The organism is Mycobacterium sp. 3-98, from assembly GCF_035918355.1.
GTDB lineage: Bacteria > Actinomycetota > Actinomycetes > Mycobacteriales > Mycobacteriaceae > Mycobacterium > Mycobacterium intracellulare.
This window is the reverse complement of record NZ_CP142360.1, coordinates 5,353,908-5,409,458: the sequence shown is the minus strand read 5'-3', so window position 1 is coordinate 5,409,458 and position 55,551 is coordinate 5,353,908. Positions and strand designations below refer to the sequence as shown.

Genomic DNA, 55,551 nt, shown 5'->3' with positions numbered 1-55,551 from the left:
AGGTGGTGGATGAACGCGGCCGCGTCGCCCAGCGCCCGCCAGCCGCTTGCCGTCGAGCCGGGGGGATTGACCATCACGCAGGTGCCGAATTCGTGGTACTGCCCCAGGTCGCCGTCGATGTAGCGGGCCAGCATCAGGTTGACCACCGCCCGGCCCGGGCGGTGCTGGCAGACTTTCAGACCGCTGTAGTCGATAAGGCGTTGGGCCGCTTGCGCATCCACCGAAAACATCGCGGTGTGCACGTCCGCTTTACGTATCCGCACCGGCATGGTGAGGACTGTCCCCGCAACGATGTGTTGTGACTCAGCCATGCCGGTTACTGTAATCCGTTCGTCAACACTTGGAGGCTGTAGATGACTTCGACCATCCCGGAAGCAATCTCGAACATCGACCTGACCGACGGCAATTTCTACGCCGATCGTCACACCTCGCGTGAGGCCTATCGCTGGATGCGCGCCAACCAGCCGGTGTTTCGCGATCGCAACGGGCTGGCCGGCGCGACCACTTATCAGGCCATCCTCGACGCGGAACGCAATCCGGAGCTGTTCTCCAGCACCGGCGGCATCCGTCCCGACCAGCCCGGCATGCCCTACATGATCGACATGGACGATCCCGCACATCTGTTGCGGCGCAAGCTCGTCAACGCGGGCTTCACCCGCAAGCGGGTCAAGGAGAAGGAGCCGTCGATCGCGAAGCTGTGCGACACCCTCATCGATGCCGTGTGTGAGCGCGGCGAGTGTGACTTCGTCCGCGATATCGCCGCCCCGCTGCCGATGGCGGTGATCGGCGACATGCTGGGCGTGCTGCCCACCGAACGCAGCATGCTGTTGAAGTGGTCCGACGATCTGGTCTGCGGGCTGAGTTCGCACATCGACCCGACGTCGGAAACGGCCCAGGCGGTGATGGCCGCATTCGCGGCGTACACCGAATTCACCACGAGCATCATCACCAAGCGGCGCGCCGAACCCACCGACGACCTGTTCTCCATCCTGGTGAACGCCGAGGTGGAGGGGCAGCGGATGTCCGACGACGAGATCGTCATGGAGACACTGCTCATCCTCATCGGCGGCGACGAGACCACCAGGCACACGTTGAGCGGGGGGACCGAACAGCTGGTGCGCCACCGCGATCAGTGGGATGCCCTGGTGCGCGACCCCTCGTTGCTTCCGGGTGCGATCGAGGAGATGCTGCGCTGGACGTCGCCGGTCAAGAACATGTGCAGAACCCTGACCGCCGACACCGAATTCCACGGCACCTCGCTGCGCGAGGGCGAGAAGATCATGCTGCTGTTCGAGTCGGGCAACTTCGACGAGTCGGTGTTCGAGGATCCGGACAGCTTCGACATCCGGCGAAACCCGAACAGCCACATGGCTTTCGGCTTCGGAACGCATTTCTGCCTGGGCAACCAGCTGGCCCGCCTCGAGCTGTCGATGATGACCGAGCGGGTGCTCAAGCGACTGCCGGACCTCAGGCTGGCCGACGACGACTCGACCCTGCCGCTGCGACCGGCGAACTTCGTCAGTGGCCTGGAGGCCATGCCGGTGGTGTTCACGCCGAGCGCGCCGCTGCTGGGTTGATCGCGTTAGAGCCATCTTTCGCCGAGCGTGCACACATGGCGAGATTTCGTTTGATTTCCCGCCCTGAGATCACGTTCGGCGCGCCCACGCCGCTGCCACCCTGGCGATGACGCCGCCCGGCGTGTCTTCGATCGTGACGCGAACGACCGTCCAACCAATCTCCGCCAGGGTCTTCGCGCGTCGAATGTCCTTGTTGAATTGCCGCTGATCGGTGCGGTGATGGTCGCCTTCGTACTCGACGGCCACTTTGATGTCCTGCCAACCCATATCGAGACAGGCGATCAGAGCGCCGTAGTCATAAACCGGTATTTGAGTCTGCGGCCGCGGGAAACCCGCGCGGATCAGCAGCAGCCGCAGCCATGTCTCGCGGGGAGATTCGGCGCCCTTGTCGACAAGCGGCAGCGCGACGCGCGCACGCGCGATGCCCCGTCGGCCTCGGTACCGCTCGCCGAGTGAGTCGACCTCGCTCACCTTGAGATCGGTTGCGCGCGCGAGCGCGTCGATGGCTGCGACCGCCCGATCGACGGGATATCGGCAGGCGAGGTCGAGAGCCGTCCGCGCGGGCGTCGTCACCCGTAGGCCGGCGATCGTTTGTATCTCGTGCTCAAACAGCGAATCCGACCACGTGTCAATACCGGCCGGCGGGCGGCGGTGTTGATAGACCAACTGCGCGGGCGCCCGGTGGTCGACCCATTTGGCCCCATGCAGTGCCGAGGCGGAGCGCCCTGCGACGATGCCCCGTCGCCGCGACCACAGCCACGCGGCGCATGCGCGTCTTGTGGCGGTCAGTTCCGTGGCGGGGTCCACGTAGACGTCGGGGTGCAACGCGACGAACCGGCTCCGCAGCCGGTACCGGGTCAGGGTGCCGGCTGCGAGCGCCTCGCTGCCGATGAAGGGTTCGCGCACGCAAGCAGTGTGGCGTCAAGGACTGACAGCGACGCCGAGCGTGACGGCAGGGCGAAAAATCGGCCGAAAAGTCGCCGTGACGTCACGTTCGGCGGAGAGGGGACCTAGCGGTTTTGGAAGTTGGGCTTGCGCTTCTCGGCGAACGCCCGGGGGCCCTCCTTGGAGTCCTCGGACAGGAACACCGGTATCCCGTTTGCGGTATCGGGCTTGAAGGCCTCTTCCTCGTGCATCCCCTCGGTCTCGCGGATCGTCTTGAGGATCGCCTGGACGGCCAACGGGCCGTTGTTCTCGATGACCTCGGCGATTCCGAGGGCCTTGGTCAGCGCCTGCCCGTCGGGAACGACGTGGCCGATCAGGCCCACGTCCTTGGCCTCGGCGGCGGTGATGTGCCGTCCGGTCAGCAGCAGGTCGCACGCCACGGTGTAGGGAATCTGGCGCACCAGTCGCACCGCGGACCCGCCCATCGGGTACAGGCTCCACTTGGCCTCGGAGATGCCGAATTTGGCGCTCTCGCCGGCCACCCGGATGTCGGTGCCCTGCAGGATCTCCGTACCCCCGGCGATGGCCGGGCCCTCGACGGCGGCGATCAGCGGCTTTTTGAGCCGGCGGCCCTTGAGGAGGGCGTCGATCCGCGACGGGTCGTAGCTGCCGTCCTTGAATGACTCACCCGGCGGCTTCTGGGTCGCGGCCTTGAGGTCCATGCCCGCGCAGAAGTAGCCACCGGCACCGGTCAGGATGCAGCATCGGATGTCGGGATCGTTGTCGACGCGGTCCCAGGCCTGGACCATGATTTCCATCATTTCCGTGCTCAGGGCGTTGCGGCGGTGCGGCCGGTTCATGGTCACGATGAGGGTGTGACCACGCTGTTCCACGAGCGCGTCAGGACCGGTTTCCTCGTTTGCTGGCGCCTCGGTCACGGTTACCGCCTTTCCCTCGACAATGGACACGAGCTTGCCTCGAAATGTAACACGTTCTAATTTGGTGGCCGTGGCCTTGAATATTGCCGATCTAGCAGAGCACGCCATCGACGCTGTGCCCGAGCGTGTCGCCCTGATCTGCGGCGACGAGAAGTTGACCTACGCCCAACTGGAGGAGAAGGCCAACCGCCTTGCTCACTATCTGCTCGAGCAGGGGGTGAAAAAGGACGACAAGGTGGGCCTCTACTGCCGAAACCGCATCGAGATCGTCATCGCGATGCTCGGCATCGTCAAGGCGGGTGCCATCCTGGTGAACGTCAACTACCGCTACGTCGAGGGCGAGCTGCGCTACCTGTTCGACAACTCCGACATGGTCGCGCTGGTCCACGAGCGCCAGTACTCCGACCGGGTGGCCAACGTGCTGCCCGAGACTCCCAACGTCAAGACGATCCTGGTCGTCGAGGACGGCAGCGACAACGACTACCAGCGCTACGGCGGCGTCGAGTTCTACTCCGCGATCGCCCAGAGCTCACCCGAGCGCGACTTCGGCCCGCGCAGCGCCGACGACATCTACCTGCTCTACACGGGCGGCACCACCGGATTCCCGAAGGGCGTGATGTGGCGCCACGAGGACATCTACCGCGTGCTGTTCGGCGGAACCGACTTCGCCACAGGCGAATTCGTCAAGGACGAGTACGACCTGGCCAAAGCCGCCGCGGCCAATCCGCCGATGGTCCGCCACCCGATTCCGCCGATGATCCACGGCGCCACCCAGTCGGCGACCTGGATGTCGATCTTCTCGGGTCAAACCACGGTGCTGGCACCGGAATTCAACGCCGACGAGGTCTGGCGCACGATTCACGAGCACAAGGTGAACCTGCTGTTCTTCACCGGCGACGCGATGGCGCGGCCGCTGCTGGACGCGCTGCTGGCGCACCAGGAGAAGGGTAACGAGTACGACCTGTCGTCCCTGTTTTTGCTCGCCTCCACCGCGGCGCTGTTCTCGCCGAGCATCAAGGAGAAGTTCCTCGAGCTGCTGCCCAACCGGGTCATCACCGACTCGATCGGATCGTCGGAAACCGGATTCGGCGGCACCAGCGTCGTCGCCAAGGACGCGCCGCACAGCGGCGGCCCGCGCGTGACGATCGACCACCGCACCGTCGTCCTCGATGAGGACGGCAACGAGGTCAAGCCCGGCTCCGGCGTGCGCGGCTTTATCGCGAAGAAGGGCAACATTCCCGTCGGCTACTACAAGGACGAGAAGAAGACCGCCGAGACGTTCAAGACCATCAACGGCGTGCGCTACGCCATTCCCGGCGACTACGCGACGGTCGAGGAGGACGGCACCGTCACGATGCTGGGCCGCGGCTCGGTGTCGATCAACAGCGGCGGCGAGAAGATCTACCCCGAGGAGGTCGAGGCCGCGCTCAAGGGGCACCCCGACGTCTTCGACGCCCTGGTGGTCGGTGTGCCCGACGCCCGCTACGGCCAGCACGTCGCGGCCGTCGTCCAGCCGCGGCCGGGAACGCGGCCCCCGCTGTCGGAGCTGGACGCCTTCGTGCGTTCCGAGATCGCGGGATACAAAGTGCCGCGCAGCCTGTGGCTGGTCGACGAGGTCAAGCGCTCGCCCGCCGGCAAGCCCGACTACCGCTGGGCCAAGGAGCAGACCGAGGCGCGCCCGGCCGACGACGTGCACGCCGCTCACGTAACTGCATGACGCGCTCCAAGCGCTAGGACCGCGCGAGGCGTGACCGACTTCGTCAAGCACAACCCGGACGCGCCCGCCCGGTTCTTCGCCGCGGAAGCCGCTGGCCTGCAATGGCTTTCCGGCGCCGACGGCGGCGTGCCCTGCGCGCAAGTCGTCTCCGTCACGATGACGAGCCTGACGCTGCGCCGCCTCGGCTCGGTGTACCCGACCCCCGAGGCGGCGCGTGAGTTCGGTGGCCGACTCGCCGCCACGCACGACGCCGGCGCCGCCGGCTTTGGCGCCGGCCCCGACGGGTGGGACGGGCCCGGCTTCTTCGGACCCCTGTCGCAGCCCCTGCCGATGTCGCTGCGACCGCACCGACGCTGGGGCGAGTTCTATGCGCAGGAGCGGCTGGCCCCGATGGCCGAACTCGCCGCCGCGCGGCTCGACTCGTCGACCCGCGAGGTCGTCGACGCCGTCGCGGCGCGTTGCCGTGCGGGTGATTTCGACGACGACGACCCGCCGGCCCGCCTGCACGGCGACCTGTGGAGCGGCAACGTGATGTGGACGCCCGCCGGGGTGGTGCTGATCGACCCGGCCGCGCACGGCGGTCACCGCGAGACCGACCTGGCGATGCTCGCGCTGTTCGGCTGCCCGCATCTCGACGCCGTCATCGACGGTTACCGGCGGGTGCGGCCGCTGCGACCCGGCTGGCGCGACCGTGTCGGGCTGCATCAGCTCTTCCCGCTGCTCGCCCATGTCGTGCTGTTCGGCGGCGGGTACGCGCGGCAGACCGACGCCGCCGCCCGCGCCGCGCTGGCCGCCTGAGCACCGCCCGCGGCGGCCGGGCTACTGTCGATCCCGATGACGATCGACGTCTGGATGCAACACCCGACGCAGCGGTTCCTGCGCAGCGACATGCTGGCGTCCCTGCGCCGCTGGACGGGCGGGTCGATCCCCGACACCGAGATCCCGATCGAGGTGACGCTGGCGTCGATGGATGCCGCCGGCGTGCAACTGGGCATACTCAGCGCCTGGCGCGGCCCGAACGGCCAAGACCTCGTCTCCAACGACGAGGTGGCGCAATGGATTGCCGCGCATCCGGACCGGTTCGCCGGGCTCGCCACCGTCGACCTCGACCGCCCGATGGAAGCGGTCCGGGAGTTGAGACGGCGCGTCGCAGAAGGATTCGTCGGCCTGCGGGTGGTGCCGTGGCTGTGGAACGCCCCGCCCACCGATCGCCGCTACTATCCGCTGTTCGCCCAGTGCGTCGAATCCGGCGTGCCGTTTTGCACCCAGGTCGGCCACACCGGCCCGCTGCGCCCCTCGGAGACCGGGCGCCCGATTCCCTACATCGACCAGGTCGCCCTCGACTTCCCGGAACTGGTGATCGTCTGCGGCCACGTCGGCTACCCGTGGACCGAGGAGATGGTCGCGGTGGCCCGCAAGCACGAAAACGTCTACATCGACACCTCGGCGTACACGATCGCGCGCCTGCCCGAAGAACTCATCATGTTCATGAAAACCCGTACCGGACAACGGAAGGTGTTGTTCGGCACCAATTACCCGATGATCGGCCACGAGCACGCGTTGGCGGGGCTGGACGACCTCGGGCTGTCCGACGAGGCCCGCCGAGACTTCTTGCGCGGCAATGCCGAACGACTGTTTCGACTGGAGGCAACCACGTGAATGGCGCCCAGGCCCTGATCAACACCCTGGTCGACGGCGGCGTCGACGTGTGTTTCGCCAACCCCGGCACGTCGGAGATGCACTTCGTCGCGGCCCTGGACAGTGTCCCGCGGATGCGCGGCGTGCTGGCCTTGTTCGAGGGGGTCGCCACCGGCGCGGCCGACGGTTATGCCCGCATCGCCGATCGGCCCGCGGCCGTGCTGCTGCACCTGGGCCCCGGATTGGGCAACGGCCTGGCCAATCTGCACAACGCGCGCCGCGCCCGGGTCCCGATGGTGGTGGTGGTCGGTGACCACGCCACCTATCACAAAAAGTACGACGCCCCACTGGAATCCGACATCGACGCCCTCGCCGGCACCGTCTCGGGTTGGGTGCGCCGAACGGGTGACGCCTCCCAGGTCTCGGCCGACGCCGTCGAGGGCATCGCGGCCAGCCGGTGGGGTTCACAGATCTCGACGCTGATCCTGCCCGCCGACGTGTCCTGGTCCGACGGCGCCCAGCTGTTCTCCAACCTGGACGCACAGCCGGCGGGCGCCGACCCGTTGCTGGCCCCGGAAGTGGCCGAGGTGCTCGGCTCCGGAGAACCGACGGTGATCATGGTCGGCGGCGACGCCACCCGCCACGCCGGCCTGGCCGCGGCCACCCGGATCGCCGCGGCCACCGGCGCGCGGGTGCTGTGCGAGACCTTCCCCACCCGGCTCGAGCGCGGCGCCGGGATCCCCGCCGTCGACCGGCTGGCGTACTTCGCCGAGGCCGCCACGGCCCAGCTGGACGGCGCCAAACATCTGGTGCTGGCCGGCGCCAAGTCGCCGGTGTCGTTCTTCGCCTACCCCGGCATGCCCAGCGACCTGGTGCCCGCCGGTTGCGAGGTGCACGTGCTCGCCGAACACAGCGGCGCGGCGGATGCGTTGACCGCCTTGGCGGATCAGGTGGCGCCGGGAACGGTGGCGCCGGTGGCGGCCGCGTCGCGTCCCACGCTGCCGACCGGCGCACTGACGTCCGCGTCGGCGGCCGACGTGATCGGGGCGCTGCTGCCGGAACGGGCGATCGTGGTCGACGAGTCGAACACCTCCGGCCTGCTGCTCGCCCAGGCCACCGCCGGGGCGCCGGCGCATGACTGGCTGACCCTGACCGGCGGGGCGATCGGCTACGGCATTCCCGCGGCGGTCGGTGCGGCGATCGCCGCCCCGGATCGCCCGGTGCTGTGCCTGGAATCCGACGGCTCCGCCATGTACACCATTGCGGGGTTGTGGACCCAGGCGCGGGAGAACCTCGACGTCACCACCGTGCTGTACAACAACAGGGCCTACGACATCCTGCGCATCGAGCTGCAACGGGTCGGCGCCGGCTCGGCGCCCGGGCCCGAAGCACTGTCCCTGCTCGACTTAGCCGATCCCACAATGGATTTCGTCAAGATCAGCGAGGGCATGGGGGTGCCGGCCCGGCGCGTCACCACCGCTGAGGAGTTCGCCGACGCGCTGCGCGCCGCGTTCGCAGAAGCCGGACCGCACCTGATCGACGCCGTGGTGCCGTCAATAACGGGCTAGGGTCGGCAGCCGGCTCAGCAACCAGTCCGTCATCGTATTGACCACGTCGACGCCGGTCTCGAACGCGCCGTCGTGCGCGTCCGCCGCCAGTGCCACACCCCACTGCCCGGACGGGGTGGGGACGATCCCGAATTGCCGGACCAGGTACTCGCCGTGCACTCCGGGCCCCCAACCCCCTTTCGCGGCAATCCCTTTGGCGGCCAGCCCCCATTGGTCACCGCTGCTGAGTCGTTGCATCAGGTCGATCACCTCGGCGGCGTCGGGGATGGTCGGCAGCTCCGCGGCGAACCGCGCCTGGCGCTGCAGGTTCCACTGGGTTTGGCCGAAAGCGGTGAAACCACGGCGAAGTCGGCGCGATTCGACCACCGTCGCGGTGTCACCGCCCTCGGCCACCACCGCCTGAACCTGCCGTGCCGCGTCGGCCGGCTCGCCCAACTGCGACCACAACTGCTCGGATGCGCGATTGTCGGATTCGGTGATTGCCTTCACGGCAAAATCGCGGGCGCCCAGCCAATCGTTGCGCAGCGCCGCCACCGCCAGGGGCACTTTGATCGTCGACCATGCCACACCCGACCACCAGCTCCCCAGCGAAAATGTCCGGTCCGGCCGGGCGATCGCGATGCCGACGTTCGCCGGCGCCGCGGCGGAAAGCTGTTCGAAGCTGGCTTCCAGCGCGAGCTCGAGAGGCCGAGCCGTCATGCGCCGGTTCCGCTATCGGCGCGAATGACCGCGGCGCCGGGACGGGGGACCGGCGCATCAACCATCGCGTCTCCTTGTCGTTGCGGCATGTTCAGCGCGGCGGTAGCGGCGCGCCCTCCTCCGGCGGGGGAGGAGCTTCCCACGGTTCGGGGTCCGGCGTCGGCGGTGACCACACCAGCGGCGGGGGTGGCGGTGGCAGGGGAGGCGGCGGGGGCGGGTCCGCCGCGGCGACACCGGCACCCAGCCCGAGCGCGGCCCCAGCCAGCGACCCGACCAGGAGCGAGCGGGCGATCATTTCGCGGATTTTCATCGAGCGCTGAGTTTACTGCCTGGACGCCCACATCCCGCGATAACGCCCGTCCCGGGGCCCTAGCGGTGGATCTTCCAGACCGGATCGCCGCAGTCGACGCCCTGAGCGGCCAGTTGCCGCTTGAGCACCTTGAAGGTCACCGTGCGCGGGAGTTCGGTGCTGACCCGTACGTATGACGGCCATTGCTTGGGTCCCAAGTCCGGTTGCTCGGCCAAGAAGGTGCGGAACTTCTCGTCGTCGAACTCGGTGCCCGGCGCCATCACCACCGCGGCCATGACTTGGTCGCCGACGATCGCGTCGGGCACCGGGTACACCGCGACCTCGGTCAGGTCGGGGTGGCGCAGCAACACCCGCTCGATCGGCGCGGCGCCGAGGTTTTCGCCGTCGACGCGCATCCAATCACCCAGCCGCCCAGCGAAATACGCATAGCCGGCGTCGTCACGGTAGGCGAGATCGCCGCTGTGGTAGACCCCGCCGGCCATCCGCTCGGCCTCGGCGGCGGCGTCGTTGTAATAACCCTCGAAACGGCCCGGCCCGGCGACGTTCACCAGTTCGCCGACCACGCCCGGTGGGCATGACGCGCCGGTGTCGGGATCGACGATGTCGATGCCCGGCGGGAGGGGGCCCAATGAACCCGGCGGTGTGTCCGGCGTGCGCGCGATGGCCACGCCGCCCTCGGTGGAACCGAACCCGTCCTGCACGACACACCCGAATCGGCGGGCGAAGCGCTCGATGTCATCGGGCACGCCTTCGTTGCCGTACACCGCGCGCAGCGGGTTGTCCGCATCGTCGGGCCGCTCGGGCGTGGCCAGTACATACGACAACGGCTTGCCGACGTAGTTCGCGTACGTGGCGCCGTAGCGGCGGACGTCGACGATGAAGTTCGAGGCGGAGAACTTGCGCCGCAAGGCCATTGAGCCCGCACACGCCGCCGCCACCGCCCAGCCGACCAGCACCGCGTTGGAATGAAACAGCGGCATCGACACGTAGCAGACGTCGTCGGGGCCGAGGCCGAAGCGCTGCGACATCGTCACGCCCGCGATCGCGACCTTGCCGTGGCTGCACTTGACCGCCTTGGGCTCGCCGCTGGTACCCGACGTGAAGATCAACATGAACAGATCCGCCGGCGCGGCGTCCTGAAAAACGATCGGGGCGTCGCGGTGCGCGGCCAGTTCGTCGGCCCACGCGACGGAGTCGGCGTTCAGGTGCTCGATATCACCCAGCGTCTCAGACGATTTGGAGTCGGCGAGCACCAATTGGCAGTCGGCCCGGGCGATGTCGCGCTGCAGCGCCTCGCCGCGGCGCACCGGGTTGAGCCCGACCGGCACGATCCCCGACATTCCCGCCGCGACCAGCATCGCCGAGAAGAAGGGCGTGTTCTCCAGCAGCACTCCGACGTGGGGTGGCCGGGTGGGGTCGAGCCGCTCACGCAGCGCCGCGGCGATCGCGGCACCCTGCTGCAGGTGATCGCGCCAGCTGGTGAACGAGTCCTCGAAGTAGATACCCCGGTCGTCGATCTCGGTCAGCGGCGCCAGCAGCTTGGTGACCGTCAGGTCGTCGGTGAGCTCCATTTCGCCTAGGCGGGCGTCTCCGCCAGCTCGCGCCCGATGCGGCGCAGCTGCCCGGTGGCACCGCCCAGCGCGAACTCAATCTCCTTGGCGGCCAGGAAGTATCGGTGCGCGGGGTGATCGGTGTCGACGCCGACGCCGCCGTGCACGTGCACGATGGTGTGCGCCACCCGGTGACCGGCGTCGGCGGCCCAAAACGCCGCGCTGGCGACGTCGATCTCCGCCGGAATGTCCTCGGAGACTCGCCAGGCCGCCTGGGTGAGCGTCAGCCGCAACCCCTTGACGTCGATGTAGCCGTCGGCCAGCCGCTGCGAGACCGCCTGGAAGCTGCCGATCGGCCGGTCGAACTGCTCACGTTCGCGCGCGTATTCGGCGGTCATCTGCAGGCCACGCTCGAGCACCCCGAGCTGGAAAGCGCTGCGGCCCAACGTGCCCAGCGTGCCGAGCCAGGTCGCCACCTCGGCGCCGCCGACCCTGCGGCCGCCGTCCACCTCGGTGCCGTCCAGTGCGAGGTGCCCGACGCTGCCCAGGCCGGTGGTCTGCAGGGCCGTCACCGTGACGCCGGGATCGTCGGCGGCAACCAGGAAAACCGCCGTGCCGGCATCCGTTTCGGCGGGGACCAGGAACGCGTCGGCCACCGGGCCGAAACCGACCTGGGTGCGCGTGCCGGTCAGCCGGTAACCGGCGCCGGCGCTTAGCGCCTGCACCGGGCCCTCGCCCATCTCGCCGTCGAGCGCGATGCTCAGGGTCTTCTCGCCGTTGACCGCCGGCACGCCCCAGTTCTGCTGCAGCTCTTCGGAGCCGAACCGGGCCAGCGCCCCGGCGCCCAGCACCACCGACTCCAGGTAGGGCACCGCGGCCAGCTGATGGCCCAGCGCGACCAGGATCGCGATCTGCTCGAGCGCGCCGAAACCGTCGCCGCCCAGCGATGACGCCGACGCGCTGGACAGGATGCCGGCGTCGATCAGCTTTCGCCACAGGTCGCGATCGAACCGCTGATCGAGCCCGTCCAGCTCGCGCTGGTGTTCGGGGGTGCACACCGAGTCCACGATCGTGTCGACCAGGTTGCCGAGGTCGTTCGCCGCTTCGGTTGTCGTGAAATCCATGAACGTCCGTCCTTCTATTACGTAGCGGCTCAGCGGTTGCGGGGCAGACCGAGGGCGACCATGCCGATGATGTCGCGCTGAACTTCGTTGGTGCCGCCTCCGAAGGTCAGGATCAGGCAGGCCCGGTGCATCCGCTCGACCCGGCCCCGCAGCAACGAGCCCGGCGAATTCTGGCGCACCGTCGCCGCGGTACCCAGCACCTCCATCAGCAGCCGGTAGGCCTCGGTGGCCAGCTCGGTGCCGTAGACCTTGGCCGCCGACGCGTCGGCGGGTGACAGGTCCTCACTCGCGGCCGAGGCCAGCTCCCAGTTGATCAGCTTGAGGACCTCGGCCTTGGCGTGCACCCGGGCCAGGTTGAGCTGCACCCACTCCGAGTCGATGAGCCGGGCGCCCCCGTCGTCCTTGGTGTTCTGCGCCCATTCGCGAACCTCGCGCAGGGCCAGGAAGATCGGTTGCGGCGACACCAGGGCGACGCGCTCGTGGTTGAGCTGGTTGGTCACCAGCTTCCAGCCGCCGTTCTCCTCGCCGATCAGGTTGGTCACCGGGACGCGGACGTCGGAGTAATAGGTGGCGCTGGTGTCCACACCGGCCATCGTGTGCACCGGGGTCCAGGAGAAACCCTCCGCGGTGGTCGGCACGGTCAGCATCGAAATCCCGCGGTGCTTCTTGGCGTCGGGGTTGGTGCGCACCGCCAGCCACACCCAGTCGGCGTAGGCGATCAGGCTGGTCCACATCTTCTGGCCGTTGATGACGTAGTCGTCGCCGTCGCGCACCGCGGTGGTGCGCAGGTTGGCGAGGTCGGTGCCGGCGCCGGGCTCGGAGTAGCCGATCGAGAAGTGCAGCTCGCCCGCGGCGATCTTGGGCAGGAAGAACTTCTTCTGTTCCTCGGTGCCGAACGCCATGATGGTCGGCGCGACGCTGTTGATCGTCAGGAACGGCACCGGCACGCCGGCGATGGCGGCCTCGTCGGTGAAGATCAGCGAGTCCATCGGCGAGCGGTCCTGGCCGCCGTACTCCTTGGGCCAGTTCAGGGTGAGCCAGCCGTCTTTGCCCATCTGCGCGACGGTGTCGCGATACGCCGTGCCGGTACCGACCTCGCCGCCCCCCGAGGAGGTCAGCGCCTCGCGACGCTCCGGGGTCATCAGGTTGGTGAAGTACGACCGCAGCTCGCGACGCAGCTCTTCTTGCTCAGGGGTGTAACTGATGCGCATTTCAGCCGTCCTTCAAGTCAACGACGTTTCCGAATACAACCCGCGTCACAGGCTGCAGCTCGACCAACGGCTACCCATTCGTCTTCCCGGTTGTAACACGTTCTAGTCTGGGAATCCAGCGACCGTTTCCCCAGCGGTGTCGGGGTCTTATGGTGGACCTACATACTGATGAGGCGAGTCCTGCGGTGAAGGCCAGGTTCAAGGAGGGTGCTGTGCGGGTGATCGTGGACCGTGACCGGTGCGAAGGTAACGCAGTGTGCTTGGGAATTGCCCCCGATATCTTCGACCTCGACGACGAGGATTACGCCGTGGTGAAGCTCGACCCGATTCCCGCCGATCAGGAGCAGTTGGCCGAGCAGGCGATCGCCGAATGCCCGCGCGCCGCGCTGTCCCGCGGCGACTGATCCGAGCCTAGAGCGCGCAACCCGAAACTAGAGGTATTCATAAATTGACTAGCAGCACGAACGCGACCGATCTCTCCGGAAAGGTCGCGGTGGTCACCGGTGCGGCCGCGGGCCTGGGACGGGCCGAGGCGCTCGGCCTGGCACGCCTCGGAGCGACCGTCGTCGTCAACGACATCGCCGCCGCGTTGGACGCCTCCGACGTCATCGACGAGATCAACTCCTCCGGTTCGAAGGCCGTTGCCGTGGCGGGCGACATCAGCGAACGCTCCACCGCCGACGAATTGGTCGCCCAGGCCGACGGGCTGGGTGGGCTCGACATCGTGGTCAACAACGCCGGCATCACGCGCGACCGGATGCTGTTCAACATGTCCGACGAGGAGTGGGACCAGGTCATCGCCGTGCACCTGCGCGGCCATTTCCTGCTGACCCGCAACGCCGCCACCTACTGGCGCTCCAAGGCCAAGGAGGCGGACGGCAAGGTCTTCGGCCGGATCGTCAACACCGCATCGGAGGCCGGCCTGGTCGGCCCCGTCGGGCAGGCGAACTACGGCGCCGCCAAGGCGGGCATCATCTCGCTCACCCTGACCGCCGCGCGGGCGCTCGGCCGCTACGGCGTGTGCGCCAACGCCATCTGCCCCCGCGCGCGCACGGCGATGACGGCCGACGTGTTCGGCGATGCACCGGAGGTGGAGGCCGGCGGGGTCGATCCGCTGTCGCCAGAGCACGTCGTCAATCTGGTCAAGTTCCTGTCCTCGCCGGCGGCTGCGGAAGTCAACGGCCAGGTGTTCATCGTCTACGGTCCGCAGGTGACACTGGTCGCTGCCCCGACGGTCGAGCGCAAATTCAGCGCCGACGGCGCCGCTTGGGACCCTGCACAGCTGAGTGCGACGCTGCAGGAATACTTTGCTGGACGTGATCCTGAGCACAATTTTTCGGCGAGCGCACTGATGGATCAATAGCCATTTGGGGCTAGTCGATCGGGGGGAATCGGCAGGTAGAACGTGTGTCAGTTTGACACGTGACAAGTGCGTCTGACCTGGCGAATTAACGGTTGGGATAAGAAATGCTGTTCATTGACATGGTGAACTTGTTCTGAGTTAATATGATCCGGCTCACACCGAGCCCCATGCGACCGTAGACAACGCAAAGGCCAGCCATAGACTTCGCCGAGACCAGCCGAGGGGGGACACCGAGTTGAGGGAGCAACTTGCCGTTCCCGCCCGCGCCGTCGGCGGATTCTTCGAAATGATGATGGACACCGGCCGGGCAGCTTTTCGCCGGCCGTTCCAGTTTGGCGAGTTTCTCGATCAGACGTGGATGATCGCCCGCGTGTCGCTGGTCCCGACGCTGCTGGTGTCCATCCCCTTCACGGTGCTGGTGGCCTTCACCCTCAACATCCTGCTGCGCGAGATCGGCGCCGCCGACCTGTCCGGCGCCGGGACGGCGTTCGGCACCATCACCCAGCTGGGTCCGGTGGTGACCGTGCTCGTCGTCGCCGGTGCCGGCGCCACCGCGATCTGCGCCGACCTGGGCGCGCGCACCATCCGCGAGGAGATCGACGCGATGCGCGTGCTCGGCATCGACCCGATCCAGCGGCTGGTGGTCCCCCGTGTGCTGGCGTCCACGGTGGTGGCGCTGCTGCTCAACGGCTTGGTATGCGCCATCGGGCTTTCCGGTGGCTATGTGTTCTCCGTCTTCCTGCAGGGCGTCAACCCAGGCGCGTTCATCAACGGCTTGACCGTGCTGACCGGACTGCGCGAGCTGGTACTCGCCGAAGTCAAGGCGCTGCTGTTCGGTGTGATGGCCGGGATGGTGGGCTGTTACCGCGGCCTGACTGTCAAGGGCGGGCCCAAGGGCGTCGGCAACGCGGTCAACGAAACCGTGGTCTACGCCTTCATCTGTCTGTTCGTGATCAACGTGGTGATGACCGCCATCGGCGTGCGAATTTCGGCGAAGTGATGAGACGGGTGAGCACGCGATGAGTTACGACGCCACACTGCGGTTTCGTCGCCTCTTCTCGCGGCTGCAGGAGCCGGTCGACGACTTCGGCGAGCAGGCGTTGTTCTACGGGCAGACCGTGCGCTACGTCCCCAACGCGCTCACCCGATACCGCAAGGAGACGGTCCGGCTGATCGCCGAGATGACCATGGGCGCGGGGGCTCTCGTGATGATCGGCGGCACGGTCGGTGTCGCGGCGTTTTTGACCCTGGCCTCCGGCGGTGTCATTGCCGTGCAAGGGTATTCGTCGCTGGGCAACATCGGCATCGAGGCGCTGACGGGATTCCTGTCGGCCTTCCTGAACGTCCGGGTGGTCGCCCCGGTGATCGCCGGCATCGCGCTGGCGGCCACCATCGGCGCCGGCGCCACCGCCCAATTGGGCGCCATGCGGGTGTCCGAGGAGATCGACGCCGTCGAGTGCATGGCGGTGCACTCGGTGTCCTACCTGGTGTCGACCCGCCTGATCGCCGGCCTGATCGCGATCATCCCGCTGTACTCGCTGTCCGTGCTGGCCGCGTTCTTCGCCGCCCGCTTCACCACGGTGTACATCAACGGGCAGTCAAAAGGCCTCTACGACCACTACTTCAATACGTTCCTGATCCCGTCGGACCTGTTGTGGTCGTTCCTGCAGGCGATCGTGATGTCCATCGCGGTCATGTTGGTGCACACCTATTACGGCTACAACGCCAGCGGTGGTCCCGTCGGCGTCGGCATCGCAGTCGGCCAGGCGGTGCGGACGTCGTTGATCGTCGTGGTCGTCATCACTTTGTTCATCTCGCTCGCTGTGTATGGGGCGTCCGGTAACTTCAACCTCTCCGGCTAAGAGGACCGCTTAAAAGGACATGGCAGAAACAGGCGCGCGACGCACGACCGTCCGGCTGGCAGCAGCAGTGCTGGCCGGCCTCATGGTGGCTTTCGCTGTGCTGACTTACCTTTCCTACACGGCCGCCTTCGCGTCGATCGACACCGTCACCGTGTCGGCGCCCCGGGCGGGGCTGGTGATGGAGAAGGGCGCCAAGGTCAAATACCGGGGCATCCAGATCGGCAAGGTCGAGACCATCGACTATTCCGGCGACCAGGCGCGCCTGACGCTGGGCATCAACAGCGACGACATGCATTTCATCCCGTCCAACGCGGCGGTGCACATCGCGGGTAACACCATCTTCGGTGCGAAGGCGGTGGAATTCATTCCGCCGCAAACGCCGTCGCCGACCTCGCTGCGTCCGGACGCGCACGTCGCGGCCTCGTCGGTGCAGCTCGAAGTCAACACCTTGTTCCAGTCGCTGATCGACCTGTTGCACAAGGTCGACCCCGTCGAACTCAACGGGACGTTGAGCGCGTTCGCCGAAGGCCTGCGTGGCCACGGCGATGACCTGGGCGGCATCCTTTCGGGACTGAATACGCTGACGCGCCAAGCGAATCCGAAGCTGCCCGCCTTGCAGGAAGACCTCCGCAAGACCGCGGTCGTGGCGAACGTCTACGCCGACTCCGCCCCCAATCTGAACACCGTCTTCGACAACCTGCCGACGATCAACAAGACCGTCGTGGACCAGCAGAAGAATCTCGACAAGACCCTGTTGGCCACCATCGGCCTGTCGAACAACGCCTATGACACGTTGGCGCCGGCCGAGCAGGACTTCATCGACGCCATCAACCGGCTGCGGGCCCCGCTCAAGGTGGCCGCCGACTACTCACCGGAATTCGGCTGCCTGTTCGCCGGAATCGAGCGCGGCATCAAGGAATTCGCCCCGCTGCTCGGCGTCCGCAAGGCCGGCCTGTTCACGTCGTCGAGCTTCGTGCTGGGCGCGCCGTCGTACACGTACCCGGAGTCGTTGCCGATCGTGAACGCCTCCGGCGGCCCGAATTGCCGTGGGCTGCCCGACATCCCGACCAAGCAGACCGGCGGCTCGTTCTACCGGGCGCCGTTCCTGGTCACCGACAACGCCAACATCCCGTACGAGCCGTTCACCGAGCTGCAGTTCGACGCGCCCTCGACGCTGCAGTTCTTGTTCCACGGCGCCTTCGCGGAACGGGACGATTTCTGATGCCGGACAGTTCGGGCATGCCGTCGCACCGCGAGATGATGATCAAGGTCAGCATCTTCGCCGTGGCCATGCTGCTGGTGTCGGCCGGGCTGGTGGTGGTGTTCGGCGACTTCCGGTTCGGACCCGAAAGCACCTACCACGCAACGTTTACCGACGTCTCGCGGTTGAAGGCCGGTCAAAAGGTGCGCATCGCCGGGGTGCCGGTCGGTGCGGTGTCGGACATCAAGCTCAATCGCGACAACACCATCGACGTGAAGTTCGGGGTCGACAAGCGCTACACGCTCTACTCGTCGACGCGCGCGGTGATCCGCTACGAAAACCTCGTCGGTGACCGATATCTGGAGATCACGTCCGGCCCTGGAGAGCTGCGAAAACTCCCCGCCGGCGCGACGATCAACAGCCAACACACCCAGCCCGCACTGGATCTCGACGCGCTGCTGGGCGGGCTGCGGCCGGTCCTCAAAGGCCTCGACGCCGACAAGGTCAACACCATCAGCAGCGCGGTCATCCAGCTGCTGCAGGGCCAGGGCGGCGCGTTGTCGAACGTGCTGGCCGACACGAGCGCGTTCTCCTCGGCGCTGGGCCAGCGCGACCAGCTCATCGGCGACGTGATCAACAACCTCAACACGGTGCTGACGACCGTGGACCAACGCAGCGCGCAGTTTTCGACAAGCGTGGACCAGTTGCAACAACTGATCACCGGGCTGGCCGAACACAAGGACGACATCGCGGGTGCCATCCCCCCGCTGGCCTCCACGACGACGGATTTGACCCAGCTGCTGAAGAATTCGCGCCGCCCGCTGCAAGGCGTTCTGGAAAACACCCGTCCGCTGGCCACCGAGCTGGACAACCGCAAGGCCGAGGTGAACAACGACATCGAACAGCTGGGCGAGGACTATCTGCGGTTGGCGGCCCTCGGCGCTTACGGGTCGTTCTTCAACATCTATTTCTGCTCCGTGACGATCAAGATCAACGGCCCCGCCGGTGGCGACATCCTCCTGCCGCTTGGTGGCCAGGTGGATCCCAGCAAGGGGAGGTGCGCTTTTGCCAAGTAACGCAACACATGAGCGCGATCCGCTGCGCACCGGCATCTTCGGCGTGGTGCTCGTGGTCTGCGTCGTGCTCATCGCATTCGGGTATTCCGGGTTACCGTTCTGGCCGCAGGGCAAGATCTACGACGCCTACTTCAGCGACGCGGGTGGAATCAATCCCGGCAATGCCGTTTACGTCTCGGGTTTCAAAGTCGGCAAGGTGACCTCCGTGGGTCTGGCCGGCGACAGCGCCAAGATCAGCTTCAGCGTCGACCGCCACGTCGCCGTCGGCGACCAGTCGCTGGCCGCGATCCGCACCGACACCATCCTCGGTGAGCGCTCCATCTCGGTGACCCCGGCCGGTGGCGGCAAGGCAACCACCATCCCGCTCAGTCGCACCACGACGCCGTACACGTTGGCCGGCGCGCTCGAGGACTTGGGTTCCAATGCCAGCAACCTGAACAAGCCGCAGTTCGAAAAGGCGCTGAACGTGTTGACCGACACGCTGCACGACGCCACCCCCGAGCTGCGCGGTGCGCTGGACGGCGTGACGTCGCTGTCTCGCACCCTGGACCGACGCGACGAGGCGTTGCAAAGCCTACTGGCGCACGCGAAGTCGGTCACCGGCGTGTTGTCACAGCGCGCCGAGCAGGTCAACAAGCTGGTCGACGACGGTAACGAGTTGTTCGCCGCGCTCGACGAACGCCACCGCGCGCTGGGTCAGCTGATCTCGGACATCCAGGAGCTCTCGGCGCAGATTTCCGGCTTCGTCGCCGACAACCGCAGGGAATTCGGGCCCGCGCTCAACAAGCTCAACGATGTGCTGTCCAACCTCAACGAGCGCCGCGACTACATCACCGAGGCCCTCAAGCGGCTGCCCACCTACGCCACCGAGTTGGGCGAGGTGGTCGGTTCGGGTCCCGGCTTCAACGTGAACGTCTACGGCGTCATCCCGGCGCCGCTGCTCGCGACGATGTTCGACTTCTTCTATCAGCCCGGCAAGATGCCGGCCAGCCTGGCCGACTACCTGCGCGGGTTGATTCAGGAACGCTGGATCATCAGGCCGAAGTCACCATGATGCAGCGGATCATCCGCAGCAGGGGGCTGCGCTACGCCACCATCATCGCGCTGGTCGCGGTGCTGGTGGGCGGCGTGTATGTGCTGTCGTCGCAAGGGAATAACCGCAAGATCGTCGGCCACTTCGCATCGGCGGTCGGGTTGTATCCCGGCGACCAGGTGCGCATCCTGGGTGTCCCGGTCGGCACCATCGACACGATCGAGCCGCGGCCCTCCGACGTCAAGATCACCATGTCGGTGTCCAAGGACGTGAAGGTCCCCAAGGACGCCAAGGCCATCATCATGTCGCCAAACCTGGTGGCGGCCAGGTTCATCCAGTTGACGCCGGCCTATACCGGTGGGCCGGAGATGGCCGACGGCGCCAGCATCGGCCCTGACCGCACCGCGGTCCCGGTGGAGTGGGACGAGGTCAAAGAGTCGCTGACCAAGCTGGCGGTCCAGCTCGGCCCGACGGCCGGGTCGCTGCAGGGCCCGTTGGGCGCGGCGATCAACCAGGCCGCCGACACCTTCGACGGCAAGGGCCAGTCGTTCCACAGCGCCTTGCGCGAGCTCTCGCAAGCCGCTGGGCGACTTGGGGATTCGCGCGGCGACATCTTCGGCACGGTCAAAAACCTGCAGGTCGTGGTCAACGCCCTGTCGTCCAGTAACGAACAGATCGTCCAATTCGCCGATAGCGTCGCCTCGGTGTCGCAGGTGCTCGCCGACAGCTCGCGCCATCTCGACAACACCCTGGGGACCCTCAACACGGCGCTGTCGGACATCCGTGGGTTTCTCCACGAACACAACTCGACCATCGTCGACACGGTCAACAACCTCAACGATCTCGCGAAGACACTGAGCGACGAGAGCGACGACATCGAGCAGGTGCTGCACGTGGCGGGCCCGGGTATCGCCAACTTCTACAACATCTACGATCCCGCGCAGGGCACGCTCAACGGTCTGCTGTCGATACCGGAATTCGCCAACCCCGTGCAGTTCATCTGTGGGGGATCCTTCGAGACCGCGGCCGGGCCCAGGGCGCCGGACTACTTCAAGCGTGCCGAGCTCTGTCGTGAGCGGCTGGGTCCGGTGCTGCGCCGGCTCACCGTGAACTACCCGCCGCTGATGTTCCACCCGCTCAACACGATCACGGCGTACAAGGGGCAGATCATCTACGACACCCCGCAGACTCAGGCCAAGGCGGCGACCCCGGTTCCGGAGCTGACGTGGGTGCCGGCCAAGGGCGCCCAGACGCCGGCCACGCAGAACCCGGCGGATCTGCAGGCGCTGCTCGTCCCGCCGGCCCCGCAGGCCGGTCCGGGGCCCGGCCCCGCGCCGGCCGGCGCCGCTCCCGCCCCCGGTCCCGCTCCCGGAAGCGCGTTCGGGCCGCGGCCGGGACCAGCTCCGGCCCAACCCGCGCCCAACGGGCCCGCGGCCGGCTTGGGCGGTGGCGGATGAACCGAATGTGGTTGCGCGCCAGCGGATTGGCCGCGGGCAGCGTGCTGCTGGCCGGTTGCCAATTCAACGGCCTGAACTCGTTGGCGATGCCGGGCACCGCCGGCCACGGCAGCGGCGCCTACTCGGTGACCGTCGAGCTGCCCGACGTGGCGACGCTGCCGCAAAACTCGCCCGTCATGGTCGACGACGTCACCGTCGGAAGCGTTGCCGGCATCGCGGCCGAACAGCGCGCCGACGGATCGTTCTATGCGGCAGTCAAATTGGCGCTGAACAAAAACGTCGTCCTGCCCGCCAACTCGACCGCGACCGTCGCCCAGACGTCGCTGCTGGGTTCGATGCACATCGACCTGGCCCGGCCGAAGAACAAGCCGGCCGTGGGCCGGCTGACCGACGGGTCGAAGATCACGGAGGCCAACACCGGCCGCTATCCCACCACCGAAGAGGTGCTCTCGGCGCTCGGCGTTGTGGTGAACAAGGGCAATGTCGGTGCGCTGGAAGAGATCACCGACGAGACCTATCGGGCCGTCGCGGGCCGGCAGGACCAGTTCGTCGACCTGATCCCCCGGCTGGCGGAATTGACCTCGGGGCTCAACCGCCAGGTCAACGACATCATCGACGCGGTCGACGGATTGAACCGCTTCTCGGGAGCACTGGCGCGCGACAAGGACAACCTGGGCCGGGCGCTGGACACGCTGCCCGAGGCGATTCGCGTGCTCAACAAGAACCGCGACCACATCGTGGAGGCCTTCGGCGCGCTGCACAAACTGGCCAACGTCACCTCGCACGTGCTGGCCAAGACCAAGGTGGACTTCGCCGCCGACATGAAGGACCTGTACTCGGTCGTGAAGACCCTCAACGACAACCGAAAGAATTTCGTCACCTCACTACAGCTGTTGCTGACGTTTCCGTTCCCCAACTTCGGGATCAAGCAGGCGGTGCGGGGTGACTATCTCAACGTGTTCACCACCTTCGACCTCACCCTGCGCCGGCTCGGTGAAACGTTCTTCACGACGGCCTATTTCGACCCGAACATGGCTCACATGGACGAGATCCTCAACCCGCCGGACTTCTTGACCGGCGAATTGGCCAACCTGTCCGGACAGGCCGCGGATCCGTTCAAGATTCCGCCCGGCACGGCTTCGGGACAGTAGGGCGGGCGCACATGCATGACAGACTGACCAGGATCCAGCTGGCGATCTTCGCCGTGATCACGGCGATCACCCTGACTGTGATGGCGATCTTCTACCTGCGGCTGCCCGCGACCTTCGGCATCGGAACCTACGGTGTGAGCGCCGATTTCGTTGCCGGCGGCGGCCTGTACAAGAACGCCAACGTCACCTACCGCGGCGTTGCCGTCGGCCGCGTCGAGTCGGTCGGGCTGAGTCCCAACGGCGTCATCGCCCAGATGCGGCTGAACAGCGAGACGGCCATCCCGTCGAACGTCACCGCCACCGTCAAGAGTGTGTCGGCGGTCGGCGAGCAGTACATCGACCTGGTGCCCCCGAGCTCGCCCGCGTCGAGCAAGCTGACCAACGGTGCCCGCATCGAGCGGCAGAACACCCGGATCGGCCAGGACGTCGCCGATCTGTTGAAGCGGGCGGAGACACTGGTCAACAGCCTGGGTGACACCCGGTTGCGTGAACTGTTGCACGAGACGTTCATTGCGGCCAACGGGTCAGGCCCCGAGCTCGCCCGGCTGTTCGAGTCGGCCCGGCTGCTGGTGGACGAGGCGAACGCCAACTATCCGCAGGTCTCGCAGCTGATCGATCAGGCCGGCCCGTTCCTGCAGGCCCAGATCCGCGCCGGTGGCGACATCAAGTCGCTCTCGGATGGGCTGGCGCGGTTCACCTCCGAGGTCCGTCAGGCCGACCCCCAGCTCCGCGACACCCTGGCCACGGCCCCCGGCGCGACCGACGAGGCCAGCACCGCGTTCTCGGGCATCCGCCCCAACTTCCCGACCCTGGCCGCCAGCCTGGCCAACCTCGGCCGGGTGGGCGTGATCTACAACAAGTCGATCGAACAGCTGCTCGTCGTGTTGCCGGCGTTGTTCGCGGCCATCACCACCGCCGCGGGCGGCGGGCCGCAAGATGAGGGCGCCAAGCTGGACTTCAAGCTCGACCTCAACGACCCGCCGCCGTGCGCCGTCGGCTTCCTGCCGCCGCCGCTGATGCGCACCCCGGCCGACGAGACGGTGCGCGAGCTCCCGAGGGACATGTACTGCAAGACCGCGCAGAACGATCCCAGCACCGTGCGCGGCGCGCGTAACTACCCGTGCCAGGAGTTCCCCGGGAAGCGCGCCCCCACGATTCAGCTCTGCCGCGACCCGAAGGGCTACGTGCCGATCGGTCGCAACCCGTGGCGCGGCCCGCCGGTGCCCTACGACACCCCGATGACCAACGGGCTGAACGTGTTGCCGCCCAACCACTTCCCGTACATCCCGCCGGACGCCGACCCAGATCCGGGCACTCCGATGGTCGGGCCGCCCCCGCCGGGTGTGGTCCCTGGACCCGGTCCGGCGCCGCACCAGCCGGCCTTCGCCCCGCCGCCGCCCAACGACAACGGGCCGCCGCCGCCGTTCACGTCGTGGCAGCCGCCGGGGGTGCCGCCGGTACCGCCGCAGCTTCCGTATCCGAAGTGGCTGCCCCCGCCGGCGCCGCCGCTGGGGATCAACCCGCCGCCGCCGGGCCCCGGACCGGAGAAGCCGTGGGGCCCGCCGCCCGGCGGGCAGCCGCAGGCCAGCGGGCCGGCGTATGCCACCTATGACGAGAAGACCGGCGCGTTTGTCGATCCGGCAGGAGGCACTGGTATCTTCGCCGCCGGCGCCACCGGAACCTCCGGCGCCGAGAATTGGGTGGACCTCATGCTTGATCCAAGGCCTCTGTAATGGACGCTGACATAGCTGACATAACAGACGAACAGACAACCAAGCCGCGCGCTCGTCGTAAAGCCTCGCGCGCGGCGGGTCCTGCCAAGAGCGAGTCGACGCAGGACGTCACGGTCCAGACGGAGGTGCCGGCCGCGCCGAAGCCGTCGGCGAAACCCGTGGGGAGCCTCAAGTCCATCAAGCCGCCACCGCGGCGCCAGCCGCACCGCGCCCTGGTTGTGTGGATCTCCTTCGCGGCGGCACTGGTGGCGGTAGGGGCGTTGGCCGGGTGCGTGGCCCTCCTGGCCGTCCAGCACCGCCACGCCGCCGCGGCGCAGGCGCGCGACCAACGCTTCGTCGACACCGCGACGCAGACGGTGGTCAACATGTTCAGCTACAAGCAGGACAACATCGACGAGAGCGTCAACCGGTTCGTCAACGGGACCAGCGGTCCGCTGCGCGGGATGCTCAGCGCCAACAACAATGTCGAGAATCTCAAGGGCCTGTTCCGCTCCACCAACGCGACATCGGAAGCCGTCGTCAACGGCGCCGCGCTGGAAGGCATTGACGCCGTTACCGATAACGCGTCCGTGTTGGTGTCGGTGCGCGTCACCGTCGCCGACATCGACGGCGTCAACAAGCCGTCCATGCCCTACCGGTTGCGCGTCATCGTGCACGAAGACGACTCCGGACGCATGAGCGGCTACGACCTGAAGTATCCAGACGGGGGTAATTGATGCGATGGCGGCGTTGGCTGCTCATCGTCGCGGGTTACCTTCTGGCCGTGGCGTTCGTCGGGTTGTCCGCGGCGGCCGGCTGGATGTATTGGGATCGTGTCGAGGTTCGCGGTGAGCAGGCGGCGCGTGCCGTGCTGCCCGGTTTGGCGGCCAAGGAAATCCCCGAGGTTTTCGCCTACGACTACCAAACGGTCGAACGCAGCCTGTCGGCGGCGTACCCGTTACTGACCCCCGACTATCGCGCGGAGTTCCAGAAGAGCGCCAACACCCAGATCATTCCCGAAGCCAAGAAGCGCGAAGTGGTGGTGCAGGCCAACGTCGTGGGTGTGGGAGTCATGTCCGCCCAACGGAATTCGGCGTCGGTGATGGTCTACATGAACCGGACGGTCACCGACAAGTCACGGCAGCCGCTGTATGACGGCAGCCGATTGCGGGTCGACTTCAAAAAGATCGGCAAGCAGTGGCTGATCGCCTACATCACGCCGATCTAGCTCAGTAGCACATCGCAATGCCGTTGCAGTACAACGGGTAACGCTCGATCGGGCTGGGCGGCGGTCCGGTCATCGCCAGCGAAAAGGGTTGCTTCTTCATCTCCGGCTGCAGCCCGCATACCGGCCCGTGCAGCGTGGTGTGGGTGCCGCTCATCGTTTCGTCGCTGAACGCGAAGGTTTCGGTGGACGGCGCGGTGCCCCCGCCCGGGCAGGCCACGCCGTTGTCCTTTTGCACCTTGAACGTCCACAGCATGCTGGACATGCGAGCCCGGCCGCTGAAGTTCTGCAGCTTGTCGGCGGCGCTGATCTGCTCGTTCGTAGAGCTCACGATGTTCAGCGCGCAGTTCATCGCGAAGACGATCGGGTCGGAATAGTCGTTCATGTTCCGGGTCCCGGACGGCTGGTCACACAGTGCGGAGATGGTCCAGGTAACCCCGGAGACGCCCGCCTCGTTGTAGGCGTAGGTGCCGTCCGCCGGCGGCCCGAGCGCCTTGGCCGGTTCGCCGGATTGCAGCGCGATTCCCGTTGCGACAGCCGTGAAGACGGCGGCACCCGCGGCCAGTCCGTGACGGAGCTTCATGTGACTCTTTCTCCTTCGCGTGCGACGCTGCACCCGAGTATCACAGCGTTGGCGCGCCAACACCATGGGTCCCCGGGGCATCCGCGCTAATCGGCGTCATGGGGCCGCGCCTCGGCGAGCGCATCGAGGAATGACCGTGCCCAGCGATCGACGTCGTGGGCGAGCACCTGGCGGCGCAGCGACCGCATGCGCCGCCGTCCTTCCTCGACGGGCTGGTTGAGGGCGGCCTCGATGGCGTCCTTGACCCCTTCGAGGTCGTGCGGGTTGACCAGGTACGCCTGGCGCAGTTCGGCGGCGGCGCCGGTGAATTCGGACAGCACGAGCGCGCCGCCGAGATCGCTGCGGCAGGCGACGTACTCCTTGGCGACCAGGTTCATCCCGTCGCGCAGCGGGGTGACCAGCATGACGTCGGCGGCCACGAAGAACGCGATGAGTTCGTCGCGCGGGACCGGCCGATGCAGGTAGTGCACCATCGGATGCCCGACTTCGCCGTATTCGCCGTTGATGTGGCCGACCTGGCGTTCGATGTCGTTACGCAGCTGCTGGTAACTGTCCACCCGCTCGCGGCTCGGCGTCGCCAGCTGGATCAGCACCGTGTCGTCGCGTTTGGCGCGACCCTCGGCGAGCAGCTCCGAAAAGGCTTTCAGCCGAACGTCGATGCCCTTGGTGTAGTCGAGCCGGTCGACCCCGAGCAGCACCTTGCGGGGGTTGCCGAGCTCGGCCCGAATCTCCTTGGCGCGGCGCCTGATATCGCGGTGCCGGGCCGTTTGGTCGAGCGCACTGGAATCGATGGAGATGGGGAAGGCGCCCACCCGGACGACGCGGGATTCCAGCTCCACCTCGCCGTACCGCGACCGCACCCCGACCGCCCCGCGCGTGGTGTTGGCACCGATCAGCCGCCGGGAAAGGAACAGGAAATTCTGCGCGCCGCCGGGCAGGTGGAATCCGACGAGGTCGGCGCCCAGCAGGCCCTCGACGATCTCGGTCCGCCACGGCATCTGCATGAACAGCTCCACCGGCGGGAAGGGGATGTGCAGGAAGAAACCGATGGTCAGATCGGGCCGCATCTCGCGCAGCATCGCCGGGACCAGTTGCAGCTGATAGTCCTGCACCCATACGGTCGCGCCCCGCGCGGCGGCACGCGAGGTGGCTTCGGCGAAGCGGCGGTTGACGACGACGTAGCGGTCCCACCATTCGCGGTGGTACAGCGGCTTGACGATCACGTCGTGATACAACGGCCACAGCGTGGCGTTCGAGAAGCCCTCGTAGTACTCGGCGACGTCGTCCGCGCTCAGCTTGACCGGCCGCAGTTCCAGGTCCTCCTGGACGATCGGCTCGTCTTCGTGGTCGACGTCCTCGTCGACCACACCGGGCCAGCCGACCCACGCGCCGCGCCGACGGCGCAGTAGCGGCTCCAGGGCGGTGACCAGTCCCCCGGGGCTGCGCTTCCACGCCGTGCTGCCGTCGGGAAGCAGCTCCCGATCTACCGGCAACCGGTTGGCGACGACGACGAAGTCGGAATCCCCGAATTTGGCCGCCTTGGAGCCTCGCCCTCCCCCGGGAGCCATTTACGCGTCGAGTTTCGCCGGCCCAATACCCAGCATGGACAGGAAGACCCGGCATTCGTCGGCGTCGTTGGCGTACGCCGCGACGACCCGCCTGGCCTGGCTCGCAGTGCTGTCCGCCACCGGCTCGACGTCGCCGATTTCGCCAGGATCAGATTTCGTAGGCATGACTTAACTGTAGGCGACGCGCGTGATCGGCCGCAGCCCGTCTCACCAGCTAACGGGCGTCGGGCGCATTTATGGCTGGTTTGCAGGGACTCGCCGCGCCGCTCGCGAAGACACGACCGGCCGGGGCGTGCCGCCGATCAACGGCTCGCGGCGCGTCCCCCCGGCGCGGCCCGATTACACACTGGCCGTAATCTGTAAACAAGGCCAAATCAACGACGAACGAGGTGGGCGGAATGACAGTCTCCGAGCAAGCCGACACCGGGGCGGCCGACGCCAACACCCCGGAGCTCGTGGCCTACGAAACCCTCGACGAGGGCCGCATCGCGCGGATCTGGCTCAACCGGCCCGAGGCCCACAATGCGCAAAGCCGCGGCCTGCTGGTCCAGCTCGACGAGGCCTTCGGCCGCGCCGAGGCCGACGACACCGTTCGCGTGGTGATCCTGGCGGCGCGCGGCAGGAACTTTTCCGCCGGACACGACCTGGGTTCCGAGCAGGCACTGGCCGAGCGCGCACCGGGGCCCGGGCAGCATCCGAGCTTCCGCTCGCGCGGGGCCACGCTCGAGCCGATCATGGAGAAGCTGTACCACCAGGAATGGCACTACTTTTTCGAAAACACCTGCCGCTGGCGCGATTTGCGCAAGATCACGATCGCCCAGGTGCAGGGCAACGCGATCTCGGCCGGTCTGATGTTGATCTGGGCCTGCGACCTGATCGTCGCCGCCGACAACGCGAAGTTCAGCGACGTCGTCGCGGTCCGGTTGGGCATGCCGGGTGTCGAATATTACGCTCACCCTTGGGAATTCGGTCCGCGTAAGGCCAAAGAGCTGCTGCTGACCGGTGATTCGATCGACGCGGACGAGGCGCACCGGCTGGGCATGGTGTCCAAGGTTTTCGCCGTCGACGAATTAGAGGAAAAGACACTCGAATTCGCGCGACGCATCGCCGAGCGGCCCACGATGGCGTCGCTGCTCATCAAGGATTCGGTCAACGCCGCCTCCGACGCGATGGGTTACACCGAGGCGCTGCGGCACGCCTTCCACGTGCACCTGCTGGGGCATGCCCATTGGGCGGCGTTCAACGAGAACCGGTGGCCGGTCGGCCAGCCTCCGCACGTCGAGGATTGGCGGGACGCGAAGCCGACGAAGGTGGCGCGCCGCGATACGCCGTAGCGCCGCGCAGCCGAGGACCTAACGAGACCGGGGGTAGCGATATTCCCCCCGAGGGCACATGCTTCTATAGCTAGAACCTGTTCCAGTTTGAAAGGGCCTCGCGTGCAGCTTTCTTTCCAAGACCGGACATACCTGATCACCGGCGGGGGTAGCGGGATCGGCAAAGGCGTGGCCGCCGGGCTGGTCGCGGCGGGCGCCTCGGTCATGATCGTCGGCCGCAACGCCGATCGACTCGCCGGGGCCGTCAAGGAGATCGAAGCCCTGCCCGGCGAGGGCTCGATTCGTTATGAGCCCGCCGACGTCACGAACGAGGACGAGGTGGCCCGCGCGGTCGACGCCGCGACGGCCTGGCACGGCCGGCTGCACGGCGCGGTGCATTGCGCGGGTGGCTCGTTGACCGTGGGGCCGATCACCCACACCGACTCGGAGGCGTGGCGAAACACCGTCGACCTCAATGTCAACGGCACCATGTACGTGCTCAAGCATGTGGGGCGCGAGCTTGTGCGCGGCGGGGGCGGCTCGTTCATCGGGATCTCGTCGATCGCGGCCAGCAACACCCACCGGTGGTTCGGCCCGTACGGGGTCACCAAGTCGGCGATCGACCACATGATGATGCTGGCCGCCGACGAACTCGGCCCGTCCTGGGTGCGGGTCAACAGCATCCGGCCGGGCCTGATCCGCACCGATCTGGTCGACGCGAGCGTGATCCAGTCACCCGAGATCAGCGGCGACTACGCGCTGTGCACCCCGCTGCCGCGGGTGGGTGAGGTCGAGGACGTGGCCAACCTGGCCATGTTCCTGCTCAGCGACGCGGCGGCATGGATCACCGGCCAGTGCATCAACGTCGACGGGGGACACATTCTGCGCCGCGGCCCGGATTACTCGTCGATGATGGTGCAGATGTACGGCGAGGAAGCGCTGCGCGGGGTGGTGGCACCCTGACCCGTCGCCGCGCCTAGTGAACGGGAGAAGCGATGAAGCGTCTCGAGGGCAAGCGGATCCTGGTGACCGGCGCCGCGTCGGGGATCGGGCAGGCGACCGCGCTGCGCCTGCTCGACGAGGGCGCCGCCGTCGCGGCCTCCGACATCGCGGCTGAGGGCCTGGACACCACGCGTGCGCGGGCACAAGAGGCCGGCGCCGCCGACCGGTTGAGCACCGTGCCGATGGATGTCGGCAGCGAGGATTCGGTGGTCGACGGGGTGCGCCTGGCCGTCGAGCGGCTGGGTGGGCTTGACTCGCTGGTCAACGCGGCGGGCATCCTGCGGGCCGCGCACACTCACGACACCACCCTCGAACTCTGGAACCGAATCGTCGGCGTCAACCTGACCGGAACGTTTCTGGTGGTGCGCGAGGCGCTGCCGGCCTTGTTGGCGAACCCGCGCAGCGCGATCGTGAACTTCAGCTCCACGTCGGCCTCGTTCGCCCATCCCTACATGGCCGCCTACGCCGCGAGCAAGGGCGGCATCCAGGCCTTCACCCACTCGCTGGCGCTGGAATACGCCAAGAAGGGCCTGCGCGCGGCGTGCGTCGCGCCGGGCAGCATCAAGTCCGGGATCACCGATGCCACCGGCGGATACATCCCGCAGGACGCCGACTGGGCGCTGTTCTCGCGGCTCATGCCGGTCCTGCCGACCACGACGGAGTCCAGCGGCACGGGAATGGCCGGACCCGAAGCGGTCGCCGGGGTGGTCGCCATGCTGGTATCCGACGACGGCGCCTGGATCACGGGCACCGAGATCCGCATGGACGGCGGCACGCACAGCTGATGGCCTAGTTGACGCAGGGCACGCCGCCGCCGTCGATCGGCTTTCCCTGATCGGGCGTCGGGTACGTCGTGGTGGTGCCGTTGTAGTAGTAGGTCTTGGCCTTGGTCGACGTGGTGGTGGTGCTGGTGCTCGTGACGTCGTCCATCTGGGTCTCGTCCGGCGTGGGAATCGAGAAGTTGGTGTCCACCGTCACCCGGATGTGGCCGGGCTGGACGCCGGGGCTGGGCTGGTTGGGAGCGTCGAGGCCCAGCATGGTGGCCAGGTTGCGCGCATCGCTCTGCGCGCCGGCGCCGTACGCGATCGAGCTGGTGGTCGGCTCGCCGGACTCGCGGTCCCGGACCTGGCCCGGGGTGTAGCCCTTCTTCTTCAGCGCGCGTGATACCTCGGTGGCAAGCCCGCTCATGCTGCCCGAGTTGACCACGTCGACGACGGTGGACGGATCGGGCTTGACGGCCGTGGTGGTGGGCGCGGTGGTCGGTGCGTCGGTGCCGATCGCCGCCGCCACCTCGGCCTTGATCGCGGCCGGGTCGACGATGTTGACGTCCTGGCCATCGATGTTGTCGTAGCGCACCACCGGTAGCGTCCGGAATTCCAGGTTGCCCCCGGCGAGCCCGCCGAGCCGTTGGATCATGTCGTCATTCCAGCCGGAGGAGAGCACCACGTCCTTGCGCGCCACCGCCATCAGGTTCTTGAGCTTGTCGATGTTGGTGAAGGTGCCCGCGGCCTGCAGCTCCTGCATGACCGACGAGATGAACGCCTGCTGCCGATGGGTGCGGTCCAGGTCGCCGTTCTCCAGGCCGTGCCGCTGCCGGACGAACGACAGCGCCTCGGACGCGTCCAGTCGCTGGCGCCCGGCCGGGAAGTCGGCGCCGGAATACGAGTCGTAGACGGCGTGGTTCAGGCACACCTCGACGCCACCCAGCGTCTGCGCCAGATCGTAGAAACCGGCCAGGTTGACCTCGGCGAAATAGTCGATCGGCACCCCGGTCAGGCTGCGCACCGCGCGCAGGGTCGCCGCCCGCCCGGCCTCGCGGCCCTTGGTCTCGAGCTCCTTCTGACTACTCGTCCCCTGGTTGGCCAGCTTTTGCGCGACGTACTGCTTGGTCAGCCCGTAGGCCTCTTTGATCTTGATGTGGTTGTATCCCGGGACCCCGGTGAACGGCACCCAGTCGTCGCGCGGGATCGAGAACGCGACCACTTTGTTGTCGGCGCTGACGTGCACGAGGATCAGCGTGTTGGTGTTGTAGCCGCCGTCGTCGGAATCACCCGCGTGCAGGTGCTTGAGGATCGAATACGGCAGGTCGTTGCCGTCCTGATCTTTGCGCGAGTCCAGGCCGATCAGCAGGATGTTCATGTTGTCGCCGCTGGACCGCGGATCGTCGGGCTGCAGGGCGTTGGAAACGGTGATGCCGCCCAGCGCGCCGTGCGCCACGTAGTACCCGGCGCCGGTCAGCCCGACGGCCGCCACGGAAACCAGCGCGCCGAGGGTGCGCGTCAGCCCTTTGCGGAATCGAGAGGGCTGACGGACGGCTCGATGACGGCGATGGGCGCCGCCCGAGCGGGCCATCACAAACCTCTGCCCACACCCAGCGCATCACCGGGCCCCGCAACGGCGGTTAGCGGCGATGTCGCTTCGAGCATGGTGACAAGTATGCGTTAGCCAGCTGTGAAGGCCCCAATCGAGAGCGCCCGCCGGCGGCCGCCGTCACCGGAATCAGCGGGCCCGCTCGGCGCGATTCGCGGTCGCGATCGCCGATCTACCTGCCTGTTTTGGTCGGGCGGTGCCGGTGTGCGCCCCGGATGACCCCCGCCCGGTCTCGAGCGCGAGACGGATCGAGCCGAACTTGTTACCGCACGGATATCGGGCACCGCACCGACCGCCCGGGACCGGCAGCAAACCGTCGCCGTCAGCAGTACAGGTACTCGATGCGCCATCGACCGTCGACGTAGTCGGCGCGGTATTGGCCGCCCAGCGCCGGGTTGGAATCGTGGATGAGGCCAGATCCGCCGACTCCCGGCGTGAAGCCCGGCGGATCCCACGCGATGGACACCGGGTGGGGCGGCATGGTCGGCGTGCATCCGACCTGCTTCTTGACGTAGCCGTCGATGATCGCACGCTCGGCGGCGGCCTGGTCACCGCCGTCGGCCGCGGGGGCGTTGGTGCACAACGCATTTGCGCTACAGGGGCGTTGGCCCACGGCGGCGAGTGCCGGCGCGTTCGGGTGCAGCATGGCCGCTGCGAGCACCCCGACGGCCGCCGTGATCCGGGCAGTTGCGCCGATGCGCATGTCGTCTCCCTGCAGTGCTATCGGGCTTTGACCAGGTCCTCGCCCGCGGAGTAAAAGAGCGTGATGTTGGTGCCCGTGACGATTTCAGCGAGGTAGACGCCCGCCGGTTCGACCTCGTAGTAGTAGTGGGTGTTGCCCTCGTTGTCCAGCGTCGACGCGCACGGGTAGCCCGGCGCCCCGCACCGTTGCTTGATCGGTATCGCGAAGACGGCGAGCAACACGACGACGGCGATTCCGATGCCGAGCGGGACTTTCTTCACTGCCGACCTCGTTTGCGCCAGATCTACCACGGTTGGAGTGTAAGCGGCCGGGCCGCCCCCGGCACCCGGTGCGCCGCGGGCGTTTTTCCAGCCCGGCAGCGTTTGGAGGCCCGGGTGCGGCGGGTACGCGGGTTTGAGCCGATTGAAGGACTGAGCATGAGCGATACGGACCTCAGGCCGCCTTCGGCGAAGCGGCCAGGCGATTCAGAGCCACCCGAGCCGGGGACACCGGGCGAGACGCCGGAGCGGCTCACGCCCACCGAACCGCCCGAACGGCTCACGCCGACCGAACCGCCGGAGCGCTTGACGCCATCGGAACCGCCCGAGCGTCAAATTCCGGAATGACAAACGCGACCGAGCAGGATCGGAGGACAGACATGCGCGCCGAGGAAGGCGACGAATCGGTCAAGGACTACGCGAAGGAAGGCCGGGAAACCCTGGGCCGCATCAAAGCTTCCCAACATGCGGGGGGCCGGCTGGGTGACATCGCCCGTCGGTTTGCCGGGTTGTGGCGGGGTCAGCGCGGCCAGCAGGGCACCGAGCCGCCAGCTGAAACCTCTGACGGCGGCGGCTAATTCGTGCCCGGGGCCGGGTATCGGTGAGCCCACGGGTTCGCCTCTTCGAGTTGGGCGGCCAACTGGAGGAGCTCGCCGTCGGCGCCCAGCTTCCCGACGAACTGAACACCGAGCGGAAGGCCGTTCTGCGTCCAATGCAGTGGGACGCTGATCGCTGGGCGCCCGGTGAGGTTGGCCAGCTGCGTGTAGGGCACCCAGCCCAGGCTCTCCTGGATGAGGTCGTCGAGAATTCCGCTGAGCCCCATGAGTTTTCCCGCGCGTAGCCTGCTGATCACTCGGGCCGCGCGCTGCAACACCGCCGACGTCGCGGTGGCACCCACCTCCAGGGGCGGGGTCGCCAGAGTGGGGGTCAGGAAGTAGTCGTAGGCGCCGTGAAACTCGGCCAGGGACTGGATGTAGTTGTTCCTGTTTTCCAGCGCGGACATGACCGCCAGGACACCACCGGATCGGCCGAGTTCGCTGACGGCCAACGTGTCGGCCTCAAAGTCGCTGTCGCGGGCGCCGGTTCGCCGCTTGATGTCGGCGACCTGGTGGTGAAGCTGTGCGAACCAGATGGTCAGGAAGTCACGGCCCAGTGCGGCGTCATCGTACGGCGGCGCGACCTCGTCGACCTGATGGCCCAATTCGCCCAGGAGCACCGCCGTCTTCTCGACCGCGGCGACGGCCTCGGCGCTGGGCCGCGGGTTGATCGCCGAGCGCGCCGAGTACCCGATTTTCAACCGCTCCGGACGACGCTTCACGAGCTCGCTGAATGGCTTGTGGGGCAACGCAACTCGGTAAGCGGAACCCGGATGGTGCCCGACGATCGCGTCGTAGAGCGCGGCACTGTCGCGCACGGTGCGCGACACCACCCCCTGGGTCGCCATCCCCAACAGCATCTCGCCGGTCTGCGGGCCGTAGGGAGCCAAGCCCCGGCTGGGCTTGAGGCCGACGAGTCCGCTGCAGGCGGCGGGGATTCGGATCGACCCGCCACCGTCGTTGGCTCCGGCGGCCGGAACGATGCCGGCGGCCACCGCCGCACCGGATCCGCCCGACGAGCCGCCTGGTGTGTGCCGGATGTTCCACGGGTTGCGGGCTGGGCCCCAATAGTCGGGTTCCGTGACACCCTTGGCGCCGAATTCGGGCGTATTGGTCATCCCGAAAATCACCAGGCCCGCGTCCAGAAACCGCTGCGTGATCAGCGCGTGCCGGTCGGCCACCTCATTGGCCAGCGAGCGCGATCCGCACGACGTGGGAAAGCCGCGGTACTCCTGGCCCAGGTCTTTGAGCAGGAAGGGAACGCCGGCGAACGGGCCCTTCAGGCTCGGATCGGCGGCCCGGGCGTCGGCGACAGTGTCGAGGCGACGGACGATGGCGTTCAAGTGCGGGTTCACCGCGTCCGCTCGTTGCCGCGCCAACGTGAGCAGTTCGGCCGGGGTGACCTGCTTGCGCTCGACCAGCTCGGCCAAGGAGGTCGCATCCAGCGACATGTACTCGTCGAGATGCATGCCTTCTCCTTCGCTTCGGTCCGTCGCTGCGGCGCCGCCCGCCCTCTAAATTGACGCCGCTGCACACCAGTGGCGTCAAGCGAGCGCGGGCGCCGGTTGCGGGCGCCTTAGTATCACCTGGTGCCCACGGCAGCTGAACCGTTTACGATCCGGGGTCCCGGTGGGGTCCAGATCGTCGCCGACCGACTCGGGGATCCTCATGCGCGCGCGGTGGTGTTCCTGCATGGCGGCGGTCAGACGCGCCGTTCGTGGGGCAAGGCCGCTGCCGCGGTCGCCGCGCGGGGGTGGCAGGCCGTCACCGTCGACCTGCGCGGCCACGGCGAATCGGACTGGTCGGACGACGGCGACTATCGCGTCGTCAGTTTCGCCGGCGACGTCCAAGAGGTGCTGCGCACGCTGCCTCCGCGACCGGTGCTGGTCGGTGCCTCGCTGGGCGGGTTCACATCGATGCTGCTCGCCGGGGAGCTGTCCCCGGGCATCGCGAGCGCGGTCGTGTTGGTCGACATTGTCCCGAACATGGACCAGTCCGGGGCGAACCGGATCCATGCCTTCATGGCCGAGCGGGTGGAATCGGGGTTCGGCTCACTGGACGAAGTCGCCGACGCGATCGCCGAGTACAACCCGCATCGGCCGCGACCGACCGATCTGGACGGCCTGACCACCAACCTGCGTCGCCGCGGCGACCGCTGGTATTGGCACTGGGATCCGCAATTCATCAGCGGCACAGCGGCATTCCCGCCGTTCGAGGTCACCGACCCCGATCGGATGCACGCGGCCGTGGAGGCGATCCTGCGCGGCGGGGTGCCGATGCTCCTGGTGCGCGGGCAGATGAGCGACCTCGTCAGCCAGGAGCGCGCCGACGAATTCCTGGCGCGTTTTCCCCAAGTCGAATTCACCGATGTCCGCGGCGCGGGACACATGGTCGCCGGTGATCGCAACGACATCTTCGCTGGCGCCGTGCTGGACTTCCTTGCCCGGCACGTCGACGCCGGATGAACCGGCCGCGCGGAACCGGCTGGCCGCCAGCGCATTCGAGGCGAGTGGCGCTGTTACTATCTGCCCGGCACAAACGGAGGGGGACGGCGTGAACATGCCGTGGTTGCGGGGGCTGGGACTCGTTGGGGCCGTGCTGGTGGCCGCGACGACGCTGGCGAAAACCGCTGCGGCGGCGCCGCCGCCGGCCCTGCCGTCGCCGCCCCCGGCACCGGGCATGGGAGTCGATCATGAATCCGGCAGGTGCACAGCGGGTTTCGCGGCACAGGGCGCCGACGGCAGCTACTACCTGATGACCAGCGGGCACTGCGACTCGCACGATGGCGCGGAGTGGACGTACGGCAACGATGCTCCGCTCGGCAAGATCTCGGCCAGCGAGCATGAAGGGGTCAAGCGGGACGCCGCGATCATCCGCCTCGAGCCGAGCATCGGCATGCCGGTGGGCGACATAGCCGGCAGGTATCAGGTTCGGGATGTGTTGAGCCACGCGCAGATTCAACCCGGTATGCCGTTCTGCAAGATCGGTGCGGTGACGGGTGAGACGTGCGGCGCCATCAAAGGCATCGACGGTGACGTGGTCGAAGCAAGCGTGTTCAGCCTGGACGGCGACAGCGGCAGTCCCGGCTTCGTGATGAATCCCGACGGCACCGTGAGCGCCGTCGGTCTGTTGATGTCCTCGCCCGACGGTGACGACTACACGACCTATTTCATGCTGATCAATCCGCTGCTGGACAGGTGGGGCCTGCGTGTTCTCCCGTGAGTGTCGTAGCGTTTGCAATTCTGACGTACCGGGTACCGACGCCATGGTGAAGCAGCGGAACCGGCGACACGAAGGGGAAGCAGTAGTGAAGCGTGGGATCGTAGCCGGCGTTGCCGGTGTGGCCCTGGTGATCGCGGCCGGCGCGGGGTGTTCGAGCAACAAGTCCGGTACGTCGCCGTCCGGCTCGTCTTCGCCGGCGGGTGCGGCAGGTCCGCTGGTGATCGTCGACGGCCAGAACCAGAACGTCAGCGGGCAGGTCACCTGCACCGCCGCGGGGGACAACACCAACATCGGCATCGGCGACCCCACCGCCGGGCTCGGCGCCGTGGTCAGCAATGGCAATCCGCCCCTGGTCCATTCGGTCGGGCTGGGCACCGTCAACGGGGTCGCGCTCGGTTTCTCCGACGCCGCGCCCAACCAGGGCGGCAGTGCCGGGGCCGCGGTAAACGGCAAGACGTGGGCGATCAAGGGCACCGCTACGGGTGTCGACATGAGCAACCCGCAGCAACCGCAGCAGGTAACCAAGTCATTCGAGTTGGACGTCACCTGCCCGTAGCGCAGGCCATCGACACCCGAGGGGAACGCAGCTATGTCTATGAAACGTGTCGTCGGCGCTGCCGCGGTGGCCGCCGGCCTGAGCATCTCCATGGCCACCCTGAACGCCGGGACGGCCTACTCCGCGCCACTTGACCCGCCTCCGCCCTGCCCGGGCTGCCACGGCGGTGGCGGTGGTGGCGGCGGCGGGGGCGGCAACCCCGGCGGCCCGGGCGGCGCGCCGGGCGGCCCGGGTGGACAGCCCGGCGGCCACGGCGGTCAGCAGGGCGGGGGGAACACCCCGCCGCAGGGTGGGCAGAATGGTCCGCCGGCGCAGGGTGGCCAGAATGGTCCGCCGGCGCAAGGTGGGCAGAACGGTCCGCCGGCGCAAGGTGGGCAGAACGGCCCGCCGGCGCAGGGTGGGCAGAATGGTCCGCCGGCGCAGGGTGGCCAGAACGGTCCGCCGGCGCAGGGTGGCCAGAACGGTCCGCCGGCGCAGGGCGGCCAGAACGGCCCGCCGGCGCAGGGCGGCCAGAACGGCCCGCCGGCACAGGGCGGGCAGAACGCCCCGCAGCCGAATGAGCGCGGTCAATACCCGCCGCAGCCGGGGCAGAACACCCCGCCAAATGAGCCCGGTCAGAACCCGCCGCAGGGCGGGCAGACCAACGCCCCGGCGAACACGCAGAATCCGCCGGGGAACGAGCGGCAGCGGTACGCCTCGCTCAACCCCCCGAGCACGCAGCCGCCGCACCCGCCGTACATTCCGCCGCGCGGGGTGTATGCCAGCGGCAACGCCGAGATCGGCGGGCCGGTGGGTCTCGACACCGGCTTCAGCGTCGTGGGCCACGGGGCACCCCCGCCGCCGCGCCCGCACAACTACGGCTGGAACGACGGCCCGGCGCCGGGCCACCCGCCGCCGCACTGGGTGGGCCCGCCGCCCCCGGGGGGCTGGAACGGTCCGCCGCCTCCGGGTGGGTGGAACCGGCCGTGGGCCGGACCGCCGCGTGACGTGCTGGTGGCCCGGGCGGACTTCGGACCGTTCAACTACAACACCTTTACCGTCGTCCCGGTCTTCAACTGGCAGTACGGCGGTTGGGGTTACTGGTTCTTCGGTGTCTGGGTGCCCCTGTACTGAGCGCGTATTACTGCGGGTGGGCCGCCACGTAGTCCGCGGCCGGGATCGGTGACGACGCGTCGTAGCCGATGGGCAGCACGACGTCGCCCGCGGTGGTGCGGCAATAGACGTCCCACCGGTAGTACGCGGTGAACGTGGCCGGATCGGCCGCGATCAGCGCCGCGTATTGGTCGACCGCGCGCACGTATTCGCCGGCGTGGTTGTAGCCGTAGATGGCGCGATCCCGATCGTTGGCAAAGCCGTTGGCGGCCAGGTAGCGGCCCGCCGCCAGGATGCTGTCGCGCGGGGAGTGGATATCGCCGCCCTGTCCGTAACCGGCGAACGTCGACGGCAAGAACTGCATGGGGCCCTGTGCCCCGGCGGTGCTCGCGCCCACGATGCTGCCGAAACGGGTCTCGATGAAGTTGATTGCGGCCAGGTAGTTCCAGCCGACGCCGGATTCGGACTCCGCCTGGTGGTAGTCGCTGAGCAGCTCGTCGGCCGGGGCCGGCGGCTCGATGCGCCACGCCGGCAGGGTGTCTCGCACCGGGGTCAGCGCGATGAGTTGCCGACGGGCGTCGACGTTGCGGTCGTACACCTCGGCCAGCTCTGCCGGGATGCGCGGGCGCGTCGTCGCGTCCCATTCGGGATGGCGTGCGATGGCCCGGTAGGCCGCCTGCTCGCGGTGTGCCGCCGCCGTCAGCGTCGGCTCCGCGGTCCCCGGGTCGCGCAGGGCGCGCTCGTCGGCGACGAGGTCGTCGGCCAGCTGCACGGGATCCGCCGCCAGCGGCGGCTGCGCGCCGCCGGGCGTCCCGGAATCCACGGGCACCACCCGGGTCGGCGCCGCGGTGGCGGACGTCGTCGTGGCCGCCGGGGAGGCATTTTTGGGATGCGACGCCGAACAACCGGCGAGCGCGACCATGATCGCGGCGAGGACGAGCGGCGCGGCGCGTCGGTTACGGCCCACAGTGATCACATCCGTCCATCGCCTCGATCCCCCACGGCTCCGGCTGGTTCGCCTCACAGCGAGTCTGTCGCATCCGAGCGCGTGACATCAATGCCGATGAAGGCTCAAACTGGTTGATATGCGCGACCGCGAGACGATCGACTCAGAACTGCGGCGCATCGCCCTTGGGCGACGATCGATCCGCGAGCAGGGTGGCCAGCCGTCGTCCCAAGAGGTCGACGAACTGCTCGACGAGCTCCTGGCCCACAGCACCGGGGCGACGCTCGTGAACGCGCCCAGCGCCCCCGAAACCCCGGCGGTCGCCGCCGCCCGGCGCCGGCACGACACGGTCACGCTCCTGAGGCCCAGCGGCGTGCTGCGCCGGCTGGGCCTGGTGGCGGCGTTGCCGCTGTCACTGGTGGCGATCGCCGCCGCCGCGATCGCCATATTCGCCGTCCGCCACCAGGATTCATCGGCGCAGTCGACGGAAGCCCCGCCGCCGGCCGCGTCGTCACCCAGTCGACCGGTCGCGTCGCCACCCGCTCGCATGGCTCCCCCCGCACCCGCCCCGCGGATTGGCGTAGCCGACACGGCGTTCATCGCCGCGTTGAAGCACGAAGGCGTGCCGATTCCCAGCGAGGATTACGTGATGGCCCAGGGGCACGCCGTCTGCGACTTCCTGGCGCACCAACACAACTTTTCCGACGCGGTCGGGTTCGTGCAGCGATCGTCGATCTGGGACGCCGATCAAAGCACCCATGTCACCGCGGGCGCCATCGTCGCGTACTGCCCCCAGTCCCTACCCTCTGCCTCAAACGAGATGCAGCCGTCCTATCAGGATGCCCTCTCCGATTTGCAGGCCATCGAAGGAAAACTGCGGGACATCCAGGGAGATCTGGACAACCTTCCGGGCCACCCGTGAGCCGGACGGGACGCCATCCCGCGTCGGATCGAGACCCGTTGCCCTGCAGGGTGTTACCTCAACGCAGTGTGGAGCGCATGCAACCGTGACCCTGCTATTTCTGGTTCTGAAAGTCGCCCTGATCGCCTTCGTCGTCGGAGGCACCGTCGCTGTGATCACCCGCGGGGTCAGACGTTCACGCGCGAACAGACTGGATCCGCGGTGGAAGGGACCCGGTGGTCAACCCGGGTATGAGGCATCCGCTTTGGGCGCCATGCCCAACACGCCGCTTCCCGAATGGGCCTACTGGGGCGACGAGGAGGACGACGACCACGGCGATGGCAGGGCGTGTTGAGCGCGCCAACGCAGGATTGAGCGCTTACCAAAGCGCTCCGTTTCGCGGGCTCCCGCCCTACACCCGCACCTCCGCCGGCTCGAGTCGACGCGTAGCTCGGACGGCATCACCCCTGCCGTAGAATCGTCGTGGCTTGTCGAGCCACCCAGGCCGCGTTAGCTCAGTTGGTAGAGCGTCGCTCTTGTAAAGCGGATGTCGAGAGTTCGAGTCTCTCACGCGGCTCCATTCCTGTCGGTACTCACCGATAGCGTCGCCTTATGTCCACGGTTTGTCGCAGGTGCGGAGTCGATTTCGACGGCCGTCGGCGAAAGGTGTTCTGCACCAACGCATGCCAACAATCACACCGCCGACACTTACGGCGTAAAGGCCTAACCGGTCACTGGTCGGTGTCGATCACGCGCGCCGAGCGCACCGCCCGTGACGAGGGCCGCCGGCGCCCCGGCAGCGGGATCCGATCCGCGATGTTGCTCAGCGGGTTGACCACCATGGTGAGCGCGATGACGGCGTCTTGCAGGGTGGCGATGGCGGGCTCGAGCGCCTCCATCCCCGGGGTGAGCCGCGCCAGGGTGTCGGCGACGTCGGCGAGCTGGTCCAGCGGCCCGTGTTTGGCGGTCAGCTTGTCGACCAGGCCGCCTTCGCTGAGCAGGCGGTCGGCCAGCCCGTCCTCGGCCAGCAGGCGTTCGATCAATCCGTCCTCGGCGACCAGCTGATCGGCAAGCCCGCCCGGCTGCAGCGTGCGCTGCAAGGCGCCGCCCTCGGCGGTCAGCCGGTCGAGCAGGCCGCCCTCCGAGGTCAGCATGTCGACGACCCCACCCGGGCGGAGCAACCGATCGAGCGGCCCGTCCGGGGCCACCGCCCGACCCAGCGGGGCGTCGTCGTCGAGCAGCCTGGCCAGCCGGTTGGCGCGCACGAGCGCGTCGTCGAGACCCAGCATCGACGTCATCGGGTTGGTGCCGGCGGACCCGTTCTCGCCCAAAGCCCGCTTCGCCACGCCAACGGCCGCGCTTGCCACGCCCAGACCCGCATCCGCCGCGGCCAGACCGACCCGCGCGGGAGCGGTCGCCGCCGACACGATGCTTTTGGCGAGGTTCATTCTTCGAGTCTATGCACGGCGCGGCCTGCGAAAAGGCCGATCCGTCTCAAGGCAACGCGCCGATGCCTGGCAGACTACTAACAGACGGTTGACACTGAGCTTTCAGGAATCACACAATTTTTCCATAGGTAACTTCAAGTAAGGGACAGCAGCACCTGATGACATCGCCAACTCCCAGCGACACCAAACCGGAGGCCCGCGTCCTCGTGGTCGACGACGAGGCCAACATCGTCGAACTGCTCTCGGTCAGCTTGAAGTTCCAGGGCTTCGAGGTCTACACGGCAACCAATGGCGCCCAGGCGCTGGACCGGGCGCGCGAAGCCCGTCCCGATGCCGTCATCCTCGACGTGATGATGCCCGGCATGGACGGGTTCGGGGTGTTGCGACGGTTGCGGGCCGACGGCATCGACGCCCCCGCGCTGTTTTTGACGGCGCGGGATTCCTTGCAGGACAAGATCGCCGGCCTGACGCTGGGGGGCGACGACTATGTGACGAAGCCGTTCAGCCTCGAAGAGGTCGTCGCGCGGTTGCGGGTCATCCTGCGGCGCGCCGGCAAGGGCGGGGCCGAACCACGCAGCGCCCGACTGACTTTCGCCGATATCGAACTCGACGAAGAAACGCACGAGGTGTGGAAGGCCGGTCAGCCCGTGTCGCTGTCGCCGACCGAATTCACGCTGCTGCGTTACTTCGTGATCAACGCGGGCACGGTGTTGAGCAAACCGAAGATCCTCGACCACGTATGGCGCTACGACTTCGGGGGCGACGTGAACGTCGTCGAGTCCTACGTGTCGTACCTGCGGCGCAAGATCGACACCGGCGAGAAGCGCCTGCTGCACACGCTGCGCGGCGTGGGTTATGTGTTGCGGGAACCGCGCTGAGCGCGTGCGCGGTCGTCAACGGTAGCGAAGAATTGGGTAGATGGTCACTCAGCCTCGACGCGGATTGCCGCTCCGAATAGGGCTCGTCGCCGCCACCTTGTTGCTGGTCGCGTGCGGCCTGGCCGTTTCCGGTGTCGCGGTGACGTCGATCCTGCGGCACAGTCAGATCAGCCGCATCGACCAGACGCTGCTCGACGCATCCCACAGCTGGGCGCTGGCCCCGCGTCGTCGGTCACCGCCGCCGTACGAGGGCCCCGACCCGGGCCGGCCACCGTCGAAGTTCTACGTGCGCGGCGTCGGCACGGACGGCATCCCCTTCACCGCCATCAACGACCGCAACGCCGAACCGGCGCTCCCGGCCAACAACGACGTGGGTCCCAACCCGACGACGCTGCCCTCGGTGAATGGCTCGAACATCCATTGGCGGGCCGTATCGGTGCGCGGGCCACAGGGTTTGACGACCGTCGCGATCGACCTGTCCGACCTCCAGCACACTCTCCGCTCACTGGTCTGGCTGCAGGTCGCCATCGGGGTGGGGGTGCTGGTCCTGGTCGGGATCGCCAGCTTCGCCGTCGTCCAGCGCAGCCTGCGGCCGTTGGCCGAAGTCGAACGAACGGCCGCGGCCATCGCGTCCGGCCAGTTGGATCGCCGTGTCCCAGAACGGGATCCGCGCACCGAGGTGGGCCGGCTCTCGCTCGCCCTCAACGGAATGCTGGCGCAGATTCAGCAAGCGCTGGCGTCCTCGGAGTCCTCGGCCGAGAAGGCCCGCGGCTCCGAGGACCGGATGCGCCGCTTCATCACCGACGCCAGCCACGAGCTGCGCACCCCGCTGACCACCATCCGCGGTTTCGCCGAACTGTATCGCCAAGGCGCCGCCCGCGACGTCGCCATGTTGTTGTCGCGGATCGAGAGCGAGGCCTCCCGGATGGGTCTGCTGGTGGACGACCTGCTGCTGCTGGCCCGCCTCGACGTGCAACGACCGCTCGAGCACAACCGGGTGGACCTGCTGGCGCTGGCCAGCGACGCCGTGCACGACGCGCAGGCGATCGATCCGGGGCGAACCATCACCATGAAGGTCCTCGACGGCCCCGGCACGCCGGAGGTGCTCGGCGACGAAGCGCGCATCCGGCAGGTGCTGAGCAATCTGATCGCCAACGCCTTGCAGCACACCCCGGAAAGCGCCGACGTGACGGTGCGGGTCGGCACCGACGGCGACGACGCGGTCCTCGAAGTGGCGGACAAGGGCCCCGGCATGAGCGAGCAGGACGCGTCGCGGGTGTTCGAGCGTTTCTATCGCACCGACTCGTCGCGGGCGCGCGCGAGCGGCGGGACCGGCCTGGGCCTATCCATCGTGGAGTCGCTGGTGCGGGCGCACGGCGGTGTCGTCAGCGTGACCACGGCGCCGGGCGAGGGCTGCTGCTTCCGGGTGACGTTGCCGCGCATCAGTGACGTCCACGCGCAGCACGCGGTTCACGCCAACTGAGCCAGGGCCGCCTTGATCTTGGCCTGGGCCTCGTCCAGCGATTCCGGTGAAGGGTTGCGGTCCACGTTGGCGAAGCCGAAGTCGCTGAGGCTGCGGGTGGGGAAGACGTGCACATGCAGGTGCGGCACCTCCAGTCCGGCGATGATCAGGCCCGACCGTTCGGTCCTGAAGGCCTTGCAGACGGCCTTGCCGATCAACTGGCTCACGGCCATCACCCGGGCGAAGGCCGCGCCGTCGACGTCCTGCCAATTGTCGATCTCTTCGCGCGGCACGACGAGGGTGTGTCCCTGGGTCATCGGCTCGATCGTCAGGAACGCCACGACGTCGTCGTCCTCATAGACAAAGCGGCCGGGCAGTTCGCGGTTGATGATCTTGGTGAAGATCGACGCCATGGGCACTCACTCCTCCTTGCCGAACTGCATCATCTCCAGGTTCCAGTAGCCGCGCATGTTGGTGATCAACCCGGCGTCGTTGACCTTGTAGGTGAACACCCCGCGCACCGAACTGGTCAGGCCGCCCTCGAATTTGCTGTTGAGCACCAAGATGTGGGCGATCTCGTCGGGGGAGCTCGACGGGAAGGTCTCCTCGCAGGTGATGGAGAGCTGATTGGCCGCGATGTTGGTGTCGAAGAACGCGCCGACGGCCTCCTTGCCACGGACACCGGTGCCGTCGGGGTTGGTGACGGACTTGCCGATCGGGTCCTCGATGACGACGTCATCGGACATCAGCGCCAACCAGCCCGCCCGGTCGTGCGCCTGCACGCACCGCCACGAGGACTGCGACGCGGCCAGGGCCGGGGATGCCTGGGATTCTTGCGCGGCTGCGGCTTCGGTCATTTCTTCTCCTGTCACTAGTTTGCGCACCCGGTGCCTCGGAACGAGTCAACCCGATGGGCGTCCGTGAGCCGATTGCGTTGTGGCACAAGGAGGGAGCTCGACAGCACACCGCCATGGCGCCGGTTCGCCCCGGCGCCATGAGGTGGCGGAAAGCCGGTCACAGCAGACGCGGCTGATGACGGGTGGTTTTACCGGTCGGCGTCGGTGTAGCGGATGACTCCGCGAATGTTCTTGCCGTCCAGCATGTCCTGGTAGCCGTCGTTGATCTGCTCGAGCCGGTATTGGCGGGTGATCATGTCGTCCAGGTTCAGCTTGCCGGCCTTGTACATCGACAGCAGCTGCGGGATGTCGTACTGCGGGTTGCCGCCACCGAAGATGGTGCCCTGCAGGTTCTTCTGCATCAGGGTCAGCATCGCCAGGTTGAGGTTGACGTTGGTGTCCAGCAGGCTGCCGATGGCGGTCAGCACGCAGGTCCCGCCCTTTTGGGTGATGTTGAGGTAGTTGTCGACGTCGGCGCCCTGCAGCTCGCCCACGGTGACGACGACCTTGTGGGCCATCAGGCCGTAGGTGACCTCGGCCATGCCGGCCATCGCGGCCATGATGTCGGGGTAGACGTGGGTGGCACCGAACTTCAGCGCCTGGTCGCGCTTCCACTCCACCGGGTCGATCGCGAAGATGTAGCGCGCGCCCGCGTTGACCGCGCCCTGCAGCGCGGCCATGCCGACCCCGCCGACGCCGACGATGGCGACGTCTTGGCCCGGCCGGATGTCAGCGGTGCGGACCGACGACCCGTAGCCGGTGGTGACACCGCAGCCGACCAGCGCGGCGACCTCGAACGGGACCGACGGGTCGATCTTCACCACCGAGCTGCGGTGCACGACCATGTAGGGGGAGAACGTTCCCAGCAGCGTCATGGGGAAGACGTTCTGGCCGCGGGCCTGGATGCGGAAGGTCCCGTCGGACACCGCGGCGCCGCCCAGCAGGCCGGCTCCCAGGTCGCAGAGGTTGCGCATGCCGGCCTGACAGGTCGGACACTGCCCGCAGGACGGGATGAACGACAGCACCACGTGGTCACCCGGCGCGATGTCTTCCACGCCCGGCCCGACCTCGGTGACGATGCCGGCGCCCTCGTGACCGCCCAGCACCGGGAAACCGGCCATCGGGATACCCCCGGTGACCAGGTGATGGTCGGAGTGGCACATGCCCGCCGCTTCCATCTGGATCTTGACCTCATGCGCTTGCGGGTCGCCGATCTCGATTTCCTCGATGGACCAGGGCTGGTTGAACTCCCAGATCAGTGCGCCTTTTGTCTTCACGATGGTCCTGACCCCATTTCGCCTTTGGAATTGATCAGCGCTGACCGGCCCTTCATGCCGGCCAGCTAGGTGACGGATGCCACAGGCACCCTCGTCGCGTCAGCATAGCGCGTGCAACAAATCAAATGCTTGGTTGGCTCCCCGCGGCGATCGCAAGCCCGGCGTAGCCGGGGCGCAGCGGGTTGCCGGCATTGCTTCGGTCACCAGATGGGGACCGGTGCTTCGCCGAGCGGGTAGTAGCCGGGCAGCTTCTCGCCCGCGATGCTGCGTTCGATGCGCCGCTGCATGCCCTCGCTCAGGTCGCCGGACTCGATGAGCTTGCCGTACATGTACGCGACGTGTCCGAAGTCGAAGAAGTCGCGCTGCCACTCGATCAACAGGTCGTCGTTGAGCCGGAACCAGCTGCCGCCGATGCCGTAGATCTCGCCCTGGGTGCCGTCGGCCTTGTTGACGATCTGCTTCCAGAAGCCGACGATCTCGCCCTGCTTCTCGTCGATGAGCACCTTCTGGTACTCATACACCCAGTTCTCCAGGCCTTCCATCTCCAAACCCAAAGCGATGTCGCGGATCTCGTCGACGCCGACGCACATCACGTCTTCTTTGGGGCCGATGTTCCACCCGTAGGTCGCGTCTTTGGTATAGAAGTCCGCCAATGGCCGCCAGTCACCGGCCTTTTCGCAGTCCTTGTTGGCTTGCAGCCAGCGGTCGACCCATGCCTCGAGCTCTTCGCGTGACGCCACTGTCAATCTTCTTTCTCTTTGATGAGTAGTGCTTGTGTTGGGCACATCTCGACCGCGCGTTCGACTTCGTCGCGGGCGTCTTCGGGGGGCTCGGGGTCAAGGATCTCGACCTTGCCCCGCTTGGGCACCTGGAAGTAGTCGGGCGCCTCCAGTTCGCACATGGCGTGGCCCTGACACAAATCCAGATCGGCTTCGATTCGGAATCCGCCCATCGGACTTACTCCTTACGCGTTGCGCTTGCGGTAGCGGACCTTGGCCGGCCGGGCGAGCTGCACGACCATCTTCGAGTGATCGTTGTGATAGCTGTCCGCCGGTTGCGCCATCTCGAAGTCGTACTCGCGCAACAGCACCGAGAAGATCGCCTTGATCTGCATCTGGGCGAACGCGGCGCCCACGCAGCGGTGGCGACCCGCACCGAACGGAATCCAGGTCCACCGGTTGACGATGTCGGCCTGCTCGGGCTTGTTGTAGCGGTCGGGCCGAAACGCGTCGGGGTCGGGGAAGTCCTCGGGAATCCGGTTGGAGATCGCCGGGGACGCCGCGACGTAGTCGCCGTTGTGTATCGGGAAGCCCTCGACCTCGAACTCGCCCTTGGCCACCCGCATCAGGATGATCAGCGGTGGGTGCAGCCGCAGCGTCTCCTTGACCACGTTGTCCAGCTTCGGAATCGAGCGCAGCGCATGGAAACTCACCTCCTGGCCGTCGGCGTAGAGCTCCTCGAGCTCGGCCAGCACCTCGGCGTACACCTCGGGATGGCGGATCAGCTCGATCAACGTCCAGGCCGAGGTCCCCGAACTCGTGTGGTGCCCGGCGAACATCAGCGAGATGAACATGCCGGTGACCTCGTCGGCGGAGAACCGCAGATTGCCGTCCTCGTCCTTGATCGACACCAGCACGTCGAGCATGTCGCGATCGGCCTTGTCCTTCGGCGGGTTGGCCAGCCGCTGGTCCATGATCTCCTGAACCACCGCAACGAGTTTGACGCGGGCCTCGTCGCGGCGCCGGAAGCTGTCGATCGGCAGGTACGGATCGACGTAGCACAGCGGGTCGGTGCCGCGTTCCAGCTCGTGGTAGTACTCGGCGAACCGGTGGTCGAGCTGCTCGCGGAACTTCAAACCGATCAGGCAGGCCGTCGAGGTGTAGATCGTCAGCTCGGCGAAGAAGTCGAGGAGCTCGATCTCGCCCTCGTCGCCCCAGTCGGCGATCATCTTCTTGACTTCGCCCTCGATGGTGCTGGCGTGGCCCTTCATCTGCTCGCCGCGCAGCGCCGAGTTGTGCAGCATCTCCTTGCGCCGCTCGGGGCTGGCGTCGAACACCACGCCCTTACCGAAGATCGGCGTCATGAAGGGGTAGGCCTCGGCCTGATCCAGGTCTTCGTCGGCGGAGCGGAAGAAGAACTCGTTGGCGCCCGCGCCCGACAACAGGATGACGTGCTTTCCGGCCAGCTGGAACCAGCCGACGTCGCCGCACTCGTCACGGACGCGTTTCATCAAACCGATTGGGTCGGTGCGGAATTCCTCGAGGTGGCCGTGCTCCTCTTCACCGCCGGAAACCCGGGGCACGATCGCGGTGGTCATCTGCTCACTCCTCCTCGGCGCGCGATGCGCGCCGCATCGTCGATTCGCGAAGTGGTCGTCATTGTCCTGGCATCCCCTCTTCGCCGAGTGCGAGCTTCTGGCGATCTTTGTTGTCTGCTAACGGCGCCTCGGGCTGGAGCTCCATGTTGGCGACGAAGCCGCCCCGCGGCGTCTCCGCGACGAACGTAATCGCCCGCGCGAGATCGGACGCCCGCAGGAAGTAGTCGTGGCGGGCCTGCCCCCACTTGGCCCAATCTTCCAGTGCGGGACCGATCTTCTCGGCGGGCAGGCTCCACCCCATCGACGTCTTCGTCGGGCCGGGATGCACGATCGAGGCCCGCACGCCCGTGCCCTCGAGCTCCATCTGGAAGTTGGTGACCATCGCCACGAGCGCGGCCTTGGCCGCGCCGTAGGCCCCCATGTGCGGCCGCTGGCGCAGGGCGACATCGGAACCGACGAAGATCAGGTCGCCCCGCTGGCGCTCCAGCATGCCCGGCAGCACCGCGGCGGCCAGCCGGTTGGCGCCGACGAGGTGGATCTGCAGCTGGGACTCGAATTCGTCGGTGGTGATCTCGGCGAGCTTGCCGAAGTACGTGTCGCCCGCCCCGGCCACCAGCACCTCGATGTCGCCGAGCGCGTCGACCGACTGGGCCACAAAGGATTTCACCGAATTTGGATCGGTCACATCGAGGTGAAACCCGACCGCCTCGCCGCCGTCGGCGTTGATCTTGCCGACGATGTCGTCGAGCTTCTCGACCCGGCGTGCGCCCAGGGCGACCGGGAAGCCGTGCGCCGCGAGGTCGATGGCGGCGGCCTCCCCGATGCCGGAGGACGCGCCGGCCACGATGGCGGGCCGGCGTTCGGGCAGGGGCTCAAAGCGGGGCATTCAGCGGACCTCCACGCTCATTGGTAGGTGGGCGAATCCGCGGACATTGCTGGAGTGGACGCGGACGGCGTTGGCCTCGTCCACTTCATAGCCGCGGATTCGCTTGAACAACTCGGTGAGCGCCACCCGGGCTTCCATCCGCGCCAGATGCGCGCCCAGGCAGAAGTGTGCGCCGCTACCGAAACTCAATAGCTTGGGCCCGATTTCGCGCCCGATCACATAGTCGTCAGGGTGGTCGAAGACCCGCTCGTCACGATGGCCCGAACCGGGCAACAGCAACAGGACGTCGCCGTCGGGAATGGTGGTGTCGTAGAGGGTGAGCTCGCCGGACACGGTGCGGGCCAGGATCTGGCTGGAGGTGTCGTAGCGCAGGGTCTCCTCGACCCACAGCGGCACCCGGGACAGATCGTCGTAGACCGGAGTCAGCTGATCGGGGTTCTTATGACCCCAAAAGGCGGCGTTGGCAAGCAGTTTGGTGGTGGTCTCGTTTCCCGCGATCACCATCAGGAACATGAAGCCGAGCACCTCGTCGTCGGTGAGCCGGTCGCCGTCGATCTCGGCTTCCAGCAGCGCCGACGTCAGATCGTCCGTCAATTGCTCGCGCCGCTCGGCCACCATCTGTTGGTAGTAGACGATGAGGTTGAGGGAGGCCTCGACGGCCTCGGGCGGCACGTCGGTGACGCCCTCGTCGCGGTGCATCACCCCGTCGGCCCAGGCGCGGACCTGGTCTCGGTCCGGCTCGGGCACACCCATCAACTCGGAGATGACGTCCATGGGCAGCTTGCCGGCGAACTCGTCGACATAGTCGACGGTGCCGTTCTCCGCCTTGGCCAGCATCGTGTCGAGGTGCTGCGTGGCGATCTCGGTGACCCGGGGTTCGAGTTCGCGAATCCGGCGCGGGGTGAAGCCTTTTGAGACCAGCGTGCGCAGCCGCAGGTGGGCCGGATCGTCCATCGCGAGAAAGCTCATCGTCTTACTGGCGTGCGGGCCGCGCGACGCCGGATCCAGCGAGACGCCGTACTTGTTGGACAGCGTGGTGCTGTTGCGGAATCCCTGCAGCACGTCTTGGTGCCGGGACAGCGCCCAGAACTTCAGTTCTTCATTGCGATACAGCGGGGCGTCGTCGCGAAGACGCTTGTAGTACGGGTACGGATCCTCGTGGAAGTCGTAATCGTACGGATCGAGGACCAGCTCGTGGTCGCCAACGTGGACGGTCATCGCTTAGGTTCCTGCCTCTGTCTCTGGGCTGGTGTCTTTGGCGCCGGTCAGGATCAGCCGGACCACGTAGGCCAGCCGGTCGGCGATCTCGCGGTAGCTGAATTCGCCACTGCCGCCCTGGACCAGCGCGCCGAAAAAGGACATCTCCAGTGCGGACACGGTCGTGGGATCGGCGTTGGGGCCCATCGCGGATGTGATCCTGCGGTGGATCTCCACGCCGATGCGGTCGCGGGCGGCGCGCACCGCGGGGTCCGCCCCGCCGCTGAGCAAGGCCGTCGTGCAGGCGGCGCTGACTTCGGGCTCGTCGGCGACCACCAGGGCCAGATGGCGCAGCACCTGTTCCACCCTGCTGGGCATCGGGTCGTTGACGTCGGTGAAGTAGGGGACCTGCCGCACCAGGTCCAGGTAGACCTCGGCGATCAGGTGATTCTTCGACGAGAAGTAGGTGTAGGCGGTGGCGGGCGCCACCTTGGCGCGGGCCGCCACCGCGCGCACGGTCAGGTCGGCGTAGGACTTTTCGCGCAACGTTTCGATGCCGGCGGCCAATACTTTCCGGAAGGTCTCCTCTTGACGCCGGTTGCGCGGCGTCTGGCCGGTCTGACGGTCGGCGTCGGAGGTGATCGCCAGTGCATCGCTGGACACATGTCCAAGCTAGTGGATGGTGTCGGCGCGAAGCAAGTCCGTCCGGGAAACATTGTGGTTAATCTGCGGTTTTGGGGCGAGTATTCCAGCCGAACGGGATCCGCCCTTGCACCGCCGCTGGCCAGGAGACTATGGTTCGATCGGACGATATCGGACAACTGTCCACTAGATTGGCGTGCCGGGTTGACCGCGCACAGACAGGAGCGGGACATGGCCTTGCTGGCCGGCGGCGTGAGCGAACTCTTCATCGACGGCAAGATGTCGGCCGGGAGCGCCGGCACCTTTGCCACGGTCAACCCGGCGACCGAGGAAGTGCTCGGGGTCGCGGCCAACGCCGACGCCGCCGACATGGACCGCGCGATCGATGCCGCGCGGCGAGCCTTCGATGAGACGGACTGGTCGCGCAACACCGAATTGCGGGTGCGCTGCGTGCGGCAACTGCGCGAGGCGATGAAGCAGCACCTCGAAGAGCTGCGCGACCTGACCATCGCGGAAGTCGGGGCGCCGCGAATGCTCACCAGCATCGCCCAGCTCGAAGTCCCGGTCAACGACCTGGCGTTCGCCGCGGACACCGCCGAATCCTACGAGTACAACCAGGATCTCGGCGAGGCGTCGCCGATGGGCATCCCCACCAGGCGCACCATCGCGCGTGAGGCCGTCGGCGTCGTCGGCGCCATCACCCCGTGGAACTTTCCGCACCAGATCAACCTCGCCAAGATCGGGCCCGCCCTGGCCGCCGGAAACAGCGTCGTCCTCAAGCCGGCACCCGACACCCCCTGGTGCGCCGCCGTGCTGGGGGAACTCATCGCCGAGCACACCGACTTTCCGCCCGGCGTCATCAACATCGTCACCTCGGACGACCACGGTGTCGGCGCGTTGCTATCGAAAGACCCACGGGTGGACATGATTTCGTTCACCGGGTCGACGGCGACCGGGCGCAGCGTGATGGCCGACGGCGCGGCGACCATCAAGAAGGTCTTCCTCGAGCTGGGCGGCAAGTCGGCGTTCATCGTCCTCGACGACGCCGACCTCGGCGGCGCGGTGGGCGTGGCCGCGTTCTCGGTGTGCATGCACGCGGGGCAAGGCTGCGCGATCACCACCCGGCTGGTGGTGCCGCGGGAGAAGTACGACGAGGCCGTCTCCGTCGCGGCCGCGACGATGGGCGGCATCAAGGCCGGCGACCCCACCGACCCCGGAACCATCTGCGGGCCAGTGATTTCGGCGCGCCAGCGTGACCGGATACAGGGCTACCTCGACTCGGCGATCGCCGAGGGCGGGACGTTCGCCTGCGGAGGCGGCCGGCCGGCCGACCGCGAAGTCGGCTTCTTCATCGAGCCCACGGTGATCGCGGGGCTGGGCAACGACGCGCGCTGCGCGCGCGAGGAGATCTTCGGCCCGGTCCTGACGGTGATCCCGCACGACGGCGACGACGACGCCGTCCGCATCGCCAACGACTCGCCATACGGCCTATCGGGCACCGTGTTCGGCGCTGACCCCGACCGGGCGGCCCGGGTCGCCGCGCGCGTCCGCGCGGGCACGATCAATGTCAACGGCGGCGTGTGGTACTCGGCCGACGCGCCCTTCGGCGGTTACAAGCAGTCCGGAAACGGACGCGAGATGGGCCTGGCCGGTTTCGAGGAGTACCTGGAAACCAAAACCATTGCGACAGCGATTAACTAGAGGAGCCTCAAGAGCATGCGATTCGAGAACAAGGTCGGCATCGTCACCGGGTCCGGGGGCGGCATCGGGCAGGCCTACGCCGAGGCCCTGGCGCGCGAGGGTGCCGCGGTGGTGGTCGCCGACATCAACGCCGAGGCGGCCGAGTCGGTCGCCAAGCAGATCGTGGCCGACGGCGGAACCGCGATCAGCGTTCCGGTCGACGTGTCCGATCCGGCGTCGGCCAAGGCGATGGCCGACCGCACGCTGGCCGAATTCGGCGGCATCGACTACCTGGTCAACAACGCCGCCATCTTCGGGGGCATGAAGTTGGACTTCTTGCTCACCATCGACCCGGAGTACTACAAGAAGTTCATGAGCGTGAACCTCGACGGGGCGTTGTGGTGCACGCGTGCGGTGTACAAGAAGATGGCCAAGCGCGGCGGTGGGGCGATCGTCAACCAGTCGTCCACCGCTGCCTGGCTGTACTCGAACTACTACGGCCTGGCCAAGGTCGGCCTCAACGGCCTGACGCAGCAACTGTCCCGCGAGCTGGGCGGCCAGAAGATCCGGATCAACGCGATCGCGCCCGGCCCCATCGACACCGAGGCCAACCGGACCACCACCCCTCAAGAGATCGTCGCCGACATCGTCAAGGGCCTGCCGCTGTCGCGAATGGGCACGCCGGCGGACCTGGTCGGCATGTGCCTGTTCCTGCTGTCCGACGAGGCGTCGTGGATCACCGGGCAGATCTTCAATGTCGACGGCGGACAGATAATCCGGTCATAGCCGCCGGCGACGATGCAGAGCGAAGCGATGAGGAGGAGTGGCGCATGACTGAAGCGCTCAAGCTGGGCTATATCGGGCTGGGCAATATGGGCGCTCCGATGGCCACGAAGATGACCGAATGGCCGGGCGGGGTAACGGTTTTCGACATTCGGACCGATGCGATGACCCCACTGGCCGAAAAGGGCGCCCGCCTGGCCGACAGCGTCGCCGACGTCGCGGCCGCCGACATCATCCACATCACCGTGCTCAACGACGCCCAGGTTCGCGAGGTGGTCGGCGAGCTGGCCGCGCACGCCGAGCCCGGGACGGTCATCGCCATCCACTCGACGATCAGCGACACCACGGCCGTCGACCTGGCCCGCGATCTCAAAGAGCGGGGCATCCACATCGTCGACGCCCCGGTCAGCGGCGGCGCGGCCGCCGCCGCGAAGGGTGAGCTCGCCACCATGGTGGGCGCCGACCGCGAGGTGTACGAGCGGATCAAGCCGGCGTTCAAACACTGGGCGGCCGTGGTCATCCACGCCGGTGAGCCGGGTGCGGGTACCCGAATGAAGTTGGCCCGCAACATGTTGACGTTCACCTCGTATGCCGCCGCGTGCGAGGCCATGAAACTCGCCGAGGCGGCCGGGCTGGATCTGCAGGCGCTCGGACGGGTGGTGCGTCATACCGACGCTCTCACCGGTGGCCCTGGGGCGATCATGGTGCGTGAGGACATGAAAGACCTCGAGCCGGACAACTTCCTGTACCAGCCGTTCCTGCACACCCGGGGGCTGGGGGAGAAGGATCTGAGCCTGGCATTGGCCCTCGGCGAGTCGGTGTCGGTCGATCTACCGCTCGCGCAGTTGGCCTACGAGCGATTGGCCGCCGGCCTCGGGGTGCCACACACGAAGAAAGAGGCGTAATGGACGAGCTGCGCAGCAAGGGTCTCGCGAAGATGAACGAGGTCTACGGCTGGGAGATGCCCAACGTCGAAGGCGACGCGTACTTCGACCTGACCGTCGATCACCTGTTCGGCAGCATCTGGACGCGGCCGGGATTGTCGATGCGCGACAAGCGCATCATGACGCTGACGGCCGTGACCGCGATCGGGAACCGCGACCTGGCCGAGATCCAGATCAACGCCGCGCTCCTCAACGGCGAACTCTCCGAGACCGAACTGAAGGAGATGGCCGTCTTCCTCACCCACTACCTCGGCTTCCCGCTGGGTTCGGCCCTCAATGGCGCGGTCGACGCCGTGGTGGCCAAGCGCAAGAAGGCGGCGGCGAAGGGGGGCGGCGAGGACAAGAAGGCCAACGTGGATGCCGCGCTGAAGATGCACTCGGGCGAGTGATCGGTCAATCTCAGTACGGCTGAACGCCTTCGGGCATCACGTATTCGGAGATCGGCGCGGAGACCCCGTTGATCGTCGTTCCGCCGTTGATGATGCCCGGCGCCAGCTCCAGCATGTTGTGCGGGAAACCGAGCCTCGGTTTGGTCAACGCGTCCAGCCGAGCCAGCTCGTTGGCGCCCAGGTTCACGTCGGCGGCCCGGACGTTGTCCTCGAGCTGGGAGAGCCGCCGCGCGCCGATGATGACGGACGAGACGGCACGCTGCGCGCGGACCCAGGCCAGCGCCACGCTGGCGACATTCGTCTCGTGCGCTCTCGCGATGACCTCGAGTTCATCGATGACGGCGTA

General features: G+C 67.4%; 60 protein-coding genes and 1 tRNA gene (2 of these 61 running past the window's edge). 34 read left to right on the top strand and 27 right to left on the bottom strand.

Features of this window, described 5'->3' with window-relative positions:
- Positions 1–311, bottom strand: partial view of an acetoacetate decarboxylase family protein gene (locus QGN30_RS25405; protein ID WP_008263712.1) — the start only. Its footprint begins 412 nt before the window's first position; only the first 311 of its 723 coding nucleotides appear in the window; its start codon is at positions 309–311; its stop codon lies off the left edge, out of view.
- A gap of 42 nt (positions 312–353) precedes the next feature.
- On the opposite strand from QGN30_RS25405, the gene QGN30_RS25400 reads away from it, so the two are divergent.
- The gene (locus QGN30_RS25400) at positions 354–1,577 is read left to right on the top strand and encodes a cytochrome P450 (protein WP_008263713.1); all 1,224 of its coding nucleotides are present in this window, start codon (positions 354–356) and stop codon (positions 1,575–1,577) included.
- Positions 1,578–1,646: 69 nt separating this feature from the next.
- On the opposite strand, the gene QGN30_RS25395 is transcribed toward QGN30_RS25400, so the two are convergent.
- Positions 1,647–2,483 (bottom strand): DUF559 domain-containing protein, encoded by an 837-nt coding sequence (locus QGN30_RS25395; RefSeq protein WP_008263715.1) that lies wholly within the window; start codon positions 2,481–2,483, stop codon positions 1,647–1,649.
- Positions 2,484–2,587: 104 nt separating this feature from the next.
- Entirely contained in the window at positions 2,588–3,322 is a 735-nt protein-coding gene (locus tag QGN30_RS25390; RefSeq protein ID WP_230487549.1) for a crotonase/enoyl-CoA hydratase family protein, read from the bottom strand.
- A gap of 142 nt (positions 3,323–3,464) precedes the next feature.
- On the opposite strand from QGN30_RS25390, the gene QGN30_RS25385 reads away from it, so the two are divergent.
- The 4 genes from QGN30_RS25385 to QGN30_RS25370 are packed head-to-tail and all read left to right on the top strand — an operon-like array spanning position 3,465 to position 8,323.
- A complete protein-coding gene (locus QGN30_RS25385; RefSeq protein ID WP_008263720.1) occupies positions 3,465–5,117 on the top strand; it encodes an acyl-CoA synthetase in 1,653 nt (550 codons plus the stop codon).
- 30 nt (positions 5,118–5,147) lie between these two features.
- A complete protein-coding gene (locus tag QGN30_RS25380; protein WP_008263722.1) occupies positions 5,148–5,915 on the top strand; it encodes a fructosamine kinase family protein in 768 nt (255 codons plus the stop codon).
- 36 nt (positions 5,916–5,951) lie between these two features.
- Positions 5,952–6,776: an amidohydrolase family protein gene (locus QGN30_RS25375; protein WP_008263723.1), complete on the top strand. Its 825-nt coding sequence runs from the start codon at positions 5,952–5,954 to the stop codon at positions 6,774–6,776.
- Complete coding sequence (locus QGN30_RS25370) at positions 6,773–8,323, top strand: acetolactate synthase large subunit (RefSeq protein WP_008263726.1); 1,551 nt, start codon at positions 6,773–6,775, stop codon at positions 8,321–8,323. The genes QGN30_RS25375 and QGN30_RS25370 overlap by 4 nt, the downstream gene beginning before the upstream one ends.
- Here the strand turns inward: QGN30_RS25370 and QGN30_RS25365 are convergent.
- The 5 genes from QGN30_RS25365 to QGN30_RS25345 form a co-directional block, all read right to left on the bottom strand.
- The gene (locus tag QGN30_RS25365) at positions 8,309–9,022 is read right to left on the bottom strand and encodes a hypothetical protein (protein ID WP_008263728.1); all 714 of its coding nucleotides are present in this window, start codon (positions 9,020–9,022) and stop codon (positions 8,309–8,311) included. The genes QGN30_RS25370 and QGN30_RS25365 overlap by 15 nt on opposite strands.
- A 91-nt stretch (positions 9,023–9,113) precedes the next feature.
- Positions 9,114–9,332 carry a hypothetical protein gene (locus QGN30_RS25360; protein WP_008263729.1) on the bottom strand — a complete coding sequence of 73 codons (219 nt, stop codon included), beginning with the start codon at positions 9,330–9,332 and terminating at the stop codon, positions 9,114–9,116.
- A 59-nt stretch (positions 9,333–9,391) separates the two neighbouring features.
- A complete protein-coding gene (gene fadD17 / locus QGN30_RS25355) occupies positions 9,392–10,903 on the bottom strand; it encodes a long-chain-fatty-acid--CoA ligase FadD17 (protein ID WP_095562426.1) in 1,512 nt (503 codons plus the stop codon).
- Positions 10,904–10,908: 5 nt separating this feature from the next.
- Positions 10,909–12,006, bottom strand: coding sequence for an acyl-CoA dehydrogenase family protein (locus QGN30_RS25350; protein ID WP_008263732.1), 1,098 nt, complete (start codon positions 12,004–12,006; stop codon positions 10,909–10,911).
- Positions 12,007–12,035: 29 nt separating this feature from the next.
- Entirely contained in the window at positions 12,036–13,217 is a 1,182-nt protein-coding gene (locus QGN30_RS25345; RefSeq protein WP_008263734.1) for an acyl-CoA dehydrogenase, read from the bottom strand.
- 212 nt (positions 13,218–13,429) lie between these two features.
- Here QGN30_RS25345 and QGN30_RS25340 point away from each other — a divergent pair, with 212 nt between their 5' ends.
- The 12 genes from QGN30_RS25340 to QGN30_RS25285 all read left to right on the top strand — a co-directional run bounded on the left by QGN30_RS25340 (position 13,430) and on the right by QGN30_RS25285 (position 25,300).
- Entirely contained in the window at positions 13,430–13,621 is a 192-nt protein-coding gene (locus QGN30_RS25340; protein WP_003877155.1) for a ferredoxin, read from the top strand.
- A 44-nt stretch (positions 13,622–13,665) separates the two neighbouring features.
- Positions 13,666–14,580 (top strand): 3-oxoacyl-ACP reductase, encoded by a 915-nt coding sequence (locus QGN30_RS25335; protein ID WP_009957037.1) that lies wholly within the window; start codon positions 13,666–13,668, stop codon positions 14,578–14,580.
- A gap of 235 nt (positions 14,581–14,815) precedes the next feature.
- On the top strand, positions 14,816–15,580 hold the full coding sequence (locus QGN30_RS25330) for an MlaE family ABC transporter permease (RefSeq protein WP_014379050.1): 765 nt from the start codon (positions 14,816–14,818) through the stop codon (positions 15,578–15,580).
- A 19-nt stretch (positions 15,581–15,599) separates the two neighbouring features.
- Complete coding sequence (locus QGN30_RS25325) at positions 15,600–16,442, top strand: MlaE family ABC transporter permease (RefSeq protein ID WP_008263742.1); 843 nt, start codon at positions 15,600–15,602, stop codon at positions 16,440–16,442.
- A 19-nt stretch (positions 16,443–16,461) separates the two neighbouring features.
- The gene (locus QGN30_RS25320; protein ID WP_008263744.1) at positions 16,462–17,664 is read left to right on the top strand and encodes a virulence factor Mce family protein; all 1,203 of its coding nucleotides are present in this window, start codon (positions 16,462–16,464) and stop codon (positions 17,662–17,664) included.
- Positions 17,664–18,719 (top strand): virulence factor Mce family protein, encoded by a 1,056-nt coding sequence (locus tag QGN30_RS25315; protein WP_008263746.1) that lies wholly within the window; start codon positions 17,664–17,666, stop codon positions 18,717–18,719. The genes QGN30_RS25320 and QGN30_RS25315 overlap by 1 nt, the downstream gene beginning before the upstream one ends.
- Positions 18,709–19,773 (top strand): virulence factor Mce family protein, encoded by a 1,065-nt coding sequence (locus tag QGN30_RS25310; RefSeq protein ID WP_248923362.1) that lies wholly within the window; start codon positions 18,709–18,711, stop codon positions 19,771–19,773. The genes QGN30_RS25315 and QGN30_RS25310 overlap by 11 nt, the downstream gene beginning before the upstream one ends.
- Positions 19,770–21,209 (top strand): virulence factor Mce family protein, encoded by a 1,440-nt coding sequence (locus QGN30_RS25305; RefSeq protein ID WP_014379054.1) that lies wholly within the window; start codon positions 19,770–19,772, stop codon positions 21,207–21,209. The genes QGN30_RS25310 and QGN30_RS25305 overlap by 4 nt, the downstream gene beginning before the upstream one ends.
- Positions 21,206–22,360, top strand: coding sequence for a virulence factor Mce family protein (locus tag QGN30_RS25300; RefSeq protein WP_009955884.1), 1,155 nt, complete (start codon positions 21,206–21,208; stop codon positions 22,358–22,360). The genes QGN30_RS25305 and QGN30_RS25300 overlap by 4 nt, the downstream gene beginning before the upstream one ends.
- A gap of 11 nt (positions 22,361–22,371) precedes the next feature.
- Positions 22,372–24,093 carry a virulence factor Mce family protein gene (locus tag QGN30_RS25295; RefSeq protein WP_009955883.1) on the top strand — a complete coding sequence of 574 codons (1,722 nt, stop codon included), beginning with the start codon at positions 22,372–22,374 and terminating at the stop codon, positions 24,091–24,093.
- A complete protein-coding gene (locus QGN30_RS25290) occupies positions 24,093–24,809 on the top strand; it encodes a mammalian cell entry protein (RefSeq protein WP_248923363.1) in 717 nt (238 codons plus the stop codon). The genes QGN30_RS25295 and QGN30_RS25290 overlap by 1 nt, the downstream gene beginning before the upstream one ends.
- On the top strand, positions 24,809–25,300 hold the full coding sequence (locus tag QGN30_RS25285) for a mammalian cell entry protein (protein WP_008263757.1): 492 nt from the start codon (positions 24,809–24,811) through the stop codon (positions 25,298–25,300). Before QGN30_RS25290 ends, QGN30_RS25285 begins: the two co-directional genes overlap by 1 nt.
- A gap of 1 nt (position 25,301) precedes the next feature.
- Here QGN30_RS25285 and QGN30_RS25280 read toward each other — a convergent pair whose 3' ends face one another.
- The 3 genes from QGN30_RS25280 to QGN30_RS25270 form a co-directional block, all read right to left on the bottom strand.
- The gene (locus tag QGN30_RS25280; protein WP_008263759.1) at positions 25,302–25,880 is read right to left on the bottom strand and encodes a hypothetical protein; all 579 of its coding nucleotides are present in this window, start codon (positions 25,878–25,880) and stop codon (positions 25,302–25,304) included.
- An 86-nt stretch (positions 25,881–25,966) separates the two neighbouring features.
- Complete coding sequence (locus tag QGN30_RS25275) at positions 25,967–27,448, bottom strand: alpha,alpha-trehalose-phosphate synthase (UDP-forming) (RefSeq protein WP_008263761.1); 1,482 nt, start codon at positions 27,446–27,448, stop codon at positions 25,967–25,969.
- Positions 27,449–27,613: a hypothetical protein gene (locus QGN30_RS25270; protein ID WP_008263763.1), complete on the bottom strand. Its 165-nt coding sequence runs from the start codon at positions 27,611–27,613 to the stop codon at positions 27,449–27,451.
- A 233-nt stretch (positions 27,614–27,846) separates the two neighbouring features.
- On the opposite strand from QGN30_RS25270, the gene QGN30_RS25265 reads away from it, so the two are divergent.
- The 3 genes from QGN30_RS25265 to QGN30_RS25255 all read left to right on the top strand — a co-directional run bounded on the left by QGN30_RS25265 (position 27,847) and on the right by QGN30_RS25255 (position 30,548).
- Positions 27,847–28,782: an enoyl-CoA hydratase gene (locus QGN30_RS25265; RefSeq protein WP_009955876.1), complete on the top strand. Its 936-nt coding sequence runs from the start codon at positions 27,847–27,849 to the stop codon at positions 28,780–28,782.
- A 102-nt stretch (positions 28,783–28,884) separates the two neighbouring features.
- Positions 28,885–29,724 carry an SDR family oxidoreductase gene (locus QGN30_RS25260; RefSeq protein WP_009955875.1) on the top strand — a complete coding sequence of 280 codons (840 nt, stop codon included), beginning with the start codon at positions 28,885–28,887 and terminating at the stop codon, positions 29,722–29,724.
- Positions 29,725–29,756: 32 nt separating this feature from the next.
- Positions 29,757–30,548, top strand: coding sequence for an SDR family NAD(P)-dependent oxidoreductase (locus tag QGN30_RS25255; RefSeq protein WP_248923364.1), 792 nt, complete (start codon positions 29,757–29,759; stop codon positions 30,546–30,548).
- 4 nt (positions 30,549–30,552) lie between these two features.
- Here QGN30_RS25255 and QGN30_RS25250 read toward each other — a convergent pair whose 3' ends face one another.
- The 3 genes from QGN30_RS25250 to QGN30_RS25240 form a co-directional block, all read right to left on the bottom strand.
- Positions 30,553–32,115 (bottom strand): LCP family protein, encoded by a 1,563-nt coding sequence (locus QGN30_RS25250; protein ID WP_248923365.1) that lies wholly within the window; start codon positions 32,113–32,115, stop codon positions 30,553–30,555.
- 340 nt (positions 32,116–32,455) lie between these two features.
- A complete protein-coding gene (locus QGN30_RS25245) occupies positions 32,456–32,836 on the bottom strand; it encodes a hypothetical protein (RefSeq protein WP_009955871.1) in 381 nt (126 codons plus the stop codon).
- A gap of 17 nt (positions 32,837–32,853) precedes the next feature.
- On the bottom strand, positions 32,854–33,096 hold the full coding sequence (locus tag QGN30_RS25240) for a hypothetical protein (RefSeq protein ID WP_009955870.1): 243 nt from the start codon (positions 33,094–33,096) through the stop codon (positions 32,854–32,856).
- Positions 33,097–33,473: 377 nt separating this feature from the next.
- On the opposite strand from QGN30_RS25240, the gene QGN30_RS25235 reads away from it, so the two are divergent.
- Positions 33,474–33,671, top strand: coding sequence for a hypothetical protein (locus tag QGN30_RS25235; RefSeq protein ID WP_008263776.1), 198 nt, complete (start codon positions 33,474–33,476; stop codon positions 33,669–33,671).
- On the opposite strand, the gene QGN30_RS25230 is transcribed toward QGN30_RS25235, so the two are convergent.
- Positions 33,668–35,158 carry an amidase gene (locus QGN30_RS25230; protein ID WP_009955868.1) on the bottom strand — a complete coding sequence of 497 codons (1,491 nt, stop codon included), beginning with the start codon at positions 35,156–35,158 and terminating at the stop codon, positions 33,668–33,670. The genes QGN30_RS25235 and QGN30_RS25230 overlap by 4 nt on opposite strands.
- 120 nt (positions 35,159–35,278) lie before the next feature.
- On the opposite strand from QGN30_RS25230, the gene QGN30_RS25225 reads away from it, so the two are divergent.
- The 4 genes from QGN30_RS25225 (at position 35,279) to QGN30_RS25210 (ending at position 38,580) form a co-directional block, all read left to right on the top strand.
- Complete coding sequence (locus QGN30_RS25225; RefSeq protein WP_029385077.1) at positions 35,279–36,154, top strand: alpha/beta fold hydrolase; 876 nt, start codon at positions 35,279–35,281, stop codon at positions 36,152–36,154.
- Between the two features lie 88 nt (positions 36,155–36,242).
- Positions 36,243–36,911 carry a S1 family peptidase gene (locus QGN30_RS25220; RefSeq protein ID WP_014710883.1) on the top strand — a complete coding sequence of 223 codons (669 nt, stop codon included), beginning with the start codon at positions 36,243–36,245 and terminating at the stop codon, positions 36,909–36,911.
- An 85-nt stretch (positions 36,912–36,996) separates the two neighbouring features.
- Positions 36,997–37,467 (top strand): lipoprotein LpqH, encoded by a 471-nt coding sequence (locus tag QGN30_RS25215; RefSeq protein ID WP_014379063.1) that lies wholly within the window; start codon positions 36,997–36,999, stop codon positions 37,465–37,467.
- A gap of 39 nt (positions 37,468–37,506) precedes the next feature.
- Complete coding sequence (locus QGN30_RS25210) at positions 37,507–38,580, top strand: MAP_0585 family protein (RefSeq protein ID WP_041798340.1); 1,074 nt, start codon at positions 37,507–37,509, stop codon at positions 38,578–38,580.
- 7 nt (positions 38,581–38,587) lie between these two features.
- Here the strand turns inward: QGN30_RS25210 and QGN30_RS25205 are convergent, their stop codons facing one another.
- Complete coding sequence (locus tag QGN30_RS25205) at positions 38,588–39,481, bottom strand: lytic transglycosylase domain-containing protein (RefSeq protein ID WP_179293401.1); 894 nt, start codon at positions 39,479–39,481, stop codon at positions 38,588–38,590.
- A 163-nt stretch (positions 39,482–39,644) separates the two neighbouring features.
- On the opposite strand from QGN30_RS25205, the gene QGN30_RS25200 reads away from it, so the two are divergent.
- From QGN30_RS25200 to QGN30_RS25190, 3 genes are all read left to right on the top strand, one after another.
- The gene (locus QGN30_RS25200) at positions 39,645–40,427 is read left to right on the top strand and encodes a DUF732 domain-containing protein (RefSeq protein WP_014381772.1); all 783 of its coding nucleotides are present in this window, start codon (positions 39,645–39,647) and stop codon (positions 40,425–40,427) included.
- 85 nt (positions 40,428–40,512) lie between these two features.
- Complete coding sequence (locus QGN30_RS25195; RefSeq protein ID WP_009951978.1) at positions 40,513–40,761, top strand: hypothetical protein; 249 nt, start codon at positions 40,513–40,515, stop codon at positions 40,759–40,761.
- 149 nt (positions 40,762–40,910) lie between these two features.
- Positions 40,911–40,986, top strand: a tRNA-Thr gene (locus tag QGN30_RS25190).
- Between the two features lie 151 nt (positions 40,987–41,137).
- Here the strand turns inward: QGN30_RS25190 and QGN30_RS25185 are convergent.
- Positions 41,138–41,854, bottom strand: coding sequence for a hypothetical protein (locus QGN30_RS25185; RefSeq protein ID WP_008263798.1), 717 nt, complete (start codon positions 41,852–41,854; stop codon positions 41,138–41,140).
- Between the two features lie 158 nt (positions 41,855–42,012).
- Here QGN30_RS25185 and phoP point away from each other — a divergent pair, with 158 nt between their 5' ends.
- Both phoP and QGN30_RS25175 read left to right on the top strand, forming a co-directional pair.
- A complete protein-coding gene (gene phoP, locus QGN30_RS25180) occupies positions 42,013–42,732 on the top strand; it encodes a two-component system response regulator PhoP (protein WP_008263800.1) in 720 nt (239 codons plus the stop codon).
- 40 nt (positions 42,733–42,772) lie between these two features.
- On the top strand, positions 42,773–44,215 hold the full coding sequence (locus tag QGN30_RS25175; RefSeq protein WP_326565994.1) for a sensor histidine kinase: 1,443 nt from the start codon (positions 42,773–42,775) through the stop codon (positions 44,213–44,215).
- Here the strand turns inward: QGN30_RS25175 and QGN30_RS25170 are convergent.
- The 9 genes from QGN30_RS25170 to QGN30_RS25130 form a co-directional block, all read right to left on the bottom strand.
- Positions 44,203–44,607 carry an HIT family protein gene (locus QGN30_RS25170; protein ID WP_009951974.1) on the bottom strand — a complete coding sequence of 135 codons (405 nt, stop codon included), beginning with the start codon at positions 44,605–44,607 and terminating at the stop codon, positions 44,203–44,205. The genes QGN30_RS25175 and QGN30_RS25170 overlap by 13 nt on opposite strands.
- A gap of 6 nt (positions 44,608–44,613) precedes the next feature.
- Positions 44,614–45,051 (bottom strand): ketosteroid isomerase family protein, encoded by a 438-nt coding sequence (locus tag QGN30_RS25165; RefSeq protein ID WP_009951973.1) that lies wholly within the window; start codon positions 45,049–45,051, stop codon positions 44,614–44,616.
- Positions 45,052–45,239: 188 nt separating this feature from the next.
- Positions 45,240–46,367, bottom strand: coding sequence for an NDMA-dependent alcohol dehydrogenase (locus tag QGN30_RS25160; protein ID WP_008263811.1), 1,128 nt, complete (start codon positions 46,365–46,367; stop codon positions 45,240–45,242).
- Positions 46,368–46,567: 200 nt separating this feature from the next.
- Entirely contained in the window at positions 46,568–47,107 is a 540-nt protein-coding gene (locus tag QGN30_RS25155) for a hypothetical protein (protein WP_008263812.1), read from the bottom strand.
- Between the two features lie 2 nt (positions 47,108–47,109).
- The gene (locus QGN30_RS25150) at positions 47,110–47,319 is read right to left on the bottom strand and encodes a ferredoxin (RefSeq protein WP_008263814.1); all 210 of its coding nucleotides are present in this window, start codon (positions 47,317–47,319) and stop codon (positions 47,110–47,112) included.
- A 12-nt stretch (positions 47,320–47,331) separates the two neighbouring features.
- Entirely contained in the window at positions 47,332–48,684 is a 1,353-nt protein-coding gene (locus tag QGN30_RS25145; protein WP_014379070.1) for a cytochrome P450, read from the bottom strand.
- A gap of 58 nt (positions 48,685–48,742) precedes the next feature.
- Entirely contained in the window at positions 48,743–49,570 is an 828-nt protein-coding gene (locus QGN30_RS25140) for an SDR family oxidoreductase (protein ID WP_014379071.1), read from the bottom strand.
- Positions 49,571–50,788 (bottom strand): cytochrome P450, encoded by a 1,218-nt coding sequence (locus QGN30_RS25135; protein WP_014379072.1) that lies wholly within the window; start codon positions 50,786–50,788, stop codon positions 49,571–49,573. It abuts the gene before it with no gap.
- Between the two features lie 3 nt (positions 50,789–50,791).
- A complete protein-coding gene (locus QGN30_RS25130; protein ID WP_009951967.1) occupies positions 50,792–51,430 on the bottom strand; it encodes a TetR/AcrR family transcriptional regulator in 639 nt (212 codons plus the stop codon).
- Between the two features lie 210 nt (positions 51,431–51,640).
- Here QGN30_RS25130 and QGN30_RS25125 point away from each other — a divergent pair, with 210 nt between their 5' ends.
- From QGN30_RS25125 to QGN30_RS25110, 4 genes are read left to right on the top strand one after another with little or no spacing between them, the layout of a single operon-like run.
- Positions 51,641–53,110, top strand: coding sequence for an aldehyde dehydrogenase (locus QGN30_RS25125; protein WP_248923366.1), 1,470 nt, complete (start codon positions 51,641–51,643; stop codon positions 53,108–53,110).
- A 15-nt stretch (positions 53,111–53,125) separates the two neighbouring features.
- Positions 53,126–53,875, top strand: coding sequence for an SDR family oxidoreductase (locus QGN30_RS25120; RefSeq protein ID WP_009951963.1), 750 nt, complete (start codon positions 53,126–53,128; stop codon positions 53,873–53,875).
- 44 nt (positions 53,876–53,919) lie between these two features.
- Positions 53,920–54,777 (top strand): NAD(P)-dependent oxidoreductase, encoded by an 858-nt coding sequence (locus QGN30_RS25115; RefSeq protein WP_014379074.1) that lies wholly within the window; start codon positions 53,920–53,922, stop codon positions 54,775–54,777.
- Positions 54,777–55,205 carry a carboxymuconolactone decarboxylase family protein gene (locus tag QGN30_RS25110; protein WP_009951960.1) on the top strand — a complete coding sequence of 143 codons (429 nt, stop codon included), beginning with the start codon at positions 54,777–54,779 and terminating at the stop codon, positions 55,203–55,205. Before QGN30_RS25115 ends, QGN30_RS25110 begins: the two co-directional genes overlap by 1 nt.
- Positions 55,206–55,215: 10 nt before the next feature.
- Here QGN30_RS25110 and QGN30_RS25105 read toward each other — a convergent pair whose 3' ends face one another.
- On the bottom strand, positions 55,216–55,551 hold the end of the coding sequence (locus tag QGN30_RS25105; RefSeq protein ID WP_014379075.1) for an aldo/keto reductase. 759 nt of this gene lie beyond the right edge of the window; 336 of the gene's 1,095 nt are visible here — the last part of the coding sequence; the start codon falls outside the window, past its right edge; the stop codon is at positions 55,216–55,218.

Excerpts from the sequence above, each read along its gene's own strand:
- QGN30_RS25200 (WP_014381772.1), top strand. The coding sequence starts at position 39,645 with ATGCGCGACCGCGAGACGATCGACTCAGAACTGCGGCGCATCGCCCTT.
- QGN30_RS25175 (WP_326565994.1), top strand. The coding sequence starts at position 42,773 with ATGGTCACTCAGCCTCGACGCGGATTGCCGCTCCGAATAGGGCTCGTC.
- QGN30_RS25255 (WP_248923364.1), top strand. The coding sequence starts at position 29,757 with ATGAAGCGTCTCGAGGGCAAGCGGATCCTGGTGACCGGCGCCGCGTCG.
- QGN30_RS25205 (WP_179293401.1), bottom strand. The coding sequence starts at position 39,481 with ATGGTCGCGCTCGCCGGTTGTTCGGCGTCGCATCCCAAAAATGCCTCC.
- QGN30_RS25245 (WP_009955871.1), bottom strand. The coding sequence starts at position 32,836 with ATGCGCATCGGCGCAACTGCCCGGATCACGGCGGCCGTCGGGGTGCTC.
- QGN30_RS25285 (WP_008263757.1), top strand. The coding sequence starts at position 24,809 with ATGCGATGGCGGCGTTGGCTGCTCATCGTCGCGGGTTACCTTCTGGCC.
- QGN30_RS25230 (WP_009955868.1), bottom strand. The coding sequence starts at position 35,158 with ATGCATCTCGACGAGTACATGTCGCTGGATGCGACCTCCTTGGCCGAG.
- QGN30_RS25295 (WP_009955883.1), top strand. The coding sequence starts at position 22,372 with ATGCATGACAGACTGACCAGGATCCAGCTGGCGATCTTCGCCGTGATC.
- QGN30_RS25185 (WP_008263798.1), bottom strand. The coding sequence starts at position 41,854 with ATGAACCTCGCCAAAAGCATCGTGTCGGCGGCGACCGCTCCCGCGCGG.
- QGN30_RS25135 (WP_014379072.1), bottom strand. The coding sequence starts at position 50,788 with ATGACCGTCCACGTTGGCGACCACGAGCTGGTCCTCGATCCGTACGAT.
- QGN30_RS25210 (WP_041798340.1), top strand. The coding sequence starts at position 37,507 with ATGAAACGTGTCGTCGGCGCTGCCGCGGTGGCCGCCGGCCTGAGCATC.
- QGN30_RS25125 (WP_248923366.1), top strand. The coding sequence starts at position 51,641 with ATGGCCTTGCTGGCCGGCGGCGTGAGCGAACTCTTCATCGACGGCAAG.
- QGN30_RS25170 (WP_009951974.1), bottom strand. The coding sequence starts at position 44,607 with ATGGCGTCGATCTTCACCAAGATCATCAACCGCGAACTGCCCGGCCGC.
- QGN30_RS25250 (WP_248923365.1), bottom strand. The coding sequence starts at position 32,115 with ATGGCCCGCTCGGGCGGCGCCCATCGCCGTCATCGAGCCGTCCGTCAG.
- QGN30_RS25140 (WP_014379071.1), bottom strand. The coding sequence starts at position 49,570 with ATGCCCCGCTTTGAGCCCCTGCCCGAACGCCGGCCCGCCATCGTGGCC.
- QGN30_RS25375 (WP_008263723.1), top strand. The coding sequence starts at position 5,952 with ATGACGATCGACGTCTGGATGCAACACCCGACGCAGCGGTTCCTGCGC.
- QGN30_RS25325 (WP_008263742.1), top strand. The coding sequence starts at position 15,600 with ATGAGTTACGACGCCACACTGCGGTTTCGTCGCCTCTTCTCGCGGCTG.
- QGN30_RS25120 (WP_009951963.1), top strand. The coding sequence starts at position 53,126 with ATGCGATTCGAGAACAAGGTCGGCATCGTCACCGGGTCCGGGGGCGGC.
- QGN30_RS25165 (WP_009951973.1), bottom strand. The coding sequence starts at position 45,051 with ATGACCGAAGCCGCAGCCGCGCAAGAATCCCAGGCATCCCCGGCCCTG.
- QGN30_RS25315 (WP_008263746.1), top strand. The coding sequence starts at position 17,664 with ATGCCGGACAGTTCGGGCATGCCGTCGCACCGCGAGATGATGATCAAG.
- QGN30_RS25275 (WP_008263761.1), bottom strand. The coding sequence starts at position 27,448 with ATGGCTCCCGGGGGAGGGCGAGGCTCCAAGGCGGCCAAATTCGGGGAT.
- QGN30_RS25305 (WP_014379054.1), top strand. The coding sequence starts at position 19,770 with ATGATGCAGCGGATCATCCGCAGCAGGGGGCTGCGCTACGCCACCATC.
- QGN30_RS25110 (WP_009951960.1), top strand. The coding sequence starts at position 54,777 with ATGGACGAGCTGCGCAGCAAGGGTCTCGCGAAGATGAACGAGGTCTAC.
- QGN30_RS25280 (WP_008263759.1), bottom strand. The coding sequence starts at position 25,880 with ATGAAGCTCCGTCACGGACTGGCCGCGGGTGCCGCCGTCTTCACGGCT.
- QGN30_RS25320 (WP_008263744.1), top strand. The coding sequence starts at position 16,462 with ATGGCAGAAACAGGCGCGCGACGCACGACCGTCCGGCTGGCAGCAGCA.
- phoP (WP_008263800.1), top strand. The coding sequence starts at position 42,013 with ATGACATCGCCAACTCCCAGCGACACCAAACCGGAGGCCCGCGTCCTC.
- QGN30_RS25235 (WP_008263776.1), top strand. The coding sequence starts at position 33,474 with ATGCGCGCCGAGGAAGGCGACGAATCGGTCAAGGACTACGCGAAGGAA.
- QGN30_RS25290 (WP_248923363.1), top strand. The coding sequence starts at position 24,093 with ATGGACGCTGACATAGCTGACATAACAGACGAACAGACAACCAAGCCG.
- fadD17 (WP_095562426.1), bottom strand. The coding sequence starts at position 10,903 with ATGGAGCTCACCGACGACCTGACGGTCACCAAGCTGCTGGCGCCGCTG.
- QGN30_RS25265 (WP_009955876.1), top strand. The coding sequence starts at position 27,847 with ATGACAGTCTCCGAGCAAGCCGACACCGGGGCGGCCGACGCCAACACC.
- QGN30_RS25345 (WP_008263734.1), bottom strand. The coding sequence starts at position 13,217 with ATGCGCATCAGTTACACCCCTGAGCAAGAAGAGCTGCGTCGCGAGCTG.
- QGN30_RS25350 (WP_008263732.1), bottom strand. The coding sequence starts at position 12,006 with ATGGATTTCACGACAACCGAAGCGGCGAACGACCTCGGCAACCTGGTC.
- QGN30_RS25115 (WP_014379074.1), top strand. The coding sequence starts at position 53,920 with ATGACTGAAGCGCTCAAGCTGGGCTATATCGGGCTGGGCAATATGGGC.
- QGN30_RS25365 (WP_008263728.1), bottom strand. The coding sequence starts at position 9,022 with ATGACGGCTCGGCCTCTCGAGCTCGCGCTGGAAGCCAGCTTCGAACAG.
- QGN30_RS25360 (WP_008263729.1), bottom strand. The coding sequence starts at position 9,332 with ATGAAAATCCGCGAAATGATCGCCCGCTCGCTCCTGGTCGGGTCGCTG.
- QGN30_RS25150 (WP_008263814.1), bottom strand. The coding sequence starts at position 47,319 with ATGGGCGGATTCCGAATCGAAGCCGATCTGGATTTGTGTCAGGGCCAC.
- QGN30_RS25145 (WP_014379070.1), bottom strand. The coding sequence starts at position 48,684 with ATGACCACCGCGATCGTGCCCCGGGTTTCCGGCGGTGAAGAGGAGCAC.
- QGN30_RS25300 (WP_009955884.1), top strand. The coding sequence starts at position 21,206 with ATGAACCGAATGTGGTTGCGCGCCAGCGGATTGGCCGCGGGCAGCGTG.
- QGN30_RS25270 (WP_008263763.1), bottom strand. The coding sequence starts at position 27,613 with ATGCCTACGAAATCTGATCCTGGCGAAATCGGCGACGTCGAGCCGGTG.
- QGN30_RS25400 (WP_008263713.1), top strand. The coding sequence starts at position 354 with ATGACTTCGACCATCCCGGAAGCAATCTCGAACATCGACCTGACCGAC.
- QGN30_RS25390 (WP_230487549.1), bottom strand. The coding sequence starts at position 3,322 with ATGAACCGGCCGCACCGCCGCAACGCCCTGAGCACGGAAATGATGGAA.